The organism is Cytobacillus kochii (assembly GCF_044790165.1).
Taxonomy (GTDB): Bacteria; Bacillota; Bacilli; order Bacillales; family Cytobacillaceae; genus Cytobacillus; species Cytobacillus kochii.
This window is the reverse complement of record NZ_CP085254.1, coordinates 4,497,111-4,554,781: the sequence shown is the minus strand read 5'-3', so window position 1 is coordinate 4,554,781 and position 57,671 is coordinate 4,497,111. Positions and strand designations below refer to the sequence as shown.

56 protein-coding genes (2 of these 56 cut by a window edge) are annotated in these 57,671 nt (G+C 38.3%); 40 read left to right on the top strand and 16 right to left on the bottom strand.

From position 1 onward, the window contains the following. From walK to LG276_RS23105, 6 genes are all read left to right on the top strand, one after another. Positions 1-393, top strand: the final stretch of a protein-coding gene (walK, locus tag LG276_RS23130) for a cell wall metabolism sensor histidine kinase WalK (protein WP_095371357.1). The gene continues 1,434 nt to the left of window position 1, outside the view; 393 of the gene's 1,827 nt are visible here — the last part of the coding sequence; its start codon lies off the left edge, out of view; its stop codon occupies positions 391-393. Further along, positions 390-1,721, top strand: coding sequence for a YycH family regulatory protein (locus LG276_RS23125; RefSeq protein WP_095371358.1), 1,332 nt, complete (start codon positions 390-392; stop codon positions 1,719-1,721). Before walK ends, LG276_RS23125 begins: the two co-directional genes overlap by 4 nt. 18 nt (positions 1,722-1,739) lie before the next feature. Continuing rightward, entirely contained in the window at positions 1,740-2,546 is an 807-nt protein-coding gene (locus LG276_RS23120; protein ID WP_095371359.1) for a two-component system regulatory protein YycI, read from the top strand. Positions 2,547-2,555: 9 nt separating this feature from the next. Beyond that, a complete protein-coding gene (locus LG276_RS23115) occupies positions 2,556-3,350 on the top strand; it encodes an MBL fold metallo-hydrolase (RefSeq protein ID WP_341098236.1) in 795 nt (264 codons plus the stop codon). 329 nt (positions 3,351-3,679) lie between these two features. Then, positions 3,680-4,897 carry a S1C family serine protease gene (locus LG276_RS23110; RefSeq protein WP_224936994.1) on the top strand — a complete coding sequence of 406 codons (1,218 nt, stop codon included), beginning with the start codon at positions 3,680-3,682 and terminating at the stop codon, positions 4,895-4,897. Between the two features lie 103 nt (positions 4,898-5,000). Then, positions 5,001-5,162: a CxxH/CxxC protein gene (locus tag LG276_RS23105; protein ID WP_404293063.1), complete on the top strand. Its 162-nt coding sequence runs from the start codon at positions 5,001-5,003 to the stop codon at positions 5,160-5,162. Positions 5,163-5,297: 135 nt separating this feature from the next. On the opposite strand, the gene LG276_RS23100 is transcribed toward LG276_RS23105, so the two are convergent. From LG276_RS23100 to LG276_RS23090, 3 genes are read right to left on the bottom strand one after another with little or no spacing between them, the layout of a single operon-like run. After that, positions 5,298-6,941, bottom strand: coding sequence for a carboxypeptidase-like regulatory domain-containing protein (locus LG276_RS23100; RefSeq protein WP_404293061.1), 1,644 nt, complete (start codon positions 6,939-6,941; stop codon positions 5,298-5,300). Further along, positions 6,931-7,233, bottom strand: coding sequence for a hypothetical protein (locus tag LG276_RS23095; RefSeq protein ID WP_224936991.1), 303 nt, complete (start codon positions 7,231-7,233; stop codon positions 6,931-6,933). The genes LG276_RS23100 and LG276_RS23095 overlap by 11 nt, the downstream gene beginning before the upstream one ends. Continuing rightward, entirely contained in the window at positions 7,230-7,775 is a 546-nt protein-coding gene (locus tag LG276_RS23090; RefSeq protein WP_224936990.1) for an RNA polymerase sigma factor, read from the bottom strand. Before LG276_RS23090 ends, LG276_RS23095 begins: the two co-directional genes overlap by 4 nt. A gap of 175 nt (positions 7,776-7,950) precedes the next feature. Here LG276_RS23090 and rlmH point away from each other — a divergent pair, with 175 nt between their 5' ends. The 7 genes from rlmH (at position 7,951) to LG276_RS23055 (ending at position 18,099) form a co-directional block, all read left to right on the top strand. Next, positions 7,951-8,430 (top strand): 23S rRNA (pseudouridine(1915)-N(3))-methyltransferase RlmH, encoded by a 480-nt coding sequence (gene rlmH, locus LG276_RS23085; RefSeq protein WP_404293059.1) that lies wholly within the window; start codon positions 7,951-7,953, stop codon positions 8,428-8,430. A gap of 529 nt (positions 8,431-8,959) precedes the next feature. After that, complete coding sequence (locus LG276_RS23080) at positions 8,960-9,928, top strand: DUF4822 domain-containing protein (protein WP_404293057.1); 969 nt, start codon at positions 8,960-8,962, stop codon at positions 9,926-9,928. A 57-nt stretch (positions 9,929-9,985) separates the two neighbouring features. Beyond that, positions 9,986-11,437 (top strand): sensor histidine kinase, encoded by a 1,452-nt coding sequence (locus tag LG276_RS23075; RefSeq protein ID WP_404293055.1) that lies wholly within the window; start codon positions 9,986-9,988, stop codon positions 11,435-11,437. Between the two features lie 15 nt (positions 11,438-11,452). Beyond that, positions 11,453-12,178: a response regulator transcription factor gene (locus tag LG276_RS23070; protein ID WP_340977047.1), complete on the top strand. Its 726-nt coding sequence runs from the start codon at positions 11,453-11,455 to the stop codon at positions 12,176-12,178. Between the two features lie 76 nt (positions 12,179-12,254). Beyond that, the gene (locus tag LG276_RS23065; protein WP_404293053.1) at positions 12,255-12,851 is read left to right on the top strand and encodes an ankyrin repeat domain-containing protein; all 597 of its coding nucleotides are present in this window, start codon (positions 12,255-12,257) and stop codon (positions 12,849-12,851) included. 213 nt (positions 12,852-13,064) lie between these two features. Beyond that, complete coding sequence (locus LG276_RS23060) at positions 13,065-15,641, top strand: MrcB family domain-containing protein (protein WP_404293051.1); 2,577 nt, start codon at positions 13,065-13,067, stop codon at positions 15,639-15,641. Continuing rightward, a complete protein-coding gene (locus LG276_RS23055) occupies positions 15,613-18,099 on the top strand; it encodes a DUF2357 domain-containing protein (RefSeq protein WP_404293049.1) in 2,487 nt (828 codons plus the stop codon). The genes LG276_RS23060 and LG276_RS23055 overlap by 29 nt, the downstream gene beginning before the upstream one ends. Before the next feature lie 114 nt (positions 18,100-18,213). Here the strand turns inward: LG276_RS23055 and LG276_RS23050 are convergent, their stop codons facing one another. Next, a complete protein-coding gene (locus LG276_RS23050; RefSeq protein WP_307318977.1) occupies positions 18,214-18,852 on the bottom strand; it encodes a nitroreductase family protein in 639 nt (212 codons plus the stop codon). Positions 18,853-18,969: 117 nt separating this feature from the next. Between LG276_RS23050 and LG276_RS23045 the strand changes: the two genes are divergently transcribed. Together LG276_RS23045 and LG276_RS23040 are read left to right on the top strand one after the other, a co-directional pair. Continuing rightward, the gene (locus tag LG276_RS23045; protein ID WP_095371373.1) at positions 18,970-19,329 is read left to right on the top strand and encodes a MerR family transcriptional regulator; all 360 of its coding nucleotides are present in this window, start codon (positions 18,970-18,972) and stop codon (positions 19,327-19,329) included. 266 nt (positions 19,330-19,595) lie between these two features. Beyond that, the gene (locus tag LG276_RS23040) at positions 19,596-20,483 is read left to right on the top strand and encodes an AbaSI family restriction endonuclease (protein WP_404293046.1); all 888 of its coding nucleotides are present in this window, start codon (positions 19,596-19,598) and stop codon (positions 20,481-20,483) included. Between the two features lie 81 nt (positions 20,484-20,564). Here LG276_RS23040 and LG276_RS23035 read toward each other — a convergent pair whose 3' ends face one another. Together LG276_RS23035 and LG276_RS23030 are read right to left on the bottom strand one after the other, a co-directional pair. Beyond that, positions 20,565-21,383, bottom strand: a complete 819-nt coding sequence (locus LG276_RS23035) for an alpha/beta hydrolase fold domain-containing protein (RefSeq protein WP_404293044.1) — start codon at positions 21,381-21,383, stop codon at positions 20,565-20,567. Next, the gene (locus tag LG276_RS23030; protein ID WP_404293042.1) at positions 21,380-22,252 is read right to left on the bottom strand and encodes a DUF1672 family protein; all 873 of its coding nucleotides are present in this window, start codon (positions 22,250-22,252) and stop codon (positions 21,380-21,382) included. The genes LG276_RS23035 and LG276_RS23030 overlap by 4 nt, the downstream gene beginning before the upstream one ends. Positions 22,253-22,436: 184 nt before the next feature. Here LG276_RS23030 and LG276_RS23025 point away from each other — a divergent pair, with 184 nt between their 5' ends. Both LG276_RS23025 and LG276_RS23020 read left to right on the top strand, forming a co-directional pair. Next, positions 22,437-22,958: a lysozyme inhibitor LprI family protein gene (locus LG276_RS23025; RefSeq protein ID WP_224936960.1), complete on the top strand. Its 522-nt coding sequence runs from the start codon at positions 22,437-22,439 to the stop codon at positions 22,956-22,958. 102 nt (positions 22,959-23,060) lie between these two features. Further along, on the top strand, positions 23,061-23,939 hold the full coding sequence (locus tag LG276_RS23020) for a radical SAM/SPASM domain-containing protein (protein ID WP_095371383.1): 879 nt from the start codon (positions 23,061-23,063) through the stop codon (positions 23,937-23,939). Positions 23,940-23,972: 33 nt separating this feature from the next. On the opposite strand, the gene rluF is transcribed toward LG276_RS23020, so the two are convergent. Then, on the bottom strand, positions 23,973-24,680 hold the full coding sequence (gene rluF, locus LG276_RS23015; RefSeq protein ID WP_289435030.1) for a 23S rRNA pseudouridine(2604) synthase RluF: 708 nt from the start codon (positions 24,678-24,680) through the stop codon (positions 23,973-23,975). A gap of 241 nt (positions 24,681-24,921) precedes the next feature. On the opposite strand from rluF, the gene LG276_RS23010 reads away from it, so the two are divergent. The 6 genes from LG276_RS23010 (at position 24,922) to LG276_RS22985 (ending at position 30,827) form a co-directional block, all read left to right on the top strand. Then, positions 24,922-25,149: a DUF3953 domain-containing protein gene (locus tag LG276_RS23010; protein ID WP_289435029.1), complete on the top strand. Its 228-nt coding sequence runs from the start codon at positions 24,922-24,924 to the stop codon at positions 25,147-25,149. Between the two features lie 77 nt (positions 25,150-25,226). Further along, positions 25,227-26,483 carry a VWA domain-containing protein gene (locus LG276_RS23005; RefSeq protein WP_404293040.1) on the top strand — a complete coding sequence of 419 codons (1,257 nt, stop codon included), beginning with the start codon at positions 25,227-25,229 and terminating at the stop codon, positions 26,481-26,483. Between the two features lie 122 nt (positions 26,484-26,605). Beyond that, positions 26,606-28,051 (top strand): DEAD/DEAH box helicase, encoded by a 1,446-nt coding sequence (locus LG276_RS23000; RefSeq protein ID WP_289435026.1) that lies wholly within the window; start codon positions 26,606-26,608, stop codon positions 28,049-28,051. Positions 28,052-28,234: 183 nt separating this feature from the next. Beyond that, the gene (locus tag LG276_RS22995; protein WP_224936956.1) at positions 28,235-28,834 is read left to right on the top strand and encodes a TetR/AcrR family transcriptional regulator; all 600 of its coding nucleotides are present in this window, start codon (positions 28,235-28,237) and stop codon (positions 28,832-28,834) included. Positions 28,835-29,119: 285 nt separating this feature from the next. Beyond that, positions 29,120-30,061, top strand: coding sequence for an ATP-binding cassette domain-containing protein (locus LG276_RS22990; RefSeq protein ID WP_289435024.1), 942 nt, complete (start codon positions 29,120-29,122; stop codon positions 30,059-30,061). Further along, a complete protein-coding gene (locus LG276_RS22985; RefSeq protein WP_251162435.1) occupies positions 30,054-30,827 on the top strand; it encodes an ABC transporter permease in 774 nt (257 codons plus the stop codon). Before LG276_RS22990 ends, LG276_RS22985 begins: the two co-directional genes overlap by 8 nt. 114 nt (positions 30,828-30,941) lie before the next feature. On the opposite strand, the gene LG276_RS22980 is transcribed toward LG276_RS22985, so the two are convergent. Continuing rightward, positions 30,942-31,478, bottom strand: coding sequence for a pyridoxamine 5'-phosphate oxidase family protein (locus LG276_RS22980; protein ID WP_404293038.1), 537 nt, complete (start codon positions 31,476-31,478; stop codon positions 30,942-30,944). A 110-nt stretch (positions 31,479-31,588) separates the two neighbouring features. Here LG276_RS22980 and LG276_RS22975 point away from each other — a divergent pair, with 110 nt between their 5' ends. Beyond that, entirely contained in the window at positions 31,589-32,980 is a 1,392-nt protein-coding gene (locus LG276_RS22975; protein WP_251162433.1) for a PLP-dependent aminotransferase family protein, read from the top strand. Positions 32,981-33,021: 41 nt separating this feature from the next. Here the strand turns inward: LG276_RS22975 and LG276_RS22970 are convergent, their stop codons facing one another. Further along, positions 33,022-33,501, bottom strand: coding sequence for a GyrI-like domain-containing protein (locus tag LG276_RS22970; RefSeq protein ID WP_289435023.1), 480 nt, complete (start codon positions 33,499-33,501; stop codon positions 33,022-33,024). A 110-nt stretch (positions 33,502-33,611) separates the two neighbouring features. On the opposite strand from LG276_RS22970, the gene LG276_RS22965 reads away from it, so the two are divergent. After that, entirely contained in the window at positions 33,612-34,574 is a 963-nt protein-coding gene (locus LG276_RS22965) for a YafY family protein (RefSeq protein WP_289435022.1), read from the top strand. A gap of 40 nt (positions 34,575-34,614) precedes the next feature. Here the strand turns inward: LG276_RS22965 and LG276_RS22960 are convergent, their stop codons facing one another. After that, a complete protein-coding gene (locus LG276_RS22960; protein ID WP_095371392.1) occupies positions 34,615-34,815 on the bottom strand; it encodes a YjzC family protein in 201 nt (66 codons plus the stop codon). Between the two features lie 796 nt (positions 34,816-35,611). Between LG276_RS22960 and LG276_RS22955 the strand changes: the two genes are divergently transcribed. The 4 genes from LG276_RS22955 to LG276_RS22940 all read left to right on the top strand — a co-directional run bounded on the left by LG276_RS22955 (position 35,612) and on the right by LG276_RS22940 (position 40,971). Next, on the top strand, positions 35,612-36,703 hold the full coding sequence (locus LG276_RS22955) for an endospore germination permease (RefSeq protein ID WP_404293036.1): 1,092 nt from the start codon (positions 35,612-35,614) through the stop codon (positions 36,701-36,703). After that, positions 36,690-38,144: a spore germination protein gene (locus LG276_RS22950; protein WP_404293034.1), complete on the top strand. Its 1,455-nt coding sequence runs from the start codon at positions 36,690-36,692 to the stop codon at positions 38,142-38,144. The genes LG276_RS22955 and LG276_RS22950 overlap by 14 nt, the downstream gene beginning before the upstream one ends. Next, on the top strand, positions 38,145-39,275 hold the full coding sequence (locus tag LG276_RS22945; RefSeq protein ID WP_404293032.1) for a Ger(x)C family spore germination protein: 1,131 nt from the start codon (positions 38,145-38,147) through the stop codon (positions 39,273-39,275). Between the two features lie 265 nt (positions 39,276-39,540). After that, positions 39,541-40,971: an IS4 family transposase gene (locus LG276_RS22940; protein WP_404293030.1), complete on the top strand. Its 1,431-nt coding sequence runs from the start codon at positions 39,541-39,543 to the stop codon at positions 40,969-40,971. A 92-nt stretch (positions 40,972-41,063) separates the two neighbouring features. Here the strand turns inward: LG276_RS22940 and LG276_RS22935 are convergent, their stop codons facing one another. Continuing rightward, on the bottom strand, positions 41,064-41,600 hold the full coding sequence (locus LG276_RS22935) for a hypothetical protein (RefSeq protein WP_404293028.1): 537 nt from the start codon (positions 41,598-41,600) through the stop codon (positions 41,064-41,066). Positions 41,601-41,727: 127 nt separating this feature from the next. Between LG276_RS22935 and LG276_RS22930 the strand changes: the two genes are divergently transcribed. From LG276_RS22930 to LG276_RS22920, 3 genes are all read left to right on the top strand, one after another. Next, the gene (locus LG276_RS22930; RefSeq protein ID WP_289435019.1) at positions 41,728-42,207 is read left to right on the top strand and encodes a GNAT family N-acetyltransferase; all 480 of its coding nucleotides are present in this window, start codon (positions 41,728-41,730) and stop codon (positions 42,205-42,207) included. Between the two features lie 95 nt (positions 42,208-42,302). After that, positions 42,303-43,748 carry a YdiU family protein gene (locus LG276_RS22925; RefSeq protein ID WP_289435018.1) on the top strand — a complete coding sequence of 482 codons (1,446 nt, stop codon included), beginning with the start codon at positions 42,303-42,305 and terminating at the stop codon, positions 43,746-43,748. 211 nt (positions 43,749-43,959) lie between these two features. Further along, the gene (locus LG276_RS22920) at positions 43,960-44,850 is read left to right on the top strand and encodes a hypothetical protein (RefSeq protein WP_404293026.1); all 891 of its coding nucleotides are present in this window, start codon (positions 43,960-43,962) and stop codon (positions 44,848-44,850) included. A gap of 80 nt (positions 44,851-44,930) precedes the next feature. Here the strand turns inward: LG276_RS22920 and LG276_RS22915 are convergent, their stop codons facing one another. The 4 genes from LG276_RS22915 to LG276_RS22900 form a co-directional block, all read right to left on the bottom strand. After that, entirely contained in the window at positions 44,931-45,308 is a 378-nt protein-coding gene (locus tag LG276_RS22915; protein ID WP_289435015.1) for a VOC family protein, read from the bottom strand. A gap of 14 nt (positions 45,309-45,322) precedes the next feature. Next, the gene (locus tag LG276_RS22910; RefSeq protein WP_224936929.1) at positions 45,323-45,733 is read right to left on the bottom strand and encodes a VOC family protein; all 411 of its coding nucleotides are present in this window, start codon (positions 45,731-45,733) and stop codon (positions 45,323-45,325) included. A 187-nt stretch (positions 45,734-45,920) separates the two neighbouring features. Next, complete coding sequence (locus LG276_RS22905) at positions 45,921-47,303, bottom strand: sensor histidine kinase KdpD (RefSeq protein WP_289435013.1); 1,383 nt, start codon at positions 47,301-47,303, stop codon at positions 45,921-45,923. Between the two features lie 10 nt (positions 47,304-47,313). Then, a complete protein-coding gene (locus LG276_RS22900) occupies positions 47,314-48,027 on the bottom strand; it encodes a response regulator transcription factor (RefSeq protein WP_289435012.1) in 714 nt (237 codons plus the stop codon). A 150-nt stretch (positions 48,028-48,177) separates the two neighbouring features. On the opposite strand from LG276_RS22900, the gene LG276_RS22895 reads away from it, so the two are divergent. The 8 genes from LG276_RS22895 (at position 48,178) to LG276_RS22860 (ending at position 56,866) form a co-directional block, all read left to right on the top strand. After that, positions 48,178-48,945, top strand: coding sequence for an ABC transporter ATP-binding protein (locus LG276_RS22895; protein WP_341105237.1), 768 nt, complete (start codon positions 48,178-48,180; stop codon positions 48,943-48,945). Continuing rightward, positions 48,932-50,785, top strand: coding sequence for an FtsX-like permease family protein (locus LG276_RS22890; RefSeq protein ID WP_404293023.1), 1,854 nt, complete (start codon positions 48,932-48,934; stop codon positions 50,783-50,785). The genes LG276_RS22895 and LG276_RS22890 overlap by 14 nt, the downstream gene beginning before the upstream one ends. Continuing rightward, the gene (locus LG276_RS22885; RefSeq protein WP_224936924.1) at positions 50,786-51,148 is read left to right on the top strand and encodes a YxeA family protein; all 363 of its coding nucleotides are present in this window, start codon (positions 50,786-50,788) and stop codon (positions 51,146-51,148) included. 474 nt (positions 51,149-51,622) lie between these two features. Continuing rightward, positions 51,623-53,122: a malate:quinone oxidoreductase gene (locus tag LG276_RS22880; RefSeq protein WP_224936923.1), complete on the top strand. Its 1,500-nt coding sequence runs from the start codon at positions 51,623-51,625 to the stop codon at positions 53,120-53,122. 553 nt (positions 53,123-53,675) lie between these two features. Then, positions 53,676-54,425 (top strand): SDR family NAD(P)-dependent oxidoreductase, encoded by a 750-nt coding sequence (locus LG276_RS22875; protein ID WP_251162420.1) that lies wholly within the window; start codon positions 53,676-53,678, stop codon positions 54,423-54,425. A gap of 180 nt (positions 54,426-54,605) precedes the next feature. Then, positions 54,606-55,352, top strand: a complete 747-nt coding sequence (locus tag LG276_RS22870) for a methionine ABC transporter ATP-binding protein (RefSeq protein WP_404293021.1) — start codon at positions 54,606-54,608, stop codon at positions 55,350-55,352. After that, positions 55,345-56,007, top strand: a complete 663-nt coding sequence (locus LG276_RS22865) for a methionine ABC transporter permease (RefSeq protein ID WP_095371406.1) — start codon at positions 55,345-55,347, stop codon at positions 56,005-56,007. Before LG276_RS22870 ends, LG276_RS22865 begins: the two co-directional genes overlap by 8 nt. A gap of 22 nt (positions 56,008-56,029) precedes the next feature. Then, positions 56,030-56,866, top strand: coding sequence for a MetQ/NlpA family ABC transporter substrate-binding protein (locus tag LG276_RS22860; RefSeq protein WP_289435005.1), 837 nt, complete (start codon positions 56,030-56,032; stop codon positions 56,864-56,866). A gap of 202 nt (positions 56,867-57,068) precedes the next feature. Here the strand turns inward: LG276_RS22860 and LG276_RS22855 are convergent, their stop codons facing one another. Then, positions 57,069-57,671: the 3' portion of a hypothetical protein gene (locus tag LG276_RS22855; RefSeq protein ID WP_404293019.1), read on the bottom strand. The gene runs 60 nt beyond the window's last position; 603 of the gene's 663 nt are visible here — the last part of the coding sequence; its start codon lies beyond the right edge, outside the window — the gene reads right to left on this strand; it ends in the stop codon at positions 57,069-57,071.

Below are 57,671 nucleotides of genomic sequence, written 5' to 3'. Positions count from 1 at the left end.
AGGGTGCCAACAACGGCTGATTTTGTTGAGATTGATACAGATAAACTCACTCAGGTACTTGATAATATCATCTCCAATGCGATGAAATACTCACCTGAAGGAGGAAAGATTACCTTCAGTATTGAAGAACAAGAGGGGTATTTAATCATAAGCGTTGCTGATGAAGGCATGGGTATACCGAAAGAAAATGTATCAAAAATCTTTAATCGTTTTTATCGTGTAGATAAAGCAAGAACAAGAAAATTAGGAGGAACGGGATTAGGACTAGCGATTGCCAAGGAAATGGTAGAAGCGCACGGTGGTGAAATTTGGGCGGAAAGTATTGAAGGAAAAGGAACAACGATCTCCTTTAGCTTGCCGTATATCCGTTCCGAAGAGGATGATTGGGAATGACCTATGAGAAGATAAAGAATATCCTATTAATTATCTTAGTAGGTTGTAGTATCTTATTGACGTTTAATTTATGGACGTATCGACCTAATTTAACGCCTGTCGAGAACCCAGGACAAGCGATTGAACCGATAGGAGATGACAAAGAGTATAGTGAAGTCATTAGACCTAGTCAGCTTATTCATTTCTACGATGATAAGAAAATTGGAACAACCTTATCTGCGGAAATCGACCAAATCACTAATGATATGAACAAATGGGAACTATTAAATCTAGCTAATGTCTCCAACGATATCGGTTCATTACATGAATGGATAGAAGAGTCAGGACATTCTATAATGGTCTACCCAGATGACGTTTCACTTAATGCTTTTCGCGAAGTCATGCCCAATATTGATAAGAACGCTACCGATTTTTCATTTGACACAATGATGATTGACACGACTTCTATAGAGGATGATGTCGGTTTAGCCTATTTTATATCGAGAGATCAAGGTACGGTCTACCGTGGAGAAGTGCAAGGTCCATCGATGGCTGATTTCCGTACGAAGTATTACGAGACGGCCAGTGAAGATGAAGATTTCTATTCGCTTCTTGGTTATAAGGGCCAGAATGATCGCGTGATTTATGTACCGGATGAGCATATTCCTGTATCGACACAACGCATCTATTTAATGGATAAAATCAAACCACGTACATTGATGGAGTCATTATTTAGTGATCCATCTGTTGTACAAGAGAGTACAACTCAACCATCCATGATTGAATATACCGATAGTACGAGTATTATGCGTGTCTATGAAGATCGCAATATGATTTCTTATAAAAACATCTCTTCTGTTGTTGGTGATGAGTTTGTTGGGATGAATCTACTGCGACGAAGCATTGATTTTATGAATGCACATAAGGGCTGGACAGGCAATTATCGTTACTTTGAAGAGGTACCAGAGAGTAATAAGGTTGTCTTCCGATTATTTCATAACCAACAAGGAATTCCCATTTTTAGTGATTATCATCGAGCGAAGATAGAAGTAGAGCTTGGCGATACAGACATTAATGAATATACACGTAGCAACTTCGCACTCGGAACAATTGTAAGTGGTGGGGAGGAAAGCCGTTTACTATCCGGTAAAGAAGTCATCGAAGAGATCGAGCAGCTGCCTAATTTTGAGCGTAACTTGCTGCAAGATGTAACGGTGGCTTATGAGATGAAGGTAGAAAAGAATGTGGCTACAACTAATTCGGAAATCATCAATTTGCAGCCAGCTTGGTATTATCGTTATAATAATGAGTGGAAGAAGTTTACCAAGGATGAATTTATACCAAATTGAGGCAGGAGGGGAAAGTAGATGGATTGGAGCAAAATAAAAACCATTTTTATACTGACCTTTCTTGTGCTCAATGTCTATTTATTGTATGAGTACTTTACTGTCGTCCAAGCAAAAGAACAAGAAACGGAATTTCCTTTATCAAGCACGTTAGAAGAAAAATTAAAGGATGATGACATTTCGTACGACGCAAATATTTTTACGACAGAAGAAGTCAGTGGCCAGTTGTTACGGGCAACTCCTAAAGAGTTTGAAAAAGATGAATTGAAGAGCCTGAATGGAGAAGACATTAAGGTTGATGGCGGTGTCGAGTATATATTTGATGTCAATAAGCCATTGATGAAAGTAAGTGAAGACTTTGATCCAAAGGAATTAGAGTCCTTTATTCAGAGTCAAGTCTTATACGGTAATGAGTATCGTTTTTGGGAGAAGAAAGGCAATACCATTACGTATTATCAAACATACCAAGAGAAAATCATCTACCAAAATAAAAATGCTGAACTAACCTTCTTCTTAAATGAAAATAATGAAATTGTCTCTTATACACAAACATACTTGGAAACAATTGAACCAATTGAGGATGATCAAAAATTGATCAAGCCGCCATCTGAAGCATTATCTTCTCTATACAATAGTGGCAAGATCCCGTCTGGAAGTAAAGTATCAGAACCAGAGCTTGGGCTTCATACGTATGTCGATATGAGTAATCTTCAAGTATTAACACCAGCTTGGCGCTTCGTCATTGATGGTGAATACAGTCTATATGTACACGGATTCGAGCTAAATGTACTCGAACTAAATAAAAATGAGAATAAAACAATGGAGTGAGAGAAACCTATGTCTTTTCAATTTAGCGTTCTCGCGAGCGGCAGTACGGGGAATGCCATTTTTGTAGAGACCAACACCCACTCCTTTTTAGTGGATGCTGGCCTCAGTGGCAAGCAAATGGAAGCATTATTTAAAGAAATTGATCGTGATATGAGTCGTTTAGACGGGATACTTGTGACACACGAGCATAGTGACCATATAAAAGGTGTCGGTATTGTTGCAAGGAAATATGGGCTCCCGATCTATGCCAATGAAAAAACTTGGCAGGCGATGTCTCCGTTAATTGGACAAGTCCCAACAGATCAGAAATTCACCTTTGATATGGAAACCGTAAAAACCTTCGGCGACCTCGATATTCAATCATTCGGCGTCTCACATGATGCAGCCGAACCGATGTTTTACGTTTTTCATCAAGGCGAGAAGAAACTTGTGCTCATCACAGATACGGGGTATGTAAGTGATCGCATGAAGGGACTTATTTCAAACGCCGATGCCTATGTATTTGAAAGTAATCATGACGTGCAAATGTTAAGAATGGGACGTTACCCATGGAATATTAAACGTCGGATTTTAAGCGATGTCGGCCATGTCTCCAATGAAGACGCGGCGATTGCGATGAGCGAAGTGGCCGGTGATCGCACGAAAGGCTTTTATCTTGCCCACCTAAGTCAAGATAATAATATGAAGGACTTGGCACGCATGGCTGTCGCACAAACACTTGAAACAAAAGGCATACGCGTCGGAGAGCGATTCCAGCTCTTTGATACAGATCCGAAAAAACCTACAGCTTTAACAGCTGTTTAAGGCAAGAAATAATGGGTAGAAGGAAGGGGAGGCTTAGATGCTACCCCTTCCTTTTTTGCGCTTTTTACCAAATCAGAAAGAAAGTATGAACAAATTCGTAAGATTTTCTTGTCTTATGCATTTTAGTATTTGTCTTTTTTCATCTATGCGTATAATAATAGTAGCGGAGTAAGCCTCTACACGTTTCATCAGGTAATCTTTCTCATTCCTAGTATGTTTCTAATGAAGAAGAGTTATGATAACACTAGGGAAAAAAGAGACCTCATTTTTTATAAAAATAGAAGGATATATCTTAAAAAAGAAAATGGAATGAAAGGGTTGGTTGTGTAATGGGCTATTATGATGATCATTATAATCGAGAGGGACGCACCAAAAAGGGAAGTAAAGCAGGTTACATATTCTCTAGTCTTGTCGGTGTCATTATCGGTGCATTGCTCGTTTTATTCGTTGTTCCCCAAATGAACGGGGGCTCTAATGGGGGAGAAACATTAGGCTTATCAAACACAGATGAAAACAGCCAAGTAGAAACGAAAAAAGTATCGGTAGATGTGGAAACAGAAATCACATCAGCAGTCGAAAAGGCAAGAGGAGCGGTTGTTAGCATCTCCAACATCCAATCGGCAGGCATGTGGTCGAATGGTCAAAATGGTGAAAGCACACAAGGAGTAGAAGCAGGCTCTGGCTCTGGTGTCATTTATAAGAAAGAGGGGGACCATGCCTTTATCGTGACGAATCACCATGTCGTCGACGGTGCGGAGAGGCTTGAAGTCAATCTCTTTAATGGTGAGAAAATTGCTGCTGAGCTCGTAGGATCCGACGTATGGACAGACCTAGCTGTACTTGAAATAGATGGCTCGATTGTAGAGGATGTCGCAGAATTTGGTGATTCAGACGCTCTATCAATTGGTGAGCCTGCGATTGCTATCGGAAATCCACTCGGTCAATTTGAAGGCTCAGTCACAAAAGGGATTATTTCCGGCTTAAATCGGACCGTACCAGTCGATATCGATCAAAACGGTACAGTCGATTGGAATGCTGAAGTCCTACAAACAGATGCAGCCATTAACCCAGGAAATAGCGGTGGGGCACTCGTCAATATTAGCGGACAAGTCATCGGCATTAACTCGATGAAAATTGCTGAATCCTCCGTGGAAGGCATTGGGCTTGCCATTCCGATTAATTTTGCGCAAACGGTCATCAGTGACTTAGAACAGCATGGTGAAGTGAGAAGACCATATATGGGCGTACAAATCGCTTCAGTAAGTGATATCCCTGCCTATTATCAAGAAGAAGCGTTAAAACTTCCGAAAGATGTAGAAAATGGTGTAGTTGTGAGCGGAGTCGAGCCAAATGGTCCAGCTGCAGAAGCAGGACTGAAAGAAATGGATGTCATTGTTGAGCTAGATGGCGAAGAAATTACCGATGTCTTAGATTTACGCCACCATTTATATGGTCAGGACGTAGGAGATGAGATGAAGGTGAAGTATTATCGCGAAGGTAAATTAGCAGAAACAACAATGGCCTTAAAAACCGAGAATACATTCTAAATTCATCCACAGGAAAGTGAAGGCATCACTTTCCTGTTTTTTTTAGTTTTGATAAGATGAGATGTGGATAAATTATAAATAGATAAACGAGGAGGCACCGAAGATGATTTATAGCTGCGAAGAACATATTGATATCGCCATCGATACCATTGTAGACGAACACGAAACCTTCCCAGTGTTAACAAAATGTGCACCAGAAGAAAACTTATCAACAACCTGTGAATTCTGCCCCAACCAAGCCATATATATGGTGGCGAACAAATAATCCCATACAAGATGTGGATAGAAAATGTGGATATGTGGATAACTTCTGTGGATATTCTGTTTATGGTGTGAGGATGAGCTGTGTATATCTTTTAGGAAGCAAATAAAAGCACCTGTTAGAAGGTGCTTTTGTTATTCATTCATCTAATTCCTCTAATCGCTTAATCATTCGTTCACTATGTTTATCCTCGGGATTTACCTTATATGCCTCCAATGCTTCAGTAAATTTCTTATCCAATAATAGTTCATCGGCTTCAGTTAATGTTCTCGTTTTTAAGTAAAAAAAGGGAAGATGACCGATCGTATCATTACCTAAGCGGTAGCCGTTGCTCCTCGTTAGTAATTCATCATTTTCATCGAAAGCGTCGACAGACCAAGAAAAGCGGTTGTTTGGGTTGGTGAAAGCGAGTAATGTAATAGGATCAACAGAATTTGGCTCATCACCTGATATAGAGAGTCCCACGGTATGGTCATATAAGTCTTCAACCGGTACATCTATTTTGTTAGTTGCAATATGTGAGCGAAAGGGGCTACTCATCGAACCAGATCCATCATCTATATCGACAGCGAGATGTAGTTGATAATAGGCAGCCCCCTTTACCGGTTCCCAAGAAAAATGCACCGTTTCCGTTGTGATTTTTGCCTGATTAACCGGTGAATCAAGCTCAATTAATGGACGAAGGGTGATATCCTTCGTGACTTCAAGCTGATCGCCAGCTGTTAGCCAATCATCCATCGTAGAAGGATACGTCCATCCATCAATCTGATCAAAAGAAAACCCAAGAATCACCTGATAACGTCCTGATTCAACAAAGTTCCATTCATAAAAGCCATCTTTATCTGTCGTCGTAAAATAACGTTCGTCCCCAAGAGCGCCATAATGAATGTCTGATTCATTTCGCAAAATAACCCCAACATTGGCCGCAGGTTTGCCGTCACTATACATAATTCTACCTTTTACGGTACTAGTAGTCGGGTTACTGATGCTACTTTCTATTCGATCCTTAAGTGATACCAATGACTCGTATACGTCAGTCGTATATTCTGACTCTATTGTGTCATCATTCTCTTCAGCTTGTTTATATTCATTTAAAATGACATTCAGTTGTTCACGAGCTTCTTGCAACTTCCCTTGTTTCATCGCGATTTCTACTTGTCTTTGCCCGATTTTAGCGTGCCAATAATAATCGCCTTTCTCCAGTTTTTCATCAAATGTCTCTAACAGTTGGTTTGCTTCTGTATATTCTTTGTGATTAATCGCAAAGTCGACCCGTTCTAGTTGTAGATCATTATAATAGAGACTATAGGAGCTAGCGGTACGTTCGGACGCTTGATCCAAAGTCTGTTTAGCAAGATCGGACTGATTCATCTCTTCATAATAGGACGTAAGCTGTTTGACGGCTAGAACGAAGTAATCATCAAGAGGTCCTTCTTTTACATATTGCTTCAGATAAGGTAATTTTTCTTTCCAAGTAAAGTGGATGGTCGGTTGGTCTAATTGCACCTCTGAGTAAGATGGCGCAGCAAAGACATTAAACCGCTCAACTGGTTGTATGAGCATATATTCTTGAATGATGTTCCATTTTTGCGTTTCAAAAACTGTATCATCTTCAAGTGTTTGCAGTAAGGCAACCTTAGCCTCAGAATATCCTTGGTCAGCTTGTTTTTTCGCATTATAAATATTCCATTGTGGGATAATCAAAAAAATCATCGTAGCAATAAGTAGAAGAAAGGCAACAACCAGATAGACGAGCTGCTTCACTTGTAGTTTAATTTTCATATTTCTTAACCAGCTTTTCAAAATCTTCTTTCCAATACACGTTGCCACCGATTTTAATCGTCTCATTGTTTTCCCTCGTCGTGTAACTAATCTCGTTGCCGGCAAAAGTTAAACCAGACAGCAATACAATCATCATCCCAAAAGCTGCAACCGGAAGGAGGGGAATCTCAATCTCCTTATGCCAAAGGGAGTTCAATCTTTGTTTCCACGTTGGTTTGCCCATTCGGTCCATTACATTTCTTTGCTTGGTGAAACGAAGGTGTTCTAACTCCTTATCGAGTTGTTTTTTCATATGCCGATACTCCCTTCAGGAAGAATTTCTTTTAAAAGCAGTCGTGCTCGCTTTAACTTGGATTTGACTGTGTTCTCATTGGTTTTCGTAAATAAGGCGATGTCTTTAATCTTCATTTCGTTAAAGTAAAATAATGTAATGACTTCACGATATTTATAGTCTAATTGTTGAATGCTAGTGCTGATGCTCTCATGCAATTCAGAAAATAGCAGAGCATTTTCAGGATTCAATGTCTGACTGTCTGCTTTTGTTCTCTCAATCAAATCAAGAGGGGCAAGCAGCACTTTCCAACGCGATTTCCTCATTTGGGAGCGGCAGCGATTAAGAAGAATGGTCGTTAACCAACTTTTCAATTTCTCCTCATCCTCAAGCTGATCTATCTTTTGAAAAGCGATCACAAACGTATCCTGAACCGCCTCTTCTGCCAACTGATAATCCTTCAAAAGCAAGAAAGCGGTCCGTAGCAGATAATCCCCATACGCAGCCATCACTTCTAAATACGCCTCTTCTTCTTTCTGTTTCAAACGCTCAACAAGATGCAAAAATACCGCCCCTCCTCTCCTGGTAAAATCGAGTATAATACATAGATGCCAACAAGTTTGGAAAAGTTGCAAAAAGAAGGAAAAATTTTTCAGACCATAAAGAGGACCATCAATAAGTCAGCACACTTTATGGTAAACTAGGGGAAGAAAAAACAGCACGGAAGGAAGGCCAAGTATGAACATCACAATCGTATCCGTTGGCAAACTAAAAGAAAAATACTTAAAACAAGGTATCGACGAATATAAAAAACGCTTAAGCGCCTACGCCAAACTAACCTTAATCGAAGTACCAGACGAAAAAGCCCCAGAATCCATGAGTGCAGCCGAAATGGAAGAAGTCAAACGCAAAGAAGGCGACCGCATACTCGCCCACATCGCCCCAGACACCTTCGTCATCACCCTAGAAATCCAAGGCAACATGCTCACCTCCGAACAACTCGCAAAGAAACTAGACGACCTCGCCACCTATGGTAAGAGTAAAATTGCTTTTATTATCGGAGGATCACTCGGAACTAGTAAGGAAGTGGGGAGTAGGAGTGATCTGGCATTGAGTTTTTCGAAGATGACGTTTCCGCATCAGGTGATGAGATTGTTGTTGTTGGAGCAGATTTATCGGGGGTTTCGGATTAATCGGGGGGAACCTTATCACAAGTAAGTGCGGTTTATAAAGGTTTTAATTTGTAAACTAATAAGTATAAGAAAGTCAAAAACTAAGAATGAATATACTAAGTGGATTTATTAGTTTTATATATATTTAATACTAGGAAAATTAAAGTTCCTGCAATAAGGAATATCAGAAGATACTCAACTGGTTTGAAAGCGATATAATCCATTGTAAATTCAAAGTATTAATAGAATGGCTTCAACATATATAAGTGCACAAGATCTTCGTCAGTTTATTCAGCTCCCATCATGTATAAATTAATTGCTTCCCGTAATGAATGTTGCAAATGTTGCTCTGTTTTAATAACTAATGAATTTTTAAAATTATTCAATTCCACAGTTTGGATGAAAAAGCATCTATTTGGTAGGTCTATTGAAAAAGCGCTGAGTTGAAAAATACACGGGTGGTAATGAGTAATGTGGTCAGGTTCGAATTTATAATTTGTTTATATTTGCGATATAAGGAGTTTAGAACTGCCTTTCATAATGAAGTATGAGAAATTGAAAGGGAGAGGATAAATATGAATAAAAAATTTAAATTTACATCATTGGCGATTTTTAGCTTAACCATTTTGGTGGCATGCAGCGACGAGACAGCAACGGAGATGGAGACAACTAATTCGACGGATGAGGTTGAGCAAACAGCACAAGTTGAGGAGAAAAGCCAGTTTACAAAAGGTCAGGAAATGATGAATCTATTAAGTAGTACAAATTGGCAAGGAACAAAAGTTTATGATCAAGATAACAATGATTTAACAAAGGAAAATGCAAACTTTATTGGCTTGGCTAAATATGATTCAGAAACAGGGCACTATGAGTTTTTTGATTCAGCAACAAAGGAGACACGTGGAGATGAAGGTACATTCTTCGTGACTAACGATGGAGAGAAGCGAATTTTAATTTCTAATACGATGCAATATCAAGCTGTTGTGGAGATGACGGAACTTAGCGAAGATATTTTCACATATAAGCGCATGGGGAAAGATGCAGCAGGCAATGATGTAGAAATTTTTGTTGAACATATTCCATACGAAGAAACAGAGTTAGCCTTTACAAATCCAGCGCAAACTTTAACGACCAAGACAGGGACGATATTGACAGACGTTGATGGTGATGAAGTTTTAGGCGAAACATTATGGCAAGGGACAAGGGTGATAGATGAGCAGGGGAATGATTTGACAGAGCAAAATGCCAACTTTATTAGCATTGCCAAATATAGCTCAGCAACAAATCAATATGAATTTTTCAATGTTGAATCAGGAGAGAGTCGGGATGATTTTGGTTACTTTGATGTGATTAATAGTAACAAAATGCGAGCACATGTATCACTAGGTGAAAATAAATATGGGGCTGCTTTAGAACTGACAGAATTAAACGATAACAAGTTCACGTATAAGCGCATGGGCAAAGATGCAGCAGACAATGACGTAACTATTTTTGTGGAACATGAGCCATATAACGGAGAATTTAATTTGAATTTTAGTTTTTAACAGGTAATATTTGAATATGCTTGATTTCTCTTTTGGAAATCGGGGAAGGTGGTCACTATGACAATAAAAAATCGATTTCTCATTTCATATATTGGTGGTATTTTTATTGCGAGTGTCTCCATTCTCATGATTTTATGTATTGCTTTTTACGTAACGACAGGATTTGTACCAACTCCGAAAACATTATATGAATCCTTTACGAAGCAACGTTCCCTGAGTCCAGAAGAAGAGCTTGCTTACGTAGAATTACGAGATATAGCCAAAAGTACGCCGGACCAACTATTAGAAGAGGATATGCGAAATAAATTACAGCAATTAGAGCATCAATCTCTCGGCCTTGTAATTCGTAAGGAAGAGGATATTTTATATTATTCGGAGGAGCTAGTTGAAAGGTCCCTTATTGTCCATTTTCCTGATTTTGATACAAATAATATTGAAACAAAGGGTACAGTTGATAACGCAGGTAGAATGTACCGTTACATTAAATTTGATTTTTATTACAGTGATCAGACTAAAGGTAGTATACTCGTGTTGAAGAAAGAAAATAGTTTTTTAGAGTTTCTGACTAGATGGGGAATGCTCATTATTTTGATCATTATGATAGTTTCGGTTGCAGTTATGCTGTTTTTAAATCATCAAATTCGCAAATCAATTATCAAGCCTATTGAAAGATTAGGGCAAATAATGTCCAGCATTCGGGACAGTGACATGATGATGCAGGCACCTACTTTGCCGGAAAATACTGCAAAAGAAGTCCAGCAGCTGACTGCAAATTTTGAACGAATGCGAGAGGCATTACTTGCTTCTATTGAGGAGAAGCAAAATCTAGAAAATAACCGGAAAGATTTAGTAGCGAGTATTTCACATGATTTGAAAACTCCGATTACCTCTATTATTGGTTATGTGGAGGGTTTGCAAGAGGGTGTTGCTGAAACACCGGAAAGGCAAGAAAAGTATTTAAAAACAATCCATTCCAAATCACTTGCCCTAAATCATTTAATAGAGGAGCTTTTTCTCTATTCAAAGCTTGATGCAGAGTCAGTACCATTTCGTTTTGAACGCACTTCATTGCCAGATTTTCTAGCACATGTAGTAGAGGAGTTTCAATTATCGAATCGACAGGTTCACATTAACTTGCGAGTTTCTGAGGAAGTGTATGCGCAGGTTGACCGAATGCATATGAACCGGGCGATTACGAATTTAATTGAAAATAGTATAAAGTTTCAAAAGGAGAAGGTGCCATTAGCTATTGTTGTGGAAGTGATTGTTTTGCATCGTTTTGTGCAATTAAATGTCAAAGATAACGGGCAAGGAATCTCAGAGGAGAAATTGCCATATGTATTCGATCATTTTTATCGCGGGGAGGAAGCGCGAACATCGACAACGGGCGGCAGTGGATTAGGACTAGCGATTGTGAAGCAAATCGTTGAAAAACATAAAGGTCAGGTGAAAGTTCAAAGTACGTTAAATGTAGGTACAACTGTAACCATTGTGTTGGAAAAGTCTTAAAGGAAGTGTTGAGAAATGGCAGCAGCATCAAGAATTTTAATTATTGAAGATGATATAAGTATTGCGGAATTGCAACGAGATTATTTAGAAATTCATTCAATTGAAGCAGATATTGTAACAGATGGTTTTGAAGGGATGACCCGTGCATTGAAAGAAGAGTATGACTTAGTCATTATTGATTTAATGCTACCTTCGATGAATGGCTATGAAATTTGTCGTCGTATTCGCGAAGTGAAAAATATATCGCTTATGATTGTTTCAGCAAAAAAGGAAGATATCGATAAAATTCGAGGGTTCGGTTTAGGTGCGGATGATTATTTAACAAAACCATTTAGTCCTAGTGAGTTGGTTGCACGTGTTCAAGCACATATGAAACGCTACAAACAATTAACAAACGTGGGACAACGGGTGGAGTTTATCGAAATGGGTAATATTGTTGTAGATAAAGCTGCACGTAAAGTTTTTGTACTCGGCAACGAGATTACTTTTACAACCAAGGAGTTTGATTTACTCGTATTTTTTATGGAACACCCGAATCGTGTATGGACGAAGGAACAGCTTTTTCGCCAATTATGGTATATGGATGATTTGGATGGTGATGTATTCACTGTTGTTGTGCATATCGGGCGCATTCGAGACAAATTAAAAAAGGGGAAACTATCAGATCTACCGATTGAAACCATTTGGGGCAGCGGTTATCGTTTTAATCATACAATCACTCCTTGGGAAGAGAGGTTTTAATTTGAAATTTATTATAGGGCTTTTGCTTGGATTTTTATTCCTAGTTGCAGGCTGTAATGATGAGGAGGGAAGGGAAATGACACATCAATCTGGTGAATTACTTCAAGCTGTTGAAGCTAATAATCTTGAAAAAGTACAGGATATTTTAAAAGATGCTTCTTATCCAATTAATGAAACCAATGAAAAAGGCGAAACACCGTTGTTAATTGCTACTCATAAAAATTATATTGAAATCGCAAAAGCTCTAATTAATGAAGGGGCAGATGTTAACAAACAAGATGTGCTCCAAGATAGTGCTTATTTATATGCAGGCGCACAAGGAAAAACGGAGATTTTAGCTTATATAATTGAAAACGCAAAACCTGATCATCAAGTGTACAATCGCTATGGTGGCAATGCATTAATTCCAGCTGCTGAGAAAGGACATTTACCTAATGTAAAGTTACTTTTAGCAGATGGGAATGTGGATATAAATCATCAAAATAACTTTGGTTATACAGCCTTAATTGAAGCAGTCGCATTAACAGATGGTTCAAAAGTATATCAGCAAATTGTACAGGAATTGTTAGTTTACAATGCTAACAAAGAGCTTCGTGATGACAATGGTATGACGGCATTGGATTATGCTAAAGATAGAGGATACACAGAGATGATTGAGTTGTTGGAGAAATAGATTATTACTGTATCAGTTGGAAAATAAAGACCCACATAGGTTACTAACGGAAAACCGTATCATAAGTATCAAGACCACCTATTCTTATACTATAAAACAATAGTACATTATATTTATTTGTTACTTTAGAAGCTATTCACTCAATTGAATGGCTTTTTTATTATAGTATAATATATACAAATAATTGGATCGATCTGTAAACGGAGTGAAGAAATGATTGAGCAACTTATTATTGAATTATCAAAACGAATAAAATACATCAAAACCTCAAATATACATAAAATTACAAAGGTGGACAATCAAGGAATACATATAGAAACAGAATCATCCAGGGATGAATACAATAGAGGTGAAAGGCATTCTCCGTATGTAGACATCGATTTTAATTTTATATTGAAAGAGTGGGGAGCATTTACTAAAGAACGGACAATCACTGTCGATAAGGTTAGGACAGAAAGAGAAAAAAGTACGTTCATTCTATCTTACTTCGCCCAACTACCTTTTGTTGAATTATTGAAACAAGGTGATTATGAGACAATCAAGTTAAAGGAATTCAAGACTGATGAGTTACCGAATGAGCAATATGAAAAGGTAATCACCTTCTTAGATGAAGTGACAATTGGGAAATACGACACTGAACAGCTCAGTAAGCAAGTCGAAGGTAATTTATATAGGGTTAAGTCAAGAGCCAGGCAGGATGCAAAATTATTAGGTTTGGTGAATGAGTTTAATGAGATCAATCAAAGTCAGTTCGATGCTTATAAGGCAGCGGAAAATAAAGGTGATTTTGTAAAGAAGATCATTATGAATCAAGGGTATTTTAGAGTAGCCCTTATTTGCCTTGATTTATTAAGACATCTACCTAAAAGGGACAAAAGGCTGGCTCTTGAAGAACTTGGTATGCTAATTGTACGGAATTCTAGGGGTGAAAACCTAATGGTAGAGTCGGTAGCTAAAGAGAGAACGCACAATTTATTAATATGGTTACAAAGTACAACTTTAATTGATAAAGAGTGGAATCCAACAGAGCCTTATTTTGACACTTTAAATAAAAAGGAGCAGATCATGTCTCAAAATATACGAGAGAAATTAATCAGGATTGCGAATCAATATTTAGCTGCAAAGAGGGAAGCTTTCGGGGGGCACCAATTGGGACCCTTTGTTCGAAGTGAGGTGACTGCGGCTATACATAACCTTCCTTTTATTGACCCTTCCGAATATGTTGTGACTGGATCGGTGGGGCAAGGGAACTGGGCGGCTGTTCCTTGGATAGCGATCATGAATCGTAAAATTACTGTTTCGACGCAGAGGGGTTATTATATTGTTTATTTGTTCAGTGAGGATATGCAGAGTATCTATCTTACATTGGCCCAGGGGATAACGGAAACTTCTAAGGAGGAGATGCTGAGAATCAAAGCTCAGATGAGGGAGTCTATTCCCGCAACTAGCAAGGTTAAGATTGATGATCATATTAATCTGGGAGAGAGTAAGAAGGCAAAGGGCTATGCGTTATCTACCGCAGCATATATTCGTTATGATGTGGATCAGGTGCCAGGAGAAAATGTGATTTTGGATGATTTAAGAAGCATGATCGAGATATATGAGCATTATATTTCGTTGAATGACCGTACTATTTATGAAGACCCTTCAAACAATAGTGATGAGGAAATAATTAGGGAGACAAGCTATGAATTCTTGCCTACTAAGGATTTGATCAACCATATCTATTCTTACATACAAAACAAAGGGTTTTATTATCCGAAAGAGGAAGTCATCAACTTATATCTTTCTTTGAAAACCAAGCCGTTTGTGATTCTTTCCGGTATTTCTGGAACGGGGAAAACTAAGATGGTGCAATGGTTTGCTGAGAGTGTTGGTGCGAATGAGAAAAATGGGCAGTTTACGTTGATTCCTGTGCGGCCTGATTGGAGCGATGGTTCTGATTTATTAGGTTATGTAGATATTAAGGGAGATTTTAAAGAAGGTCCTTTAACAAAAGCCATTAAAGCAGCACATAAGCATCCTGACCTGCCTTATTTTGTTCTTTTAGATGAAATGAACTTAGCGCGGGTTGAGTATTATTTCAGTGATATTCTCAGTGTCATGGAGAGTCGTCGGTTGGAGGATGGGAAGGTGGTTACATCTGCTTTATTATCGGAAGAGGTTGCGAATGAGGTGATTACACTGCCTAATAATCTATTTGTAATCGGGACCGTTAATATGGATGAAACGACACATCCGTTTAGTAAAAAGGTGTTGGACCGTGCGAACACAATCGAGTTTAATCGTGTGGAGTTGGATCATTTATCTTTCCTTCAAGACCTTGAAGAAGCCGAGCCTGTGGTGATAGGGCAGAGTCAACTGGCTTCAAAGTATTTACATTTGAAGGATCTTTATCGGGAAGATACGGAGATGATTGAGAAAGCTACAGCTGAGCTCGTGAGGATTAATCAGTCTCTCCAGCTAATTAATGCCCATATTGGTTACCGGGTGAGGGACGAAATCTCGTTCTATCTGGCGTATAACAAGGAAGGGGAGTTAATGACCTTTGAGGAAGCGTTTGATCATTGTATTCTTCAGAAGATCTTGCCACGTTTATCCGGAAGTGATGCTAGAATTGATCAGTTACTAAGGGAACTATATCAACTATTCACGAATACGGCGTATCAGGACGATGAAAATGCCTCGTTCGACGTAGAGAGTGCGCTGTACTCTAGAAGCGCCAGGAAGGTGGTTGAGATGCTGAGGAGGTTACAGGCAGATGGCTTTACATCCTTCTGGGTATCGTGATGATGTTGAACTGGTGAAGATCGAAACGGAGGATATGTCTCTTGTGGTGAAAGGTAAGCCGTATCACGAGCGATATGAAGGGTTGAAACAATACCGGGCAATGGATCGGCATGATGTCATGCAGTTTTCTGTTCATGGCGAAAAAGTAAGGCAGGTATTGATTTATAATATTGAAACGCAATTGCTTCAGGAATCTTCACAATTACGGCCGATTTTTTTCGAGAATGGTGTGTATCAAGTCATCGTCGTGCCGAAGACAAAGAGGGAATTGTCCTTTTACCATGAGCATCGGGGCTTAAGACAAGCCGTCGCTAAGGTAGAGATAGCTGGTACTTATATGTTGATGGGTAACTTACGATTCCAGAATGAAGTCGGGTTAACTACTTTTGAAATTAGGGATGGTAGTCAAAAGCTGTTAGATGTGACGCTAGAGGTGTTTCCAGCAAAACTTGATTATCGAAATGACTATAAAAAGCTTCTAGAAGAGGTGAACGATGAAATTTATAATCTCGCCTTCCATTTCATTCGCAAAACTTATTTAGGGGCTAGATTAAAACTTGAGGGCAAGCCTTCAAGAAGTGAATTTTACCGTCTCATTAGTAAGCATTTTGATCAGTTCATTCAAGCTGTTAACCAGATTGAACGACAGCCACATCACCTCTTACACAAAACGTATGAAAAAGTAAGGGGAGACCAATTAAATAAATTAGACACGAGAAGTCGAACCTATTTGCAGAAAAGGCCGCATTTGTTTACGGAGGTTAACAAGGGCATATCAATTCATAACGATCACAAAACATTTATGCCTATCGAAGGTCTTCGTGTGAAAAAAGAACTTACCTATGATACGTTGGAAAATCGTTATGTGAAATGGATGATGCAGCGGGTAACTCATAAGCTCTATGATTTACTGGAGGCATTAAGACATCGAGGGACGAGATGGGAAATCGAAGCGGATCCGGACCTTTTAGACAAGTTGATTGAGATGATTAAGCAATTAGAAGCGAAGCAAAAAAGCCCCTTTTGGAAAGGGATTAAAAAACTGGATCGCTCCATTCATAGTTTAGTGCTGCAGATGGCACCCGGCTATCGAGAAGCCTTTCAAATTTATTTGACCGTATCCAAAGGATTGATGCTACAAGGAAAACTGTATCAAATGTCGGTAAAAGACGTAGCCACGCTTTATGAATATTGGACATTCTTGAAGCTTGGGCAAATCCTTGATAAGAAGTATCAACTGATCAGTCAAGATATCATCCAGGTCAACAGGGACGGGTTGTTTGTTAATCTGGAAACGAACCGTTCAGCAACGAGAAAATACAGGCATCCTTTTACGAAAGAGGAAATTATTCTAACATACCAAAAGTACGAAAGCGGTTTGCCAACCATTCCACAAAAGCCAGATACGATGCTCAGTATTGCGAAAAAAGGCAAGGATTTTACCTATAATTATGTATTCGATGCCAAATATCGCATCGATTACGCCCAAGATGGCAGTTATTATCAAAATCGATATAAGCACCCCGGGCCACTTGAGGATGATATAAACACAATGCACCGTTATCGAGATTCGATTGTAGCCTACAATGAGGGGCCGTATGAACGAACGTCCTTTGGCGCCTATGTCCTTTTTCCGTGGTCCTATGAAGAGCTGTACCAAAATCATCACTTCTATAAGAGCATTGATAAAGTCAATATTGGTGGCTTGCCATTTATCCCTAATGCAACAGGCTTAGTCGAAAAATTTGTAGAGAGACTGATCGAAAAAAGCCCTGAAGAAATCCAACAAGAAGGCATCTTACCAAGAGGGGCATTAGAAGAATGGCATTCCAATTTGGAAGAGAAAGTGCTTGTTGGCCTTGTGAAAGATCGAGAAGAGTATATTCAATCTAAACAGACAGGCAGCTATCGTATTCCTATCACTAAGCTTAAATCAGGCTGGCAAGAGACAAAGTATATCGCTCTTTACGTAAAAAAAGGTGTTTTAGAGCAAAACGGAGTCATCTGCTATGGCAGGGCCAAAGAAATAAGACCTGAAAAAGTAGGCAACGAAGAATACATGCAATTTGAAGTGGACCATTGGATCAACTGCAACCCAATCATTAAACCTGTGGGCTACGGTTTGGCTGTCTATATGCAGACCACATTAAATCATTTGAAAGAGTCGACAGAGCTCCCAGAACTATTTATGAAATCGAAAGAAGAAAAAACGCTCTGGAGAATGCTAAGAAGGGTCTCCGATAAAATATCTATTGAACTGGACTCAGTAGAAATCGATATAGCAACTAAGGTAGAAGAATACAGGATTAAGAATGTTTTAATCAAAATCAATAAAGACAAAAGGGAAGTGTCTCTGATAGGGAAAGATGATCAGAAAACAGTTAGTCTAGATACTTTGCAAAGGAATCCTTCTTTTGTTTTTAGGGAGTTGGTTGGTTTGTTAGGGAGGGAATCATAAACACACCAATCAAACTCTGTTTCAACATGAAATGGAAGGGAAGTGAGAAGGAGCATTCCCACTATTAGTAGGAAACTTCTTCTCTTTTTTTGCACTTCTAATGGATTGTCAGGTTTATCTCCAAAACGAAATTTTGTCAGTACTTAATCGAATGGATTCGTATCCAGCTACTTTGGCTTTACCAATTGAAAGGATCATTACGGGAGTATATCGTTCTTCATCCAATTCAAAAGTTTTTGCTAGCTGATCTGCTTCAAATCCCGCCATTGGATTTGTATCATATCCGTGCGCACGAGCTACTAACATTAATTGCATTGCAAAGAGACTACTATCGATTTTTGCAATTTCAACTTTCATTTCTTTTGATAGTGTTGGATAGATTGATAGAATGGTCTCGAGTTGGCTATTTCTCACTTCAGGCGGCATTTTCCCTTGTTCTACAGCTGTATTAAATATTTCTTCTGCATACAAATAGCTTTTTGTATCACCAAAAATTAATAACATGGCAGAAGAAGTATCATTTTGTAATGTATTGAAACGTACAAGAGGTTTAAGTTTTTCTTTTCCTTCGGGAGTATCTACAACAACTACACGCCAAGATTGCATATTTGCAGAGGATGGCGCCAAACTAGCTTCCGCAATAATCTCGCTTAACTCTTCTTGCGATATTTTAAAATCTTCATCATAATGACGAACAGAACGCCTTCCTTTGACTATATCGACGAAATCGTTATTCAGAATATGGTTGAACATAAAATCGCTCCTTTTGATAACTTTAGATTATTTTGACATTTTATATGCCATTGGTTATCATAAGCACATTATGAACTATGAACCTAGGTTTATAGCAATAAAAAAAGAGGTCATATGATGAAAATAAATGAAGTTTCGAAATTAACGGATTTGCCCATATCCACATTAAGATTCTATGAACGCAAAAATCTAATTCCTGACTGTTATATTGAGCGAGATGTAAATAATTATCGCGTATATGCTGAAGAAATTGTGGAGTACCTTGAGGATGTAAAAGCACTTCTATGCGCAGATTTTTCAATAGAAGAGATAAGTATGATGGTCAATCAACAAATGAACTTATCATACGATGAAAAGAAAACAATCGTTGAACAAAAAATCAAAGAAATAGATGATATCAGGAAACAATTAACCAAATCAAAAAAGTTTTTGCAGGACATTTTGGAAGGGAAAGCAGCGTTTCAGACAAAGTGTTGAGGAAATTATTATTTCTCAACATACTCCTTATTTTAATTGTTGTGCCTCTCGGCCGAATGTGGTTTGGTACAAAGACGCAGGAGAAGCAATCAGGTGAATTCGGTGATGCAAGGCTAGATGGGATTATTAAAGAGAATACCTTGGGATTAGAATTGATTTCCCTTCAGGCAAAAAAGGTTGAGAAAAAAATTATTCGGAAGATCAGAGATCCAGTACATAGTTCCTAATGATAGTATTTACATAAGCAGATTAAAAGGGGTAGAGAAATGAATAAGCGTGATTACTTAATAAAGACTTTCTCAAGAACCAAAAGGAAAGACTATGAAAACTATATTTTAACGGCGATTTGGCATAAGTTGGACAATATGAATATTAAACCTGTAAGTCAACAATATGTGAAGCGGCAAAATGGGCGATATGCTTTGATGGACCTTTATTTTCCCCAATTAAAGATAGGGATAGAAGTAGATGAAGCCTATCATCTAAATAATCATACAGAAGACAATTTACGTATGGATGATATTATTTCTGCGGTTTATGAGGAATCTATTGAGGATTTTCAAGTGTATAGAATGGATGCGACGAAATCTATAGATGAGATAAATGCTAGAATCCACGAAGTCGTATCTATTATTAAAAATAAAGCGGCGGTAGTGAAAACGACATTGAATTGGATGACATATGAAGAAGAATTAAGCGAATTAAAACAAAAAGAATATCTCTCTATTTACGATAATGTGCAATTCAAGGACATAAAAGATATCGCCAATACTGTATTCGGTAAGAATGCTAAGAGGTATCAATTGAGCTATTTTCGAGTGATAGATAAAACCTGGTTATGGTGTCCGAAACTCTCCATCGTAGAAAACGGGGATACAAAATCAGTTGCCAGCGGTTGGTTAAATCTATTGGCAGAAGATTGGACATACATAGATGAATCTCACCAGGACGTTGCCATCGCCAAAGAAAGAACAAAAAATTATATGGAAGAAATGAATGTAGGTCGAGAAAGAGCTGTATTTGCAAAATACAAAAATAATCTCGGCTTTAATAGTTATCGATTTGTAGGTGTCTTCAAAATTTCAGGGGTTTCTCCTGATAATGACGAGTTTCTTAGGTATGATCGTATAAGTGAACGGGTTAGAATTGTTTAATTGTATTTGTAGAAGTGGTCAGGTGGAGAAGGGGTATAATTGTATATTCCCCCATTTAATCCCAATTCCTATAAGTGTATATTATAGTTTTCTATTAAACAACGACTGATCAAAAAAAGCCAAAATCATCTCTAATATCATTGTGATTGTTATATTTCCACCCTCCATCCCATGGTCAGCGCCTTTAACAGTTAGAAGCGCAGCATTAGGGAGGTTTTCATATATTAATCGGGCTTGAGAGACCGGAACGATTTTATCGTCTTCACCATGTATGATTAGAAAAGGTATGTTCTTGCTTTTGTCGTTGATGTATGGGATAGGGTTTGTTTTTTTGGCAAGTTCCGCATTTTTTTGAACGGTTATTTCTCCAATAAGTTTGGCTTCATGAGAATTTTCTAGATCATGCCATCCGCCCATTTTGAGTATATCAATAGGGGCTGAAACTGTAACTACACAATTTATATGAGTCGGGTAATGAGGATGCCTTGATTCTCCTTCTAATTCATCATTTCCAATAGATGTCGCTAAGAGAGCTGAGAGGTGACCGCCTGCGGAATGTCCCCAGACCCCTATTTTTTCAGGATGAATATGGTAGTTTACATGATTAGCTCTTAACCAGCGGACGGCTGCTTTACAGTCATGAATTTGCGCGGGGAAAATTGCTTCACCACTCAATCTATAATTGATGTTGACGACAAAATAACCATTCTTAGCAAAATATGAATTCCATTCTCGACCACCTACTCCAGCTTTATCTCCACTGGACCAACCTCCACCATGAATATAAATGATTACCGGCATTGGTTCATCTGGAAGTTTGGTAGGGCGAATAATATCTAACATCAACGGTACCCCATTTACTTTACCGTATTCAATATCTTCAATAAGTACAGTAGTCATGAAAGCTCGCACTCCTCACTCTTATAATCCGGAAAAGCCCGCTTCAAAGAATTCTCCTTAGCGCCTTCACCAGATTCCGCATGAATGAAATGATCATTTAAATAGAAGCTATAGGTGCCTTTAGGAATATTGTTCATTTCCTCGAGGTCACTTATCACTTGTGTGAAAATCTCTTCACTTGGTTCTGCTTGTTGCTCTTTCATAAACAATTGGATATTAATTTGGAAGTTTTCTTTATCAAATAAGCTTTCCTCATACGCATCTCTTAGCGTTTCAATATTCGAATCGGGGTTTTGTAAATAAAGGTCATACACGGGTTTGATGGCGGCATCATCAGGGTCAGTAGAAATAAAATAATAAGGCGTAATAAAGCCATGTCCACCAACATTTTCAAGCGCTGCTTCTGTTTTACCAACCACTTTTCCTTCTGCAACCAATGACTCAAAGTAATCATCAAGCTTCTTGAACTCATTGCTAAAAATCATATGATATAACCCGCCCTTCATAGCGTTTTCTACTTGAAAGGCATCGGCTGAAATTTGCTCGGTCATTACTTTCTTTTCTTTTTCATCAATTGGTACAACAGCGTATGTATAAAAATGAGGTTCACCCACCGATTCCACAAAGACCGTGGCGGCATCTAATGCTCCGACTACATTGTGCACTACGACATCGGTTTGGTAGTTTTCTTGAAAAAGTGCGACTGCGGCCTTTTCAATTTGTTCTCGATGATCTTCGGCAATCTGCTCGGTTTCTTTTCCGTATGGTAAGGCATAGCCTTCACCGTTGTATTCCGCCACACTTACTAAGGCGTCATCAGAAGCATTTGTCTCACTCGTGTCAGTTGGATTAGAACATCCACCCAACATGATGATTATTCCCAGACACCAAAGAGAAATCTTAGAGATAGGCACCATTTTTGTTTACTCCCTCCAAAAAGGTCTTCCTTTTATTGTAGCGAAGAAAGTTAGATATTTACAGATTGATAGGTGAAAAATTACCCTTTTTATGCAAAAATAGGAGATATGGAATAGAGGAACGAGGGGAGATTGTATGAAGAATAAGGGGATTTTTATTACCACTGTATGGCTTTTATTAGTGCTTATGATTTCGGCTTGTGGAACTACTGGTAATGAGACACATAAACAGTTGGATCCGGAACAAACAAAACAAGTCCCTACCCAAAGCGAAAAGGAACAGCCTCCAATCACTCATAATGAGAATTCTTTAAAAGAGACGTATATAAAAGAATTCAATCGTACGCAAAAAGAGTTGGAAGAAGTAAAACCAGCGGATGCATCCACTTATGCAATGAAAAAAGTAGAGGGTGATCGATATGATGCTTGGGATGCGTTATTGAATGAAGTTTATCAGGTGTTAGAGGAGGAACTTTCAACAGAAAAGATGGCTCATTTAAGAGAAGAACAACGAAATTGGCTCAATGAAAGAGATGATACGGCAAAAAATGCGTCATTAAAGTTTGAAGGTGGAACACAGGAACAGCTAGAATATGTATCGGTGCTAGCCAATCTTACAGAAGAAAGGTGTTACGAGCTAATCAATACCTATTTGTAGTAGTGGGCCAAAAACTCCCTATACCCATCCCACGATATATCTGCTTTAATTAGTATAGTAGTGCAAATTGTTTGAAGTAGGTAAAGAATCGAGGAAGAGAAGTTGAAAAAGTTCAAGAAGTTTTATTTGGAGATTACGAGTGTTTGTAATTTGGCTTGTAGTTTTTGTCCGCCGACAGAACGGGCGAAGCAGTTTATTTCTTTGGAAGATTTTGCGAAGCGGTTGGATCAGATTAAGCCGCATACGGATTATATTTATTTGCATGTAAAGGGTGAGCCGCTGCTTCATCCGAAAATTGGGCAGTTGCTTGATATCAGTCACGAAAAAGGCTTTAAGGTCAATATTACAACCAATGGGACGCTCATTAATAAGAAGAGGGAGAAGTTATTGAACAAGCCGGCTCTAAGGCAGATGAATTTCTCACTTCACAGTTTTGATGGCCATATTGGTTCGGAGGATAAAGAAGGATATGTAAAGAGTATTCTTTCGTTTATTAAGGAAGCGACGAGTCAATCGGAGCTGATTGTGTCACTAAGGCTATGGAATTTAACGCAGGATAATGCGACAAATTTGGAGAAAAAACGAAATAGAGAAGTGCTGGAAATCATTGAAAAAGAATTTAACTTGGATTATCGCATTGAAGAAAAGGTCGTACCTGGTAGCGGTGTGAAAATTGCTGATCGCATTTATATTAATCAAGATTATGAATTTCAGTGGCCCGCTCTTCATGAAGAAGAGGATGATGGCAAAGGCTTCTGTTACGGCATGCGTAATCAAGCGGGCATCTTAGCCAATGGTACCGTGATTCCATGCTGTTTAGATGGGGAGGGTATCATCAATCTCGGCAATATTAATGAAAATTCTTTTTCGGAGATTATTGAAATGGATCGAGCAAAGAATCTCGTTGATGGTTTTTCGCGAAGAGAGGCTGTCGAGGAATTGTGTAGGAAATGTGGGTATCGTAAGCGGTTTGGGAAATAAAAAGGGAATCTAGGTCAGCCTAGATTCCCTTTTTTACCATTCCTTAGGCTCATAATTCAACTCTCTAAACAATTGATTCTTCTCTTTCTTAGACAAATCGCGCCATTGTCCAGGCGGGAGGGAACCTAAGTTGATATTCATGATGCGGATCCTTTGTAAACGTAATACGTCGTAGCCGAATTCAGCACACATGCGGCGAATTTGGCGGTTGAGACCTTGTGTTAAAGTGATTTGAAAATCAAATTTGGATAAGGGGACGATTTTACAAGGTAGGGTAGTGGTCCCTAAGATTTTCACACCTTCTGACATCTGCTTCACGAATTCAGGCGTGATCGGTTTATCGACAGAAACGTTATATTCTTTTTCATGCTGGTTTTCCGCACGTAAGATCTCATTCACGATATCACCGTCATTGGTCATTAAGATTAAGCCCTCTGAGTCTTTATCTAAACGGCCGATATTAAATATGCGTAATGGGTGATTCACGAGGTCAACGATATTCCCTTTGACACCCTTTTCGGTTGTGCTCGTAATCCCTACAGGTTTATTGAGCGCAATATAAACATTATTTCTGGCTACACGGATTTGATTACCGTCTACACGAACGTCATCGCCTGGTTCGACTTGAGTACCAATCGCAGCACGTTTCCCATTAATGGTGACTCTCCCGTCAGCAATTAATTTATCCGCTCCTCTTCTAGAAGCCTTTCCTGATTCACTAATATATTTATTAAGGCGCATATTGCCACATCCTTTTTAAATGATTCGTTAAGTACTAACTATACTTATTTTAAGGAATAATCACAAACGTTTCTGCTATTTTTTTTTATTAAATGCTTCGTTTTTCTTATCGTTCTACATAAGGTGTTTACTGAATTTGATACTAACATAAACGCAAATGAGAAGTATGATAGATTAAGAGTATCACAAAACAAGGAAACTAAAGGACCCAATTTGTTTATGTGAGAAAGGTGGGTTGATTTTGTTAAAAATACTTCGTTATGTCTTATCTGTAGTTACTCTCTTATTTGCTACATATGGAGTAGTGACCGAAGATTTTACGTTTGTGGGTATCATGATTTTATTCTTAAGTCTTACTATGTTGGCTTTGGGGATCGAAGCATTTAAGAAAGAAGAGAAGGGAATGGGCGTATTTATCATTGTTGTATTTTTATTTTCCTTTTATGTATCCATTGAAAGACTCTTATGAAGTTAGAGCCTATAAAATAATTTTTTCCATTTCCCAACCATTTTAAGCTTATAATGGAAAGAAAGAGGTTGGAGATGATGGTTATGTCGAACACGGTTTCCCTTAGAAAAGGAGCAAATATCCCACTTCCAAAAGAGGGATTAGTTACAATCGAGGTTAAATGGCAAGGAGAGGTTGAATTAAACATTAGCGCTTTTCTAGTTACAGGGGACGGTCATGTACCTTCGGATGATTACATGGTTTTTTATAACCAAAAGAAAGATCCGGAAGAGAGTGTCTTTCTGCAACAAAATAAAGAGAAGCTAGTTGTGTTTACCATAAATTTAGACAAACTATCTTCAGTAATTCAAAGCTGTTCGTTTACTGCTACGCTTGATGGGCAGGAAACATTTCGTACGGTTCAAGGACTAGCCATTACTGTTAATAGTCCTCAAGGAATGGTTCATTATGAGGTAGATGATGCGACAGAAGAGCGGGCGCTAGTACTTGCGGAGGTCTATCGCTATCAGTCTTACTTTAAATTCCGCGCAATAGGAAGAGGGTTTAATGGTGGGTTAAAGCCTTTAGCTGAATCGTTTGGTGTAAAGGTAGCGGAAGAAGAGGCGCTTTCTGTTCAGGAAGAAAAGCACACACCATCAAATGCACCCATTCATCTATCCAAAATTGATTTGTTAAAGAAGAAAGTAACCATTTCTTTAGAAAAGAAGAAAATACAGCAAGTGAGAGCACGGGTAGCGGTTGTATTTGATGCTTCTGGGTCGATGTCACTTTTATATGAAAAAGGCGTGGTACAGCGCGCATTCGAACGTGTTCTAGCGGTTGCTGCATGTATGGACAATGATGGTGAGTTAGATGTGTGGTTTTTCGGTTCCAAGTCTATGCGGGCAAACAGCGTAACAGAAAAGGATTATGAGGGTTATATTGAGAGAACTTATCCTCGTCCCAAAATATTTAGTGGGCTAGGAGTAGGAAATAACGAGCCTGTTGTGATGAAAGATGTCATTAAGAAATATGTAAAGGAAGACCCTCGCAGTGATTTACCTACATACATTATCTTCTTTAGTGATGGCGGCATTTATTTGGATCATAAGATATCAAAAATCCTTATTGATTGTTCCAAGGAAAACTTATTTTGGCAATTCGTCGGCATTGGCAATGCCAATTATGGTGTACTACAAAAACTGGATCAATTACCTGGAAGAGTCATTGATAATGCCGGTTTCTTTGCATTGGATGATTTAGATAAGGTTACAGATGATGAATTATATAATCGGTTATTAGATGAGTTCCCATCATGGCTGACATCAGCTAAACAACATGGCATGATTCAATAAAGTGATCGCGTTTCGAGGATTGGATTAGGTGTATGAACAGACCGTTTTTCTCTTTCGTATTTGGATACTGTATAATAGAAGTTTATGAACGAGAATAATAAGAAAAAAATGAGGTTTTTCACATGACCAAAAAGAGTTTTTCAGATTATCCATTAAGCAATGAGATGATAAAAGCGTTGGATAGTTTAGATTATCATACACCAACAGAAGTACAAGCAAAGGTGATACCGTTAATACTTGAGAAGATTGACCTTGTGGTGAAATCACAAACAGGGAGCGGGAAAACGGCTTCTTACGCTATTCCGATTTGTGAGTTAGTCGATTGGCAGGAAAATAAGCCGCAGGCGATTGTCTTGACACCAACAAGGGAACTGGCGGTACAGGTGAAAGAAGATATCATCAATGTTGGCCGTTTTAAACGGATTAAGGCCGCAGCAGTCGTTGGTAAACAACCGTTTCATATCCAAAAGAATGAGTTAAAGCAGAAAGTGCATGTTGTCGTTGGTACGCCTGGGCGTGTGCTTGATCATATTGAAAAGGGTACGCTCGCGCTCGATGAAGTGAAATATTTAGTCATTGATGAAGCCGACGAAATGCTTAATATGGGCTTTATCGAACAAGTTGAAGCGATTATTGACGAGATGCCGAAACAGCGGAATACGTATCTTTTCTCAGCTACGCTACCTGACCGCGTAAGAACGTTATCACTTGATTATATGAAAACCCCTATAGATATTGAGGTCAAAGCTAGCGGGCTGACCACAAAGCAAATTGAACATAGTCTTTATACGGTATCAGAAAACGAGAAGTTGTCATTGTTAACGGATGTGACAACTATTGAAAATCCAGATAGTGCGATTATTTTCTGTCGAACGAAGGAGCGCGTTGATACACTTTGTGACGAGTTGACCGATAAAGGGTACGATTGTGATATGATTCATGGAGGTATGGAACAATACGATCGTTTAGAAGTAATGGAAGACTTCCGCAGAGGCGAATTTCGTTACTTAGTTGCAACGGATGTCGCGGCAAGAGGAATTGATATTGATCAAATCACCCACGTCTTTAATTATGATATTCCGTTAGAGAAGGAAAGCTATGTGCACCGGACAGGAAGAACAGGGCGAGCAGGACATCACGGTAAGGCGATTACCTTTGTGACACCGCGTGAAGATAAATTTCTTAAAGAAATAGAAGCATATATTGGCTTCCAAATCCCAGCATCTGAAGCGCCTTCGAAAGCAGCAGTGTCAGCGGCGAGGCCGGCATTTTTAGAAAAGCTGAACAGCGAACCACCATTAAAAGAGGCGAAAAGCGAAAAGTTAAATAAACAGATCATGAAACTCTATTTCAATGGCGGTAAGAAAAAGAAACTTAGAGCAGTCGACTTCGTTGGAACCATCGCTAAAATAGACGGTGTCACCGCCGATGACATAGGGATTATTATTATCCAAGATACGGCATCCTATGTAGAAATTCTAAATGATAAAGGTCCGCTTGTGTTGGAAACAATGAAGCATACAACTGTCAAAGGGAAGCAATTGAAAGTCCATGTGGCGAGGAAATGAAGATAGAGAGGGGAAGAATCAGTCGGATTCTTCCCCTCTCTTTAGAATACATCCCATATGTATATAATTAAGTGATTTATTTCTGAAACAGTATTAGGGTGGGGTCTTTATTATCCATTTCTTCTCTCTCACACAATCTGTTATGATAGAGGTAAGAAGGTTTACGATGGAGGAGTTTGGATCATGCCTCGTTTTAATGATGCGCAGTTAGAGTCGATACGGGAAGAACGTAAAGAGCAAATTATGAAAGCTGCTATGAAGGTATTTGCGGAGAATGGAATTAAGTTGACGAAAATTAGCATGATTGCCAAAGAGGCAGGGATTAGCCATGGTCTTGTTTATCATTATTTCCAATCAAAAGAAGAGGTACTATTTGAGAGTTTAGAATGGTCAGTTGCATTAGGAGAGTCTCAAGCATTCTTAGAAAAACTGAAACAAGAAGAACGAACGCCCGTTCAAAAGATACATAAATTTACTACCTTTGCACTGACTTCAGGATCAAATCATGTTTTTCGTGTGATTCAACATTTAGAACATAGTGAAAATGTACCTCAGCATATCCTTGCTGTATATAAAAATATTGGGCAAATGTATATTGAATTCTTTCTCCCTATCTTTATCGAGGGACAGCAATTAGGAGAAATCATGGCAGGGGACCCTGAAGAATTAGTTGGATTATTCTTAACGGTCATCTCAGGTATTATGGCAGACGACCCTGATTGGTGGAAGGATAACATTGATGAGAAAGTATCTATTCTATTGCGTATGATTACCTCAAGATAAGCAAATAAAAAAGCGTAAGGCATTAAAGAGAGAAAAAATCCTGAAATTCAGGATTTTTATTTTTTTTGACATGTATTTTGAGAAATGGTTATAAAAATAAAAAGGGGAATGAATTTATCAAAGGAATAGGGAATAAATTGACAAAATGATTAGGCATTTAGTATTATTGACTGAATGAATCAATCAATAATTAAAATTAACATATAAACTATTCCTTGAATAAATTGCCCATATTATTTTTTAATTAAATTTTGACTGATTAAGTCAATCATTAGGAGGTATTGTATGAACGAGACAGTTATTTCTGTTCGAAATCTAAAAAAAGCCTATCGTAATCAGCAAGTACTAGATGGTTTGAGTTTTGATGTAAGGCGTGGTTCTATTTTTGCGTTATTAGGTGAAAATGGGGCTGGTAAAACAACGACGGTTCGCATTTTATCAACATTAATTCAACCAGATGACGGGGTAGCAATGATTGCTGGTTATGATACGAAAACCGAAGCTAATCATGTGAGACGGAAGATAAGTTTAACTGGACAGTATGCAGCGGTAGACGAGTTATTAACAGGTGAAGAGAACTTAGCGATGATGGGCAGGCTCAATCACCTAGATAAAGAACTTATAGCGAAAAGGACAGCAGAACTGCTGGAGACCTTTGAGCTCACGAAAGCAGCTCGTAAGAAAGTAAAAACTTACTCTGGAGGGATGCGGCGTAGACTTGATATTGCTATCAGTCTGCTTGCTGCACCAGAAGTGATATTTTTGGATGAACCGACAACTGGTTTGGACCCACGTAGCCGACGAAAGATGTGGGATATGATTAAATTACTTGCCAATCAAGGCGTGACAATTTTTCTAACGACACAATATTTAGAAGAGGCTGATCAGCTGGCAGATAAGATTGCTATTATTGCTGAAGGGAAAATCATCAAAGAAGGAACGGCCGAAGAACTAAAGGAAGTCATTGGAGATGAGACATTAGAGTTAACCTTTGCCGATACAAGTGGGTACCATGAAGCACAGAATTATATGTCAGGTGAAGTAGATGAGGAAGCGAGAAAGATTTCGATACCTATACGCTCAGTGAGACAACTAAGAGAGTTGCTGAATGATCTATATGTAAAAGGAATTGAACCAGACGCGATTGTTATACGACAGCCTACACTGGATGATGTTTTTATTAAAATGACGGAGCATAATAAAGTGGAGGTGTTAGTAAATGGGTGATGCAAAGTGGATATGGGCATTAAGAGATGGTTTAACGATGTCAAAGCGAAGTCTTATGCATATTTTTCGTGACGTGGAATCATTATTAATGGCAATTGCCTTACCGGTTTCCATCATGTTGCTATTTGTCTATGTCTTTGGTGGGGCAATCCAAACAGGGACTGATTATGTAAATTATGTTGTTCCAGGGGTTATAATTACTTGTGCAGGGTTTGGCAGTTCTTTAATATCCGTTAGCGTGACAAAGGATATGAGTGGAGGCTTATTCGAGCGATTTCGCAGTATGCCCCTTCAACCTTCTTCTTTATTAGTAGGCCATGTTGTTGGAGGATATCTTCGTAATATGATTGCTACATTAGCAGTTTTTATCGTAGCTCTTCTGATTGGCTTTCGTCCAGAGGCTGGGTTGTTAGAGTGGCTTGGCGTTTTAGGGATATTAACGCTCTACATGATTTCGATTAACTGGTTATTTGTCGTCTTAGGTTTACTAACGAAAAATGTTGAAACAGCTGGTGCATTCACTTTCCCAATGTTATTCCTACCCTATTTAAGTAGTGCCTTTGTCCCAACAAATACAATGCCTGCATGGCTAGATGCCTTTTCCAAACATCAACCAATGACCCCATTAATTGAGGCACTAAGAGGGCTGTTAATTGGTACACCAATTGATTATAATCTTTGGTTAACGATCCTTTGGTTTAGTGGATTGTTAGTGCTCTCCTATATAGCAGCAACTCTTTTATTTCGGAGACGGAAAAATGAGTAGAGTAAGTCTCGGTGGTTTGACGAAGCGCTTCTTAACAATGCCTATGATATTGATGATGTAAATCTACAAGTTCAATTTTAATAGATTAGGAGGGGGGAAAGCCCTCTCCTCTTTTCATACCCTTCTCCCAGGATAAAACCGAGCCTCCTCCACCATTTTATTCTCCTTCGCCGTCACCTCAGATGGTGTCAATTTAAAAACCAGCGTATAACTCCCTAAAGAAGATTGGTATTTTTCCACATGAGTTTGAGCCAGTTTTTTATCGTAGTATCCGGGGACGTATTTATCGAGCATGCCTTGCATAGCGGCGGTGGCTTCTGTTATGTCGGTTACGGCTTGAAGTTGCCCGAAAAGCATAACGCTCATATAGGCAGTGTCCGTTTTCGCCGGAATCGGGCTAACCATTGTACCGTAATCTTCTGCGATGGTGAAACAGCAATGAGGGTTCTCGCGGATTATTTCAATTTTTCTGCCGGCAGCAGCACCGTGAAAATAGAGCGATCCGTTCATCCAGGTATAGTTTAACGGAACGACGTAAGGATGATCACCATCAGTTAATCCCAGATAGCCTCTACGTGTATTACTTATTAGTTGTTCAATTAGGGCCTGATCTGTGCACGCTAATTTTTGATTGCGAATTTCATATGACATTTCCATCCCATCCTTCTTTGTAAATGTTAAAATAATCGTAAGAAAAATCTGTATTTAAGAAAAGTGCCAGAAAGGGAAAGTTTCTTAGGGACAGTTGGGGGTTATGTGGGATGGAAATCACACCATTTATTCACAGGGAAAAAACGATACCACTTTATAGTCAGCTTTATCATTGGATGAAGACAGAAATTGAAGAGGGACGGCTATTGCCGGGGACAAAGGTGCCATCGATTAGGCAACTGACCCATCACTTGCAGATTAGTAGAAATACTGTGGACGCAGCGTATCAGCAGTTACAAGCAGAAGGATATCTTGAGAGTATACCTCGCAGTGGGATTTGGGTGGCAGAAATAGAGGAACGACTCTCGCAATCTTCAGAAGAGGCATCACCAGCAATAATTGAAAGGAAGTCATCATCTAAGACGATGATTGACTTTGAATATGGGAACATCGATGTAGAAAAATTCCCTTTTAAAAGTTGGAAAAAATCTCTCTCTCATGCCATCGAAGAGGAAGGACAGACGTTATCTCAGTATAGCGACAAGCAAGGAGAGTGGTTATTACGGCAAGAGATTGCCACCTATTTATTGCAATCAAGAGGAGTTCATACGAGACCAGAGCAGATTTTGATTACGAGTGGCACACAATCAGCAGTAGAGATCATTTGCCGACTTTTGAAATTGCAGGGAAAAGAGGTGGCGATAGAAGAGCCAGGCTATAGTGGGGTGCGTACCGTCTTTGTTGATCAAGGCTGTGAGATGGTCCCTGTGCCGCTTGAGAAAGATGGTTTATCTATCTATCATCTACAGAAAAGTAAGGCAAAAGCCGTTTATGTGACCCCTTCTCACCAATTTCCTTTTGGGATGATTCTTCCAGTCGGTAAAAGAACGCAAATGCTTAACTGGGCTTATCAATCAGCTGGTTATATTATCGAGGATGATTATGACGGGGAGTTTCGTTATCAAGGTCAGCCTATCCCCTCGCTCAAATCGCTAGATGAAGAAGAAAAAGTCATTTACTTAGGAACTTTTTCAAAATCATTTCTCCCTTCCATGCGCATGAGCTTTATCGTTTTTCCACCTTCATTAATGAAGCAGTACGGACAGATGTTTCCTGATTATAATCAGCCAGTTTCACCAATGATACAAGTAGCTATGGCTAAGTTTATGCATGCAGGTGATTTTGAACGGCATATTCGGAGAATGAGAAAAACATATCAGAGAAAACATCAAACACTATTAAATAGTATTGAGCAACATTTAGGCAATAAAGTAGAAATTATTGGGGAAAAATCGGGCTTACATATCCTCCTAGAATTACAAGGGCAGGCAGCACCACAAGTGATTGAAAAAGGGTTAAAAAAAGGTGTAAAAGTTTACGCCCCTTCACGTTTTTGGCTACATCCAATTAGCGACAGCCAAAGGTATATCATGCTTGGGTTTGGTGGACTATCCATTGAGGAAATTGAAGAGGGAATTGCGCTTTTAGCTAGTTGCATATAAACGAAAGTGATCCCACCTTAAAGGTGGGATCACCATTCCTGTTATTTTTTAACAACAGGAATCCACATTTCACCGTATACTGTACCGTTGTCCTCACTCATTTCCACTGTTGTGTTTGGTCCGCCAACATAGGCATAGTCAGTCATTTCTACTAATGCTTGACCAAAGGCCACAGCTGTTAGTTGATTACTTAATTCTTGAGCGGAGTCAGCTTTCCCTTCGACAACGAGGTAGGGTCCTTTAGGAAATTGGATAATTCTCGTTGCATCAGGTAATGTCTTTTCAGTCATCACGCCTGCATAATGCATCATTTTGTTATTGACCGCTTCGTTGACTGCGAAAATATAATTATTGTCTGCCACGGATTGAAGCTGCTCAAGTGTGCCATCCTTTTTCACAGTTTCCCAGAAATCGCTTTTCTGTTGATTGATGCTTTCTTGGTCTCTATAGTCCGCTACAATTTCAATTCCAAAGCCTAATACGACGAAACCTTCTTTTTCTTGTAATGAATAATTAGCCATTTTTATCGTCCTTCTTTCTTGAAATTTGACCAAATGATTGGTGTTTTCATTTGATGAGTTTATAATAACTTTAAATCATGTCAAAAAATGATACTGTTTAGGAGACTGAGATGAAAAAGGTTGAAAGAATTAATGTCATGATGCGATACATTAATAATCGTGCCCATTTTACGATTTCAGAAATCATGCAGGAATTTCAAATATCCAGGTCAACAGCGATACGAGATATACGCGAGATCGAAAGTATGGGTGTGCCTCTTGTTGCGGAAGTGGGGAGAGACGGTGGTTATGCTGTCATGAAAAATGCTGTACTTCCCTCTGTTCGCTTCACTGATAACGAGTTAAAAGCACTATTTATAGCCTTTATGGCAACGAGAAATTTGCAATTACCTTATTTAAAGAGTCGCCAATCGTTAGCTGAAAAATTACTCGGTCTGATTTCAGAAGCGCAACAAGATGATCTCGTGCTTTTAAATAAGATTCTCTTATTTGAAGGAACGAACCCTCATAATCCTGAACTCTTAGAACTATCCGATTTACCTCACCCGATGTTAGAAAAACTGATTCAATTGATACTAACAGACCGTTATATGACCCTTTCTATTAAAGATGTGGACTATCCTATTTATCTTATGCACCTTTACCGTGAGAAAAACATCTGGTGGGTGGAAGGCTTTGATATAAGCGAAGAAAAGAAAAAGCTGATAGCAGTCGATCATTTGACCGAAGTGAACGTCTTTCATACGAAAAAAAGATTAAGCAGAAACAGCATGCTAAAAAAGATGGCTGAACATCATGTGAAAGACAATATCGTCATGAAACTTGGACCAAAAGCCATTGCTCAATATAAAAAGTATCATCCTTTCAATGTGGCGCTTACCTATACAGACCCCTATCAAACAACAGCTATAGCAAAAATATATGTCACCATGGAGAAACGAGATCAACTAGAGGAAATAGCCAGTTGGTTGCTCTTTCTTGGAGAGGATGTAGAGTTGGTGGAGATGCCGAGAGAGGTTTATACAACTTTAGAAGAGAGGCTCTATAAATTTCAGAAGAGAAAGAAAAGCTAATAATAACGCCAACCCAGCAATAAGCTAGATTGGCGTTGCGTTATGCGTATGATGTTTTTCGCCAAAAAGCCCCTTTGTCACAAGAGCTAATCGGTGGGAAAACTTCTTCGGTTTCTAGTTGGATTTTCTTTTCCTCGCCAGTTGGACTAGGTGTACGCGTCCCATCTGTATAACCATCCCATTCGTAGTAAGCATGAGCAGTGGAACGTTGACCTGTTTTAAATCTCTCTCCAATTGCCATAAATCTTACCTCCTTTAGGGGTGTTTGTCTCTATTTACCCGCGTTTATACAGGCTAAACCAGAAGCAAGTCCAACTTTATTTCATTGTGGCTGTTGAGGGATTTTTTTCGAAGAAAACCTCAAAAGAACAAGCCAGTAAACGCAATGCTTCTGACTTATTCTTAACCACACAGTATGATTTTTTGACCATTTCGTTTCAAATTTTATTCTTAAAGTAAAATACAAAAACGATACTTGTAATCATATAATACAATCCGATGATAGATGTACCATCTGATAATACAGTCCATAAATGATTTTGTTTAACCAGATACATCCAAATAAAGAAACTAATTATAAATACTAAAGGGAAAAATATATAATATCCCATAAAATACAGCTTTAACTTCTTGTTCATATTCTACACTCCTTAACGTAGACATAGATTTAAGGACTTTGCCTTAGCATAATAAACATCTAACTCCGATTATGTCAAAACGGGAGTATCACTCAAGCTACTATTTATTGATTTTATGTTTAAAAATATTGCTTGTCCAAGGTCCTCATCCATTTTGCTGCTATATTTATGTGAAAATTTCTTAACGTATCTTTTCCACGTTTTGTTGGTAGAACCCCATAGCCATCAAGCTAAGAAAATAAATGCCCCTAAAATGAAAATTTTAGTTTAATTCCTTGAAATTGGTTAGAGAAAGAGCACGAAGAAGGTTCTGCCCAATAATACAGGGATAAAATCTAAATTATGGGTTAATGATATGCCTATATCTATTTTATTTCTAAAGAGAACGGATGATAGATAATGGGCAGAATCACCATCACACAACTATTTGCTATTTTCCTTTTAAGTACAGGATTGAGCAATCATGTCATCGTAATTCCATTATTACTTAATTCTGCTGGCCGCGATGCCTGGATTAGTGTAATTATCGGATATATTTTGATTCTGGCTTTTTCTTTGCTTATACTCCGCATTACTACACAATTACAATCTGTTTCACTTTTTGAATGGATTACTTCAAATTATTCAAAAGTTCTCAGTGTGATCATTGCTGTTCTTATTGCTACATTTCTTCTTGTTACTGGATGGATTTCATTAAAGGAAACGGTTATGTGGACAAATGAAACCTATTTGCTGAATACACCCGTTTTTATTATTTCGTTTTTTATATTGGGATCCTCTATTTATATTTCATATGGCAAATTGAATATCATTGCGATATGTGCGGGAGTATTGCTGCCACTTGTTGTGTTATTTGGCATTTTTGTGGCACTTGGAACGCTTCCTGATAAAGACTATCATTTGATTACACCTGTACTTGTTGAAAACGGTTGGCTGGATGTGTTTCACGGTTCTCTTTTTGCATTTGGTTCTGCAATCGAGATATTTTTAATAATTATGCTGCAGCATCAAGTGACTAATAAACTTAAGTTTAGACACCTTATCTTTCTTGTTGTATTTTTATCCATACTAACGGTTGGGCCACTGCTAGGAAGCATTGCTATTTTTGGCGTGGAAGAGGCGGCGGATATTAGATACCCAGCTTTTTTTCAATGGCGGATACTAGGCATCGGCAATTATTTTAACCACTTGGATTTTCTATCGATTTATCAATGGACTTCTGGGAACTTTATCCGATTAGCAATTATCCTTTATTTGATTACACAAGCATTTTCTATCAAAAAGAAAAAAATGCGGCTAATGATACAATTATGTATTTGTATTTTGTATATTTTGTTGATTATTGCACCAATATCTGATGAACAGTTCTTATTGTTTCTAAGTCACTATTATTATATTTACAGTAGTATATTCGCTGTATTTATCATACTCTTCCTTGCTTTATTAATTAGAATGTCAAAAAACAAGGTGTCGAATCATGCACAAAAATAATACATCAAATGAAATTTACATTATTGAGCTTTTCCGGCATTCATCAGATATTTCCGTTGAAAGACATCATTTGTTTAGTCAGATTAATAAAGAACAAATGCTTGTTTTTTATTGCAATGGATTAATTGACCATAAATTATTAATTAATAGCATTCTCCCTGATATTCAATCTAACTACTATCAAAATGGCCTTGAGGGCGTTGAAAACATAAATAGCTCTATGCGATTATCATGGAAGGAAAATAAAGATAATATCAATCAAAATATCCAAGAAAAAATACTTAATGGATATACAGGAATCTCCATCGCAGATACGGTCTATTTTTTTAACACTGCAAATCCTCCTATTCGTAAAACTGAGGAATCTACAACTGAAGTCAATATACGAGGTCCAAGGGACGCCTTTGTTGAAGATATAAGTTCAAATATGGCATTAGTCCGAAAGCGAGTAAAGTCCAATTCACTTGTTTCTAAGTCCTTTACGATTGGCCAACGAAGTCAAACACAAGTGCAGCTTATTTATCTAACAGATATACAAAATGATGAAATCATTCATGAAGTGACGAACCGATTAAATGCAATTGATATTGACTTCCTTAATAGCGACAATCAATTATTAGGGCTAATTGGTGAATCAAACTATTCTCCTTTTCCGTTATTGCAATCCGTTTCGCGGCCAGATGGTGTTGTCAGCAGTCTTGCAAGGGGAAGATTCGCTATTTTAGTTGATAATGTTCCAAATGCATTAATTGCGCCTGCAAATTTGGGATTATTATTGCATACTTCAGAAGACGAACATTCTCCATATTACTATGTCACTTTTGAGCTGATGCTCAGATTAATTGGGCTAATATTATCTATTTTTTTACCAGCTTTCTGGGTGTCGATATCTGCATTTAATATGGATCAAATTCCCTTACCGTTACTAGCGACAATTGCAGCTTCAAGAATTGGCATCCCTTTTAATACGACATTGGAGCTTTTATTAATGCTCGGTTTGTTTGAACTGTTTCGTGAAGCAGGCGTGCGGTTGCCAAAAGCAGTTGGACAGACTGTTGCTGTAGTTGGCGGGTTAGTCGTTGGAGATGCAGCCATTCGTGCAGGACTAACATCGCCAACAATGCTTGTTATTTCTTCGATAACAGCAGTTTCAACATTCACATTAGGTAATCAAGCATTATTCGGCACAGTATCGCTTCTTCGCATTGGTTCCATTATCTTATCATCTGTATTTGGAATGTTTGGCTTTTTTATCAGCGTCTTTTTGGTCCTTGGCCATCTAGCTAAATTAGAGTCATTTGGGATCCCTTATTTAAGTCCAGTTTCTCCTTTTGTAAAAAAAGACTTTCTCAAATCAATTACGAAATATCCGACGTCTAAACAAAATGAGCGTGCAAAGATTCTTAATCCATTAGATAAAGATAGACAGGGTGATAAGTAAATGAAGAGAACTAAAATAATGCTATTAATTGGTTGTTTGATATTTGTACTTACTGGATGCTGGGATGGAAAGGAAATTGGCGAAGTGAATTATGTGACAACACTGGGAATTGATTACAAAGATGAATATTATCTTTTGTATGTACAGTCTCTCGACTTTTCAAGTGTGGCTAAACAGGAAACTGGTAAACCGACCGAACCTGTTCCTTTATATATCGGGAAAGGCAAAGGACGTAACATAAATGATGCCATTTATGATTTATATCGGACATCGCAACAATCAATAAATTGGGCTCACATAGGCGCCATTATTTATTCTGAGTCTGTATTGGAAAGAGGACTAGATGAGGTCAGGCAAGCGCTGCGAAAGAATGGAGAATTCCGCTACACCCCATGGATGTTTGGAACAAAGGACCCAATTGAGGAAGTGCTTAGCGTTACAGGATTTTTCCAAATGCCGCCAATATACACAATCCTTTATAAACCTACTGACACATATAATATATATTCGTTCATCAGACCGTTAAGAATGCACCATTTTTCTGCACTTCTTAGTGAACCAGGCAGTACAGTTTTACTGCCTTCTCTATCTATAGATGACACGAAATGGACTGAATCAAAAAATAAGCCAATTCCAAAGGAAACACTTAAAATAAACGGTACCTTTCCTATTTCTGATAAGAAATCTAAAGAATGGCTTTCTTATGATGAACTTTCCGGTATAAGATGGATGGAAGCAAAAACAAAGAATACTCCTGTAGATTTAATAAAAGATGGTAAAATTAAAGGACTAGTTCTAGTAACAAAACCGTCAACAAAGATTAGAGTGTTGAGAGAAAAAGATAATTTCCAATTCACTTTTCACGTAAAAGCAAAGGGCACACTGGAGAGTTTAGAAGAATATCTTTCCGATGACCAAATTGAAAAAATAGTTAGGAAACAAATCGAGAAGGAAATTAAAGAAACCTATTTAAATGGACTTGAAAAAGATATTGATGTATTTAATTTAAAAAATATGATTTTTCATGAACGCGTAAAACCTAGTCAGTTAAACAATAACCAACTAACTGCTGATTCACTCCGAGAAGTTTTGGTTGACTTTCAGCTAAAAAGCAGAGGTGTCTATGATTGAAATATTAATCACAAGAGAAAAGTATGTGTATTGTAAATCAGTTATAAAAACTTCCATTTGTTATATCTGTTTGCAAGAGAAAAAAGTATGTAATGGTTCTTTTACTATCTCCTGTAGACTTTTGGATTTGGAGGTTACCTCAATAGTACAAGTTTTTTCTAGGGTAGAGTCACATGCCCATCAAGCTAAGTAAAAAAAATAGCTCCAATAATAAGAAAACGCTATGCTTATCGTAAGGAGTTTACGAGAAAGGATGGTGTTTTTTATGAATCCTATCATCTCTAGTGAACTGACATTTTTTTCACAAGAAATACAACGCTTTCTATCTCCAATAGTTCTTAAAGAAATAGCCAAAAAGGTTGGTTTTGTGCAGCGATCTAGTAAGTATCAAGCAGATGAACTGATCGCCCTTTGTGTTTGGCTCAGCCAAGAAGTCGCTAGTACATCACTTACGCAACTATGTAGTCGTTTGGAGGCTTCAACAGGTGTACTCATGAGCCAAGAGGGGCTCAATCAACGCTTTAATCCAGCAGCTGTGGCATTCCTCAGAGAAGTTTTTTCTTCACTCCTAGCACAAAAACTCTGTTTCAATCGATCAATTTCTTCAGACATGATTTCTTCTTTCAAACGTATTCGGATTTTAGATGCAACTGTATTTCAGCTACCTGATTCCTTCTCAACTGATTATCAAGGTTCTGGGGGGAGCAGTAATACTGCGGGGGTTAAAATCCAATTGGAATACGATTTACTAAGTGGCCAGTTTTTAAACGTACAGCTAGGACCTGGAAAGAACAATGATAAAACATATGGTACTACCTGCCTTGAAACTGTAAAGAATAATGATCTATGTTTACGTGATCTTGGTTACTTTGATTTAAAAGATTTACAAGCTATTCATGATAGGAATGCTTATTTTATTTCTCGCTTGAAGTTAAATACACGTATTTATATCATGAATCCCCACCCAGAATTCTTCAATAATGGTACTTTAAAAAAACAAACCGAATACATTCAAGTTGATATGAATCAAATATTGTCTAGTCTAAGTCCTGGTGAAACTTTGGAAATACCAGAAGCATATATTGGACAAAATCAGAAGCTTCCAGCACGTGTCATCATCCATCGATTAACCGAAAATCAAACGCAAACCCGCCTAAAAAACCAAGCCATACGAGAAAAGAAGAAAGGTATTGTCATGAAGGATAAAAGTAAGCAATTGATGGGCATGAACGTCTATATTACGAACACATCACCAGAAGAAGTCCCCGTTGATTATGTCCATTCCCTCTATTCCTTGCGTTGGCAGATTGAGATTTTATTTAAAACATGGAAGTCATTTTTTGAAATTGATGAATGCAAAGCAATCAAAAAAGAACGCTTAGAGTGCCATTTATATGGCCAACTCATTGGCATTCTCCTTTGTTCTTCTACCATGTTTCAAATGCGACAGTTACTGTTTGAAAAGAAAAAGAAGGAGTTGAGTGAATACAAAGCAATTTATATGATCAAAGATTACTTCCCATTACTGTTTCAAGCGATGGCAGTTGGAACAGAAGAACTTCTGAAAATTCTGCATCGCCTTTATCATCTACTAAAAAAGAACGGTCGTAAATGTCATCGGTATAAGAAGATGACTGTCTTTGATATTCTAGGAGTTGTGTATGAAACGACGGTGAAGGATAGACAAGCTGCCTAGCAGAAAAATTGCATTTTAATAGGCTTCTTTGGCATGCCTACTTTTCTATCACTCGCTCGTTTTGAAACAAGAATGATTTCGTACTTAGTCATTTACATCGTTAGCTTGATGGGCATGTGGTAGAACCCCGTAATGAAAAAACATGTAATCCATGCAGTTGTTGTAACGATTATAGCTAGAAATAACCCCATAGCCTGCATGAAAATATCTTCTCCTTGATAGGATGGCTCAAGAGTGATGTACAAAAAAGTAAATAAAACGGTTAATCCCATGTAGAAACTACTTCCAATAGTGGCTAACTTTAATCTATCCCCTTTTGAGCCCTGCCAGGCTTTATTTACTGCCACCCATAAATAGATGCTTGTGCATACGGCTAAAACCATAAAAATTAAGTGAACATAGGGAATGACAAAATAGCCCACAATATAAAGAGCAAGAATGGTAGTAGAAAATAGGGCTGTATTCATGAAGAATAGGAGAATTCCAGCTCGCCAATGTGACTGGAACCATGGCGTCTTTTTTAAAAGATGCACGAATGGATTCCCCTTGCCAAGTTGAGAGAGGATGGGGTTTTTAAAGAATATAATAACTAACATGATGAGTGAACCAACAAATAATATTAAAGTCATTGTAACCCTCCATAATAAAATTATTTCATATATAGGATACAAGGTTATTTATTGAAAAACAATAAAAAATTATCGATATATTCATTTTCCTCATATGGTATATTTGACAGAGGTAGAGGAGATGTGAATGATGAAACTCGTAGGTAGTCATATTTATTTAGCAAGTCCCCAATTGAAAGAATTTCCTTATGTTTGGAATATGCTTAATGATAAGGATGCACGAAAGTATACGGGAGGCATTCCTCAAATAAGTTATGTCGAAAGAGAGTTATTATATGCTGAGCAATGTCAGACCTTTGGTGAAAACGGTAATTGGGAATTATCCATTTATTCTAGGAAAAATAATGATTATTTGGGCTATGCAGGTTTTACTTTTGACGATGTCAATGAAAGATACTACCTCATGTATGGATTAGACAGGCAATATTGGGGAAAAGGTTATGCGACAGACGCAATCACCTTACTTCTAACATTTGCAAATAAAAAATTAAATATTTCTACTATTTATGCGAGTGTTCATCCTAAGAACGCTTCGTCTATCCATTTGTTAAAGAAATTTTCATTTGCAAAAAGGGATAACGAAGATCTTTATATTCTTAGTAGTTAAAGTTACAGGAAGTAAAAGAGGTTAGCTATTTTTTTATTTTCATAAAAGAAGAGATATAATAAAACAAATATGATACAAAAGGAGAGGCGATAAGAATGCCAGAAAGACATGTGTCAGGCTGGAATTTGCAAAATAGTTATAAGAAGCTGTCTCCCGGTCTTTTTACAGAAACAAAACCACAGCGAGCAAGTGATCCCGAGATGGTGCAATGGAATAAAGAAGTAGCCGAAAGTTTAGGGATTAACAAAGAGTGGTTACAGAGTGATGAGGGCATGAAGGTGTTAGCCGGAAACCAATTGCCAGAGGGCAGTGAGCCGATTGCACAAAGCTATGCAGGACATCAGTTTGGTCATTTTAATCGCCTAGGTGATGGGCGCGCCATTCTTTTAGGTGAACAGGTGATGGTAAACGGTGATCTCGTTGATATTCAGTTAAAAGGTGCCGGTAGAACACCGTATTCTCGCGGTGGGGATGGCCGTGCGGCGCTTGGACCGATGTTGAGGGAGTATCTCATCAGTGAAGCGATGCATGGTTTGGGCATTCCAACAACGAGGAGCTTAGCCGTAGTCGAAACGGGTGATGATATTGCACGCGAAACTTTATTACCAGGGGCCATTTTGACACGAGTAGCGGCGAGTCACATTCGTGTAGGCACTTTTCAATTTGCAGCTACCTTCACGAAACCGGAAGAATTGCAGGCGTTAGCTGATTATACCATTGAGCGTCATTATCCTGAGCTTTTAAAAGAAGACCATCCATACGTGGCCTTGTTGCGTAAAGTGATCGAAGTTCAGGCGGGTTTGATTGCTAAATGGCAAGCGGTCGGTTTTATTCATGGTGTCATGAACACGGATAATATGACGATCTCTGGAGAAACGATTGATTATGGTCCATGTGCCTTTATGGATACGTATGACCCAGCAACGGTATTCAGTTCTATTGATGTTCAAGGTCGTTATGCATACGGAAACCAACCTTATATGGCGGGTTGGAACTTGGCGCGCTTCGCAGAGTCACTGATTCCCTTATTACATGATGAAACCGAGGAAGCGGTGAAAATTGCGCAAGAGGAAATCGGCGAATACAATCGTATCTATATTCATAAGTGGGCCGGAGAAATGAGGGCCAAACTCGGTCTGTTTACAGCAGAAGAATCAGATAAGGCTCTTATTCACGATTTACTCGAAATCATGAAGGAGCAGGGGGCGGATTATACGAACACATTCATCGCCCTGACCTTTCGAACATTAGATCAGCCAGCGTTCATAGAGTGGATAGCTCGTTGGCAAGAGCGGTTAAAGAGACAGGAAGCTTCAGAAGCGGAAGTGGAACAGTTAATGAAAAATCATAACCCAGCTGTTATTCCACGAAATTATTATGTTGAAAAAGCATTAACTGCAGCGGTGAACAAAGGGGATTATCATTTATTTGAGGAGCTATTAGCGGTGCTCGCTCATCCATATGCACATACGGCAGAGCAGGAGAAGTATAAAGAGGTACCGGTACAGGATGATAATTATCAAACATATTGCGGGACGTAAAAGAAGCGGGGGAATGTCCCTTGCTTTTTTTACGCATGTTTATAGGGATTTTTGTGGAGCTTGCAAAAATTGATCGGATACGGCGAGAAACCGAACGGGTCAAAAATCGGAAGCAGTAGGGAAACCTGGTTGGATTAAGCAGGAAACGCGTCAAAAAACGGAGTCAGTAGGGAAACCTGATTGGATTAGGCAGGAAACGTGTCAAAAATCGGTGACAGTAGGGAAACCTGATAGGATTAAGCAAGAAACGCGTCAAAAAACGGAGGCAGTAGAAAAAACTGGTTGGATTAAGCAAGAAACGTGTCAAAAAACGGAGTCAGTAGGAAAACCTGATAGGATTAAGCAAGAAACGCGTCAAAAAACGGTGACAGTAAGAAAACCTGATAGGATTAGGCAGGAAACGCGTCAAAAAACGGAGTCAGTAGGAAAACCTGATAGGATTAGGCAGGAAACGTGTCAAAAATCGGTGACAGTAAGAAAACCTGATTGGATTAAGCAGGAAACGCGTCAAAAAACGGAGGCAGTGGGAAAACCTGATTGGATTAGGCAGGAAACGAGTCAAAAATCGGTGTCAGTAGAAAAAACTGGTTGGATTAAGCAGGAAACGCGTCAAAAAACGGAGTCAGTAGGAAAACCTGATAGGATTAAGCAAGAAACGTGTCAAAAAACGGAGTCAGTGGGAAAAACAGATAGGATTAAGCAAGAAACGCGTCAAAAATCGGTGACAGTAGGAAAACCTGATAGGATTAAGCAAGAAATGCGTCAAAAACCCGTAGCAGAAGAAAAAACAGATTGGCTTAAGCAGGAAACGCGTCAAAAAACGGTGACAGTAAGAAAACCTGATAGGATTAGGCAGGAAACGCGTCAAAAAACGGTGACAGAAGGAAAACCTGATAGGCTTAAGCAAGAAACGCGTCAAAAATCGGTGACAGTAGGAAAACCTGGTTGGATTAAGCAGGAAACGCGTCAAAAATCGGTGACAGTAGGAAAACCTGGTTGGATTAAGCAGGAAACGCGTCAAAAATCGGTGACAGTAGGAAAACCTGATAGGATTAAGCAAAAAACGAGTCAAAAACCCGCGTCAGTAGCAAAAATTGCTTGAATCAGCAGTGAAACAGAAGTAACAGTCAATCACCTACCACAAAAAAACACACGAACATACAGCCCATGTGTTTTGCTAACTTAGTTCTTCTCCATTACCGCAAAATAATTCTCTTCGTTATCGGCAAAGTTGAATACTTTACCAAAAGGCATTTCAACGAGCTCTCCTACTGTGATTTCTTTATTCTTATATGTTTGGTAGAGCTTTTCAATGTCATTTGTATAAAACATTAGAGAGGGTGTTCCAAGGTTTAATTCCGGGCTCATCTTTGCCACGGTTTGTTTATCTTGAAGGACAATGGTTGTTTCTGTTTGTTCGGACGAAGCAACCTCATACCATTTAAAATCTCCTTCGTCATTTTCCGCAATCAGTTTGAAGCCGATTTTTTCTATCCAAAATTGCAAGCTTGTTTGTTGGTCGTTGACATATAACATGATTTGTCCTAGTGATAGGGTCAAAATAATTGCCTCCTTTATCTTGTCGTTTGACTATCCATATATATGACTTCCCACGTATGTCCATCAAGATCTTGAAAGCCCATTTGATACATAAATCCAAAGTCTTTTGCTTCAGATGCCAATCTACCACCAGCATCTAACGCCTTTTTAATGATTTCATTGACTTGGTTTCTACTTTCAGCAGCAAAGGATGTAATGACTTCAATTTGGTCATTGGAATCAATGATGTTTTTGGCGGTAAAGTTTTTAAACTGTCCCTCTGTCATCAGCATGGAAAAAGTATGTTCATTGATGACCATACACGCGGCGTCATCGTTAGTGAAATCGTCGTTGAAAGTAAACCCAATTTGTTTAAAAAAGTCCATTGACTTCTTTAGGTCTTTCACAGGTAAATTAATAAATGTCATTTTAGGTTGAAAAGACATTTCTTGTCACCTTCTCTTTCGTAGTTAATGGTAAGACTGATTTCACGTTAATTATAGAGACATGCTATGAGGTAGTCAATTTTAATTTAGAATATTCTGTAAAAAGAACATACTTCATTCCTTCTTATCATTCTTCATAACAGAGATACACCCCTTTTTATAAGTCTAGGAGGGGTGTATTAACTCGTTACATTTTCTTTTTTAATGCAATAACAATCTTTGTACCTTGATGCTGTTCACTAGTCAGATAAACGGTGCCACCGTGGGCTGTAATGATATCTCTCGCGATCGCCATTCCAAGCCCAGTACCTTGTGCTTTTGTATTAGTGCCACGGTAGTATCGGTCAAAAATTTGCTCTAAGTCGTCGGAAGCGATACCGTTTCCATTATCCTCAATGATTAGTTTTCCAGCTTCTAGACGAATATCTACCTCAACGTCTGATGCATTATGCAGAAGGGCATTGTGAATAAAATTCAATAGAGCTCGTTTCATTAAATGCTGGTCGATGGACCAAATGAGTGCCGGATCATCACTTTCAAAACTGATATGATAGCCGTCATAACGAGGATCATTCAGAATGTCAATAACCATTTCCCGCGTAAATCGTTCTGCCTTTATCTCTTGTATGTGCAAAGGTAATTCTTGGTTGCGTAATCGCAGTGTAAGGTTAAAGTCATCTAGTAATTCTTTCATATAAAGAGATTGCCGCTCAATGACTTCTGCGTATTCCTGCCTCTCCGCATGGGAAACTTGCTCCTCATTTAATAACTCGGCATAGCCGCGAATGGAGGCAAGCGGTGTTTTTAAATCATGGGAAACATTACTTATCCATTCGTTGCGCATATTTTCGAGTTTTTTACGTTCTTCCTCATGCGCTTGAAGGGTAGTGGAAACTTCATTCAGATTGGCAAACACAGGTTTATAAATACCTGCTCGTTTCGTCTTTTGAACAGCGAAATTTCGTGCTTTAAGTTGAGAAATGCGTTCAATCATATAATGAACAGGCTTGGTCAGTATTGTGCTAAAGAGTAGCCCAACAATAGCTGCGATAATCAAATCAACAATCGTTATGGCAATGATTGCTTTGAAGACATACGTAATGACTGAAGTGGTATCCATCATGAAAGTAACGCGCTCCTCTTTACTTTGGGGGACACCTATGATGTAACTATATTCTTCGAATTCCCCGAGGAAATACGTATTAAAATGATCGTCCATATACTTATATTTATGTACAATTTCTACAGGGCTATAATGATTTGCAACTCCATCTGGTGCAAATTTAGAGGAAATCACCTCTCCATTTTGATTTAAAATTTGCAGCCACGCACCGAATGATTCTAGCGCTTCTACTCCTTCAGCTGAAAGAGTTGGTTGTTCATCTTCTAATGTTAAATAGTTAGAAAAAGAACGGGTGAATCGTTCGGCTGAACCACTTTCTACTTGATCAATGCCTTGTTGTTGCTGATAAATAAGCAAACCAATTAAAACCATTGTATTAACAATGATGACGATGAAAACGATGCTTAAAATTGAGAATAAATACCTACCAGTTAATTTCCATTTCATTTGTCCTCACCTATTTTACATTCAGTCGATACCCGAGCCCTTTAACCGTCGTAATGAAGGTCGGTTTGGATGGTTTATCTTCTATTTTCTCACGTAATCTGCGGATATGAACCATTAATGTATTATCTGCTCCGTAGAAGTCTTCACCCCACACGGTTTGAAACAATGTTTCCTTACTAAGTATTCGATTTGGGTTTCGGATAAAACAAGCCATTAACCCAACTTCCTTAGCAGTTAGTTCTATGCGTTGATCCTGCTTGTACACTTCTGTTTGTTCTTTATTTAAGGCAAAAGGACCGGCAGTCATCATCGTTGTTTCTATCATTGCTTGTTCAGATATCTGTTGTGAATAGCTGCCAGCACGTCGGAGTTGCGCTTTCACACGATAAGCAACTTCTTTTGGGCTGAATGGTTTTGTAATATAGTCATCTCCGCCAATTGCCAATCCTAATATCTTATCGACTTCATCTGTTTTGGCGGATAGGAATAAAATTGGAATTCTTGAGACTTCACGGATTTTTTTACATAAATCGTAGCCCTCACCGTCAGGAAGCATCACATCGAGAATCGCTAAATGTGGGGAGAAAGCCTGGAATTGTTCCCAACCATTCTTAACTGTTCCTGCTGTTTGTATGGATTGAAATCCTTCTTTTTTTAGAGAAGTTTGCATGAGCTGACATAAATCTTGTTCATCATCAACGATTAGAATACGAGGCTGTTCCACATTGATTCCTTCCTTTCATCTATCTATTAGCCTTATCTTAACAGTGTTTAACGATTATTATATACAATTTAAGGATTTTGTAAGGTAGAAGTGAATTTAGTGTAAGGATGGGGAGGTAAAGTAGAGACATAAGAAAGAGGTGCTTAATATATGGAATCATTATTAGTTGTAAAAAAGGTAGAAAAAATATACGGAAAAGGTGCAAACACATTTCATGCGCTTCAGAATATATCATTTGACATTAGCCATGGGGAATTTGTAGGCGTTATGGGGCCATCAGGAGCTGGGAAGTCTACCTTACTAAATGTATTGGCAACAATTGACTCTCCGACTAACGGTGATATTTATATTGAAGAAGACAATATTGCCAAAATGAAAGAAGAGAAGTTAGCGGATTTTCGCCGTGATCATTTAGGTTTTATTTTTCAAGACTACAATCTACTCGATTCATTAACTGTTCGCGAAAATATTGTCTTGCCACTTGCGATTGCTAAAAAATCAGCAAAGGAAATGGCTGAAAAAGTAGAGACATTAGCGCATACATTCGGGATTGCTCCTTTATTGGATAAATATCCTTATCAAATATCTGGAGGTCAGAAACAAAGAACGGCAGCTTGTCGTGCACTGATTTCGAATCCTAAATTGATTTTTGCTGATGAACCGACTGGTGCTTTGGATTCAAAGTCAGCAACAGATTTACTAGAAAGCATGAGCCAATTAAATGAAAAGCATGAAACAACGATTATGATGGTTACGCATGATGCTTATGCTGCTAGTTTTTGCCGAAGAATTCTTTTTATTAAAGATGGCCAATTATCAAAGGAAATTTATCGTGGTTCACATACCAGGAAAGAGTTTTTCCAAATGATCTTAGCGGAATTGGCACAACTAGGCGGTGACGATAATGACGCTATTTGATTTAGCGATCAAAAATATTCGTCGAAATGTGAAGAGTTATGGGCTGTACATCGGCTCGATGATTTTCTCTATTATCATTTATTTTACTTTTGTCACGTTGAAATATAGTGAAGACATCACTGCTTTGGCAGCAGTCTCAAAGCAAGTCAGTAGTATTATGAGTGCATCTGCATTTGTCCTGATTATTTTTGTTGCTGTGTTTATCCTTTATTCGAACTCTTTTTTTATGAAAAAAAGGAAGCAGGAAGTAGCGCTTTATTCCTTACTTGGGGTACGTAAACGCTCCATCGGTTTTATGCTTTTTTTCGAGAATATCGTTATTGGCGTAATTGCCTTAATTATTGGTGTTGGCTTGGGCTTCTTATTATCACAACTCCTCTTAATGGTTTTATTAAAATTAATGGGACTAGAAGTAATGAGCAGTCTAGCATTTTCACCAAGTGCAGTTGTTAATACAGTCATCGTCTTTATGATTCTGTTTTTATTTACGTCATTACAAGGTTATCGTGTTATTTATCGTTTTAAGTTAATTGATTTATTTCACGCAGAAAAGAAAGGCGAGGAATTGCCGAAAGCACGTCTTATCTCGGCTGTATTAGGTGTGGCATCATTAGCAGGTGCTTATTGGTTGGCGTTGCAAGATTTGATGACTTCAGAAGTATGGCGCTTACTTAGTGTAGCTATGCCATTAGTGATTATTGGATTAACTGTGTTAGGAACGTATCTGATTTTTAATAGTGTACTTGTCTATATTTTATCGAAATTAAAAAATCAAAAGAACTGGGCTTGGAAAGGCTTAAATCTATGGACAACGTCACAGCTATTGCACCGCATTCGTGGGAATGCACGAACACTAACAGTAATTGCAACTTTAAGTGCAACAACAATTACTGCTGGTGGTGCGGTATTTGGGCTTTATTATAATGCGGACAAAGAAATAGAGACCTACACGCCTATTACATTTATGTGGGAGGGCGAGCCACAGAAAATTACACAAGACATTGTTGTGTATAAAGAGGAAATCAAAAGTAAAACTGTCCGTATAGCTGAAGGCGACATGGAAATTGACTACCAAGTAATGGATTATTCAACCTTCAAGCAATTGGCTACACAACAAGGGTGGGAGGGCCTCCCTACCATTAATCAGGAAGAGGCATTTATCCTGGATACGTATTATGATGAGCGTTGGTCGACGAAAGTAGATGAGGTTAAGCTTAATAAGCAAACATTAAACGTAATTGCTTACGAGGAACGATCCGTTGTTAATACCTTCACAATGGGAGGTAAATTATTAGTTGTAACAGATGCTTTTTTTGAACAAATTGACAGCCCTCAGGTGACCTACCAGGCAGTTCAAGTGGAAGATTATAAAAAGCAGCAAGCACTATCAGATGATTTAGCTGCTTCTACAGAACAATTTTCAAGTGCCACACAACAATATAAAGATTCCATTGAAGCTTCAGGCTCTATGCTATTTGTTGGGAGCTTTCTTGGACTCGTATTCTTAGTCGCTACTGGTAGCATCATTTTCTTTAAGATGATGACTGAAGCAGAAGAAGATAAAGGGAAATATCAAGTGTTATACAAAATTGGTGTGTCACAAAAAGAAATGAAACGAACGATTAGACATCAGGTGGGAATGATCTTTACGGCACCATTACTACTTGGATTAATGCATGGAGCGATCGCCTTAGTTGCATTTTCTAATTTGCTAATGATGAATCTGCTTATACCAGTAGTAATATGGATGCTAGCATATACAATAATCTATTTCATCTATTATTTCTTAACGATAAGAAGCTTTCAAAAAACGATATTTTCAATGTTAGGGGAGAGATAAATGAAGAAGACAACTGGGGTTATCGGGGGAATTGTCATCGTTTTTATTGTGGCAGTTATTCTATTAATGAATATGGATTTTAATCGTTTAGGCAAAGAGAACGCGTATGTTCAATTAAATGAAGAGCCGAGAGTAGAAGAAGAAACATTAGAATCAGGAGAAGTGATGAAAAGGTATTGGTATGAGCTTTCAGCTTATAATAAAGAGGGCAAAGCAATCGCAGTAGAATTCTCTTCTTCTAGAGCTTTGCGAGAGGGTGCCTACTTAATGCTTTATCTTGATGATAGTAATGAAGTCACGTCTTACGATGAAGTAAAAGAAAGTGATATTCCTTCAGAAGTAATAGAAAAAATAAATGCGTAAAGATAGGCCCCTGAAAATTTTTTTCGGGGGCTTTTAAGTATTTTGGAATAATAAATAATTAGAATGGTAAATTTGAATAAAACAGCAAAATATCCGTTAAAAGCAAATAAAAGAATAACCACTAAGAGAAAATGCGCGGAACTTTCCAACTTTTATCTGTTTTCCATTATTTTTTTCAGTCAAATATCAAAAAATTTTATATAATATAAATAGGATTTATACTATTATAGAGGGAGAAGAATTTCTTCTATGATGGATAATTGCCAATTTTATAGTATAATTAGTATTGAGAAATATATATTTTGCAAAGATTGATGACATTTAATTTAGCGCATATTAAAGAGAAGGTGCCTGCACAATGTAAACGTTTGCCTACATCGACCAACAACTGGAAGGGTAGAGAAGCGTTTTTGGTGTAGGTTAGACTATTGTCTTATTTTCTCTGCAAATTTCACGGTATAAGGATGGTAAAAAATGAGCAACGGGGAAACCAAAGAAGTGATTTTAATTGGTGCTGGGATTATGAGCGCGACTTTAGGTTCGCTCTTAAAAGAATTAGTTCCAGACTGGAAAATCAAAGTGTTTGAGAAATTGGATAAAACAGGGGAAGAAAGTTCAAATGAGTGGAACAATGCAGGTACAGGTCATGCTGCATTATGTGAGCTTAACTATACGAAAGAAAATCCAGATGGTTCTGTTGATATTAAGAAAGCCATCAATATTAACGAGCAGTTCCAAGTTTCTAAACAATTTTGGGCTTATCTAGTTGATAGTCAATTAATTAGAAGACCACAAGAGTTCATTATGCCTTTGCCACATATGAGTTTAGTGCAAGGACAAAAAAATGTAGAGTTTTTGAAAAGACGTCATGAAGCAATGTCTAGCAATCCACTATTTGCTAGTATGGAGTATGCGACAGATCATGAAACATTAAAAAAATGGATTCCTTTAATTATGGAAAACCGTGCAACTACTGATGCGATTGCCGCAACAAAAATCGATTCAGGTACAGATGTAAACTTCGGTGCTCTTACACGTTTATTATTCCAACAACTAGAGTCTCAAGGTGTGGAAATGCACTATCAGCATAGTGTAGATGATTTAAAACGCACAAGAGATGGCGGCTGGGAAGTGAAAGTACGTGACCATGCAGGTGGAAACCTTGAAAACCATAAAGCAGACTTTGTCTTTATCGGTTGTGGAGGCGGTAGCTTACACTTACTACAAAAATCAGGTATTCCTGAAGGGAAAGGCATTGGCGGGTTCCCTGTAAGTGGAATCTTTATGTCTTGTACAAACCAAGAGATCGTGGAACAGCATCATGCGAAAGTTTATGGTAAAGCGCCTGTGGGTGCACCACCAATGTCTGTGCCGCATTTGGATACAAGATACATTAATAACAAAAAATCATTATTATTCGGTCCATTCGCCGGCTTCTCACCAAAGTTTTTAAAAAATGGATCCATGTTTGATTTAATTACTTCTGTAAAGCCAAGCAATGTGTTAACCATGTTATCAGCTGGTGTGAAGGAAATGGGCTTAACAAAATATCTAATTGAACAAGTGCTACAGTCAAAAGAAAAGCGCATGGAACAATTACGTGAATTCGTTCCAAATGCAAAAAGTGAAGACTGGGAATTAGTTATTGCTGGTCAACGTGTGCAAGTGATTAAAGATACAGAAGAAGGCGGAAAAGGTACGCTCCAATTTGGTACTGAAGTGGTAACGGCAGGCGACGGTTCAATAGCTGCTTTATTAGGCGCATCACCAGGGGCATCGACAGCTGTTCCAGTTATGCTGGATATCATTGAGCGCTGCTTCCCAGAAAACATAAAAGATTGGGAGCCAAAAATTAAAGAGATGGTACCATCTTACGGCCTTTCTTTATCAGAAAATCCGGAGTTACTCCAAAAAGTAAATCAAACGACTGACCGAGCGCTCGGTTTAGATCAAAATAAAGCGATTCATAATTAATAGATGAGAGAGAAACCTGAACATCACAGCTGAAGTGTGGAATGTTCAGGTTTTTCTTTTTTGTGTTTATGAATGGTTATTGATTGGTGGGAAATCTGGTAAGCCTGTCCGATTTCGCAGACGCATGATAAATAGTTGAAAATCAGAAGAACCTTGATAAATGATTGTCATTAGTTACAAGTTCCAGAGTAGCGTATTTATGATTGTGCATAGTGTGGATATGACGAAGTGTCCGCATAAACCGCGAAAACGGAGAGACTACTGTGCACATAGGCGAATTACCCACACAACCTGACAGAATAAATGTAACTATTGTGAGCACAGCCCTTTAGCCCCCTTGCGTTTTTCCATACAAACCCTTTTCGTTCATTTTTCCTCTCCAGTTATCAATAAATCATTGATGAAATCCGTCCGTAATGTTGCTGTTCTAAACCCTATATTTTCCATGACGTGGAAGTATAATCTATTGTCAGATCATAATATAATCTGATATGATTTATTCGTAAAGTATTTAGATGTCTAAATATATTATTTTAATAAAGGGGTCTTTCTCATGAAATTGAATGGTAAGGTTGCGATTATTACTGGGAGTGCTTCTGGAATCGGAAGAGGAATGGCGCTTGCGATGGCGAAAGAAGGCGCGCATGTTGCCATTGTTGATGTGAATGAAGAAAAAGGGAAAGAGACATTAGCAGAGATTCGTGTCCACACAGAAGGTATGCTGTTTATCAAAGATATCACAGTACAAGAAAACATTACGCAAATTGTTGAAGAAGTTGTTAGGAAGTTTGGTAAACTTGATATTCTCGTAAATAATGCACATGTATCTAAACAGGTGCTCTTTAATGAAACAACTCAAGAGCATTTTGACCTTTCTTTTAACACTGGTTTTTATCCAACGGTTCGCTTTATGCAAGCGGCGTATCCTGAGTTAAAGAAAAATAAAGGAAAGGTCATTAATTTTGCTTCAGGAGCGGGAATTGATGGACAAGTGACACAAACAGCTTATGCTGCTGCGAAAGAAGCGATACGTGCCATCACACGTGTAACAGCAAATGAATGGGGACCTGATCATATTAATATTAACTTGATTTCTCCAATTGCTTTAACACCAGGAGTGGAACAATGGAAACAACATGCGCCTGAAGCATATGATGCGATGGTAAATAAGATTCCATTACGCCGTTTAGGTGATCCTGAAAATGATATCGGGAAAGTAGCTGTATTCTTAGCAAGTGAAGATTCAAACTACATTACTGGACAAACTATACTTGTTGATGGTGGTTCAATAAAATTACATTAACTCAAGAATCTCCTACCAAAATAAATGGCGGGGGATTTTTTTTGTCTCTAACTCAGATTCCATCATTATAAGTAGACAGAATGTTTGTAAATGCCCGTCAAAATGACATTGTAGAGGGATTGAGCTATAATATATCCGTTATTGATTACCTTTCATAAATGGAAAGGGGGTTTATTTCATTTGATTCAAATGCATGATATAAGTAAACGCTTCGCTGATTACGAAGCGATTAAAGCGGTTGATATCGAAGTAAATGGAGGCGAGATCTACGGCATCATTGGAGCAAGTGGAGCGGGAAAATCGACATTACTACGGTTAATGAACTTGCTTGAAGTACCCGATTGCGGTGAAGTCGTTGTTGATGGAAACAACTTGATGACGATGAAACCAAAACAGTTAAGAGAAGCGAGAAAATCAATGGGGATGATTTTTCAGCATTTTAATCTTGTGGCGAATTTAACTATTTATGATAATGTCGAGGTTTGTCTTCAGCTAGCAAACTACCCAAAGCATCAACGAAGAGAAAGAGTGATGGAATGCTTAAGGTTCGTAGGTCTTGCTCATTTGGAAAAGCAGTACCCACAAAGTTTAAGTGGCGGTCAAAAACAAAGAGTGGCGATTGCTAGAGCCCTTGCGAACGAGCCTAAGGTGTTATTATGCGATGAACCAACTTCTTCACTTGATCCTCATACAACAGCGGAAATTCTCGCTGTGCTAGAGGAGATTAATCGTACATTAGGGGTCACGATTGTCATTGTTAGCCATGAGATGGAGGTTATACAAAGCATTTGTCACCGCGTATCGGTTATGGCAGATGGCTCTGTCTATAAGACAATTGAGCTTGAACCGAAAGGCGTCCCTGATGTGGACCACACCCCTGAATATTTTATTGAAAAATTAACAGGTGAGGTGAGCGGGGATGCCTGAAGTATTGCAAAGGTATGAGGCGGAAATATGGCAAGCGATTGGCGAGACTTTTGCAATGGTGGGGATGTCTATTCTTGCCGCTGTCATCGTGGGACTCCCTGTTGGAACACTACTTTTTCTTTGTCGAAAAGGGAATTTACTAGAAAGTCGAGCTGTTTTTTCGATTTTAAATTTATTGGTAAATACGATTCGTTCTTTTCCATTTTTATTATTAGTCGTATTCTTGATTCCTTTTACAAGGTTCATTATTGGGACAGCGATAGGCACAGCGGCAGCAACTGTACCGCTTTCAATTATCGCTATCGCACATTATTCTCGCCTTGTAGAGCAGTCTTTATTAGATGTCCCTAGAGGCGTAATAGAGGCAGCAAAGGCGATGGGCGCATCGGTTGTCGAAGTTGTCTTCAAATTTTTATTTGTCGAAGCACGTTCAGGGCTAGTCCTTGGCTTAACGACTTCAATTATTAGTTTTATATCCTATTCCACTATTATGGGGGTAGTAGGTGGTGGAGGAATTGGTGATTTCGCCATTCGCTATGGATATCAACAATTTATGACGGATTTAATGATATATATGATCATTATTATGGTCATTCTCGTACAGTGCATCCAGTTTATTGGGACAACTGTTGCGAGAGTGATTGATAAGAGATGACTACATACTGAAGGAGGACAATATGAAAAGACTATTTGCTTTAATGATACTAAGTATTTTGATGCTTGCTGCTTGTGGTCAAGAAACAGAAGATCAAGCAGACGATAAACAAACAAATGGTGGTGACAATAAAGAAGAGGTAACACTAAAAGTCGCTTCACTTATTCCACCGATGACAGAGATTCTTGAGTTAGTAGCGCCACAACTGAAAGAAGAGGGCATTCATCTAGAGATGGTTGTGCTAAGTGATAATGTGCAACCCAACACAGCTTTAGCGGCAAAAGAAGTAGATGCAAACTTTTTTCAACATGTGCCTTATATGGAAGAGTACAATCGTAGTAATGATGCGAATTTAGTGGCAATACAAGAGATTTATTTTGCCAATTATGGTGTTTATGCAAAGAACTTTGAAGAAATAGCTGATTTACCTGAAGGAGCAACGATTGCCATTGCCAATGATGTATCCAATATTGACCGTTCACTCGCATTACTAGCACAACATGATGTGATTGAATTAAAAGAAAAAACAGGACCATATTATACGAAATCAGACATCACATCTAATCCAAAGAACTATCAGTTTGAAGAGGTAGATTTATTAATGCTGGCGAGAATGTATGATGATGCTGATGCAGTCGTAATGACTCCTGCTTATGCTGCACCACTGGGCTTAACACCAAAAAGTGATGCACTACTAACAGAAGGTATTGATAATGACTTTGCCATTACACTTGTCGCTCGCGAAGATAACAAAGATTCAGAAGCGATTCAAAAACTTGCAGAAGCAATGACAAGCCCTGAAGTGAAAAAATTCTTAGAAGAAAATTATGATGAAACGGCGATTCCGGCATTTGAATAACAGATAGAAATGTGTATGATCTAGAAGCTGGAACAAAACTAAATTCTTCACTTCTAATTCTTAACTAAACTAAATACGTGAAAAATAATAAAAAACGAACTAATCTGAAGCTCTAAAATAGTGTTTCAAATATTAGTTCGTTTTTTTCATTTGCTGAAAACCATTTGTCCCAGCCTCTAGTTATTTTTTGAATGTGTTCTGTCTATGTGAGTCTGATGCGTTGAATCAGAACCTTTTTATTGAATTGGTTGGTGGGAAATGAAGTGGGATGATCGCGCAAAAGTAGGGGGAGAAAAGGAAAGAAGTGCGCTAAATAGGAGATACGCGCAAAAGTGATTAAGGAAAAGGAAGGAAGTGCGTGTAAACAAGGAATACGCGCAAAAGTGAGTAAAGAGAAGGAAAGAAGTGCGCGTAAATAGGAAATACGCGCAAAAGTGATTAAGGAAAAGGGAGAAAGTGCGCATAAATAGGAGATACGCGCAAAAGTGAGTAAAGAGAAGGAAAGAAGTGCGCGTAAATAGGAAATACGCGCAAAAGTGAGTGAAAAAAAGGAAGGAAGTGCGCGTAAACAGGAAATACGCGCAAAAGTGAGTGAAGAAAAGGAAGAAAGTGCGCGTAAATAGGAAATACGCGCAAAAGTGAGTGAAGAAAAGGAAGGAAGTGCGCGCAAACAGGAAATACGCGCAAAAGTGAGTAAAGAAAAGGAAAGAAGTGCGCGCAAACAGGAAATACGCGCAAACAGGAAATGTCCGGACAAAATCGTATTGAAAACCAGTGTGACTTTGCGTGCACATCTTTGCAAGTT

What these genes read in the sequence shown, in the direction of transcription:
- LG276_RS23105 (WP_404293063.1), top strand. Translation starts at nt 5,001, where the DNA reads ATGATTTATAGCTGCGAAGAACATATTGATATCGCCATCGATACCATT.
- LG276_RS23000 (WP_289435026.1), top strand. Translation starts at nt 26,606, where the DNA reads ATGACCAAAAAGAGTTTTTCAGATTATCCATTAAGCAATGAGATGATA.
- LG276_RS23095 (WP_224936991.1), bottom strand. Translation starts at nt 7,233, where the DNA reads ATGAAAAAACAACTCGATAAGGAGTTAGAACACCTTCGTTTCACCAAG.
- LG276_RS23045 (WP_095371373.1), top strand. Translation starts at nt 18,970, where the DNA reads ATGAAAATAAATGAAGTTTCGAAATTAACGGATTTGCCCATATCCACA.
- LG276_RS23050 (WP_307318977.1), bottom strand. Translation starts at nt 18,852, where the DNA reads ATGTTCAACCATATTCTGAATAACGATTTCGTCGATATAGTCAAAGGA.
- LG276_RS22875 (WP_251162420.1), top strand. Translation starts at nt 53,676, where the DNA reads ATGAAATTGAATGGTAAGGTTGCGATTATTACTGGGAGTGCTTCTGGA.
- LG276_RS23075 (WP_404293055.1), top strand. Translation starts at nt 9,986, where the DNA reads ATGACAATAAAAAATCGATTTCTCATTTCATATATTGGTGGTATTTTT.
- LG276_RS23125 (WP_095371358.1), top strand. Translation starts at nt 390, where the DNA reads ATGACCTATGAGAAGATAAAGAATATCCTATTAATTATCTTAGTAGGT.
- LG276_RS22970 (WP_289435023.1), bottom strand. Translation starts at nt 33,501, where the DNA reads ATGGCTAATTATTCATTACAAGAAAAAGAAGGTTTCGTCGTATTAGGC.
- LG276_RS22955 (WP_404293036.1), top strand. Translation starts at nt 35,612, where the DNA reads ATGGGCAGAATCACCATCACACAACTATTTGCTATTTTCCTTTTAAGT.
- LG276_RS22940 (WP_404293030.1), top strand. Translation starts at nt 39,541, where the DNA reads ATGAATCCTATCATCTCTAGTGAACTGACATTTTTTTCACAAGAAATA.
- LG276_RS23115 (WP_341098236.1), top strand. Translation starts at nt 2,556, where the DNA reads ATGTCTTTTCAATTTAGCGTTCTCGCGAGCGGCAGTACGGGGAATGCC.
- LG276_RS23030 (WP_404293042.1), bottom strand. Translation starts at nt 22,252, where the DNA reads ATGTTGGGTGGATGTTCTAATCCAACTGACACGAGTGAGACAAATGCT.
- LG276_RS23080 (WP_404293057.1), top strand. Translation starts at nt 8,960, where the DNA reads ATGAATAAAAAATTTAAATTTACATCATTGGCGATTTTTAGCTTAACC.
- LG276_RS22975 (WP_251162433.1), top strand. Translation starts at nt 31,589, where the DNA reads ATGGAAATCACACCATTTATTCACAGGGAAAAAACGATACCACTTTAT.
- LG276_RS23040 (WP_404293046.1), top strand. Translation starts at nt 19,596, where the DNA reads ATGAATAAGCGTGATTACTTAATAAAGACTTTCTCAAGAACCAAAAGG.
- LG276_RS22865 (WP_095371406.1), top strand. Translation starts at nt 55,345, where the DNA reads ATGCCTGAAGTATTGCAAAGGTATGAGGCGGAAATATGGCAAGCGATT.
- LG276_RS23065 (WP_404293053.1), top strand. Translation starts at nt 12,255, where the DNA reads ATGACACATCAATCTGGTGAATTACTTCAAGCTGTTGAAGCTAATAAT.
- LG276_RS22945 (WP_404293032.1), top strand. Translation starts at nt 38,145, where the DNA reads ATGAAGAGAACTAAAATAATGCTATTAATTGGTTGTTTGATATTTGTA.
- LG276_RS22950 (WP_404293034.1), top strand. Translation starts at nt 36,690, where the DNA reads ATGCACAAAAATAATACATCAAATGAAATTTACATTATTGAGCTTTTC.
- LG276_RS23060 (WP_404293051.1), top strand. Translation starts at nt 13,065, where the DNA reads ATGATTGAGCAACTTATTATTGAATTATCAAAACGAATAAAATACATC.
- LG276_RS22885 (WP_224936924.1), top strand. Translation starts at nt 50,786, where the DNA reads ATGAAGAAGACAACTGGGGTTATCGGGGGAATTGTCATCGTTTTTATT.
- LG276_RS23100 (WP_404293061.1), bottom strand. Translation starts at nt 6,941, where the DNA reads ATGAAAATTAAACTACAAGTGAAGCAGCTCGTCTATCTGGTTGTTGCC.
- LG276_RS22935 (WP_404293028.1), bottom strand. Translation starts at nt 41,600, where the DNA reads ATGACTTTAATATTATTTGTTGGTTCACTCATCATGTTAGTTATTATA.
- LG276_RS23055 (WP_404293049.1), top strand. Translation starts at nt 15,613, where the DNA reads ATGGCTTTACATCCTTCTGGGTATCGTGATGATGTTGAACTGGTGAAG.
- LG276_RS23070 (WP_340977047.1), top strand. Translation starts at nt 11,453, where the DNA reads ATGGCAGCAGCATCAAGAATTTTAATTATTGAAGATGATATAAGTATT.
- LG276_RS23110 (WP_224936994.1), top strand. Translation starts at nt 3,680, where the DNA reads ATGGGCTATTATGATGATCATTATAATCGAGAGGGACGCACCAAAAAG.
- LG276_RS23025 (WP_224936960.1), top strand. Translation starts at nt 22,437, where the DNA reads ATGAAGAATAAGGGGATTTTTATTACCACTGTATGGCTTTTATTAGTG.
- rluF (WP_289435030.1), bottom strand. Translation starts at nt 24,680, where the DNA reads ATGCGCCTTAATAAATATATTAGTGAATCAGGAAAGGCTTCTAGAAGA.
- LG276_RS23005 (WP_404293040.1), top strand. Translation starts at nt 25,227, where the DNA reads ATGGTTATGTCGAACACGGTTTCCCTTAGAAAAGGAGCAAATATCCCA.
- LG276_RS22890 (WP_404293023.1), top strand. Translation starts at nt 48,932, where the DNA reads ATGACGCTATTTGATTTAGCGATCAAAAATATTCGTCGAAATGTGAAG.
- rlmH (WP_404293059.1), top strand. Translation starts at nt 7,951, where the DNA reads ATGAACATCACAATCGTATCCGTTGGCAAACTAAAAGAAAAATACTTA.
- LG276_RS22905 (WP_289435013.1), bottom strand. Translation starts at nt 47,303, where the DNA reads ATGAAATGGAAATTAACTGGTAGGTATTTATTCTCAATTTTAAGCATC.
- LG276_RS22880 (WP_224936923.1), top strand. Translation starts at nt 51,623, where the DNA reads ATGAGCAACGGGGAAACCAAAGAAGTGATTTTAATTGGTGCTGGGATT.
- LG276_RS23120 (WP_095371359.1), top strand. Translation starts at nt 1,740, where the DNA reads ATGGATTGGAGCAAAATAAAAACCATTTTTATACTGACCTTTCTTGTG.
- LG276_RS22895 (WP_341105237.1), top strand. Translation starts at nt 48,178, where the DNA reads ATGGAATCATTATTAGTTGTAAAAAAGGTAGAAAAAATATACGGAAAA.
- LG276_RS23035 (WP_404293044.1), bottom strand. Translation starts at nt 21,383, where the DNA reads ATGACTACTGTACTTATTGAAGATATTGAATACGGTAAAGTAAATGGG.
- LG276_RS22860 (WP_289435005.1), top strand. Translation starts at nt 56,030, where the DNA reads ATGAAAAGACTATTTGCTTTAATGATACTAAGTATTTTGATGCTTGCT.
- LG276_RS22960 (WP_095371392.1), bottom strand. Translation starts at nt 34,815, where the DNA reads ATGGCAATTGGAGAGAGATTTAAAACAGGTCAACGTTCCACTGCTCAT.
- LG276_RS22965 (WP_289435022.1), top strand. Translation starts at nt 33,612, where the DNA reads ATGAAAAAGGTTGAAAGAATTAATGTCATGATGCGATACATTAATAAT.
- LG276_RS22980 (WP_404293038.1), bottom strand. Translation starts at nt 31,478, where the DNA reads ATGTCATATGAAATTCGCAATCAAAAATTAGCGTGCACAGATCAGGCC.
- LG276_RS22985 (WP_251162435.1), top strand. Translation starts at nt 30,054, where the DNA reads ATGGGTGATGCAAAGTGGATATGGGCATTAAGAGATGGTTTAACGATG.
- LG276_RS22925 (WP_289435018.1), top strand. Translation starts at nt 42,303, where the DNA reads ATGCCAGAAAGACATGTGTCAGGCTGGAATTTGCAAAATAGTTATAAG.
- LG276_RS22910 (WP_224936929.1), bottom strand. Translation starts at nt 45,733, where the DNA reads ATGTCTTTTCAACCTAAAATGACATTTATTAATTTACCTGTGAAAGAC.
- LG276_RS22995 (WP_224936956.1), top strand. Translation starts at nt 28,235, where the DNA reads ATGCCTCGTTTTAATGATGCGCAGTTAGAGTCGATACGGGAAGAACGT.
- LG276_RS22930 (WP_289435019.1), top strand. Translation starts at nt 41,728, where the DNA reads ATGATGAAACTCGTAGGTAGTCATATTTATTTAGCAAGTCCCCAATTG.
- LG276_RS22990 (WP_289435024.1), top strand. Translation starts at nt 29,120, where the DNA reads ATGAACGAGACAGTTATTTCTGTTCGAAATCTAAAAAAAGCCTATCGT.